The organism is Streptomyces sp. NPDC006259 (genome assembly GCF_042870975.1).
Taxonomy (GTDB): Bacteria; Actinomycetota; Actinomycetes; order Streptomycetales; family Streptomycetaceae; genus Streptomyces.
This window is the reverse complement of record NZ_JBIAHY010000004.1, coordinates 831680-887600: the sequence shown is the minus strand read 5'-3', so window position 1 is coordinate 887600 and position 55921 is coordinate 831680. Positions and strand designations below refer to the sequence as shown.

The following is a 55921-nucleotide window of genomic DNA, read 5'->3' as shown; positions in this document are numbered from 1 at the left end:
GAAGATCCGCCTCGAGACCTTCGCCGAGGGTCCGGTCGAGCTGGTGCGCGGTGACGAGTTCACCATCACCACCGAGGACGTGCCCGGCGACAAGACGATCTGCGGCACCACCTACAAGGGTCTGCCCGGCGACGTCTCCCGCGGCGACCAGGTCCTGATCAACGACGGCAACGTCGAGCTGAAGGTCCTGGACGTCGAGGGCCCGCGGGTGAAGACGATCGTCATCGAGGGCGGCGTCATCTCCGACCACAAGGGCATCAACCTGCCCGGCACGGCCGTCAACGTGCCCGCGCTGAGCGAGAAGGACATCGAGGACCTGCGGTTCGCGCTGCGCATGGGCGCCGACCTGGTCGCGCTGTCCTTCGTCCGCGACGCCAAGGACGTCCAGGACGTGCACCGCGTCATGGACGAGGAGGGCCGCCGCGTCCCCGTCATCGCCAAGGTGGAGAAGCCGCAGGCGGTGGAGAACATGGAGGACGTCGTGATGGCGTTCGACGGTGTGATGGTCGCCCGTGGGGACCTGGCTGTCGAGTACCCGCTCGAGAAGGTCCCCATGGTGCAGAAGCGGCTCATCGAGCTGTGCCGCCGCAACGCCAAGCCGGTGATCGTGGCGACCCAGATGATGGAGTCGATGATCACCAACTCCCGTCCCACCCGCGCCGAGGCCTCCGACGTGGCCAACGCGATCCTGGACGGCGCGGACGCGGTCATGCTGTCCGCCGAGTCGAGCGTGGGCGCGTACCCGATCGAGACCGTGAAGACGATGTCGAAGATCGTCACCGCGGCCGAGACGGAGCTGCTCTCCAAGGGCCTCCAGCCGCTCGTGCCGGGCAAGAAGCCGCGTACCCAGGGCGGTTCGATCGCCCGTGCCGCGTGTGAGATCGCCGACTTCCTCGGCGGCCGGGGCCTGGTGGCCTTCACCCAGTCCGGCGACACCGCCCGCCGTCTTTCGCGCTACCGCGCGACCCAGCCGATCATCGCCTTCACCACCGACGAGGGCACCCGCAACCAGCTGACGCTCAGCTGGGGCGTCGAGTCGCACGTCGTGCCGTTCGTGAACAGCACCGACGAGATGGTCGACCTGGTGGACCAGGAGATCATCAAGCTCAACCGCTTCAACCCGGGGGAGATCGTGGTCATCACCGCCGGCTCGCCCCCCGGCGTCCCCGGCACCACCAACATGGTCCGCGTCCACCACCTGGGCGAGGACGTCCGCGGCTGACCCGCGGCGGCGGACACCGTACGGCACTGAGGGCGCCCCCTGGGAAGGGGGCGCCCTCAGTGCCTTGGTGCGGCTCCCGGACGGGACTGCGGGGGATGCCTACTTGGTGTTGTAGAGGTGCATCCCCGGTATGTGGAGGTCGCCGCCGAACTGGCCGGCCTGCACGACCTTCGCCTTGGTGAAGTAGATCAGCGGGATGTTCAGCGGAGGCGGGTTCTCCGGGTCGAACGTCACCGGTATCAGGCCGAACAGGTTCCCCGAGATGCTCTCGGTGTACATGATCGTGTCGCCGTTGCGGATCGTCGACGTCGTGCCCGAGCCGGCCTGGACGTGGTACGTCACGCCCGCCTGCTTGTCGTCGACCGTCTGGTGCAGGTCCCCTATGTCGGTGCCCTCGGAGATGACGTACTTCAGGACCTTCTTCTTGGTGCCGTTGGCCGTCTTCACCTCGACGATGCCCTGGTAGTCGGCGCCCTTGAGGAGCAGCGAGCTGGCGTTGAGGTACCACGGGTCGTCCGGCAGCGGCGTCTTGTTGTCGATGCCGCTCTCGTCCTCGGTGGCGACCGGGCAGTCGTCGACGTCCGTCGTGGCGCTCTCGGACGGGCTCGGCGAGGCGGTGGCGTCCGCGGCCGTCTCCGCCGCCTTGTCGCCGGTGTCCTGGGCCGTGTCGTCCGCCTTGTCGGCGGTGTCCTTCACGGCGTCGGTGAGGGCGTCCGTGGTGTCCTTCCCCGTGGCGCCCTTGCCGGAGTCGTCCTTGGCGGCGTCGTCCTCGGCGGAGCCGGACGAGCCGGAACCCGTGTCCGTGGAGCCGCCGGTGCCCGTCGAGGCGGACTCGGAGGCCGACGGGGTCGGGCTCGCGGTGGCCGTCTCCGCGGCGTCCTTGCCGTCGAACAGATCGGTGATCGTGTCGCCGATCGTCTCCAGCAGGTTCTTGTCGGTCTCGGACGGCGAGGGACCGGCCGTCGCGGTGCCGGTGTCGGACTTCTGCGGCTCGGACACCGCCGACGAGGCCGCGGGGGCGGGCTCGTCCGCTTCGCCGGAACCTGAATCCGGCGACGTGGAGTCACCCGAGCCGCTCGTGCCGCCGGAGGAACCCGAAGCGCCGCCGGTCTGCTCGTCCTGGGAATCGTCCCCGGACCCGGAACCGGACCCGGACCCGGCGTCCGAGTCGTCCTTCGCGTCGTCCGCGGACTCGCTCGCGCTTGCCGAGGCGGACGGCGTGGGCGACGCGGAGGGGCTCTCCGAGTCCTCCAGGGCCGCGACGCAGTCCTTGTACTCGTCGATGGTGAGGCTCTTGGACGCCGGCTGGTCCTCGGCGTTGGCGAGGGTCGGTGTGAACCCCATGCCCATGAGGACCGCCGTCGGCATGGCCGCCAGGGCTATCGCCTTGCCGGCCGGCATGTGGAGCCTGGTGAGCAGCGGCTTCTTGGGTGCCGCGTGGCGCGGCCCGGTTCTCACGCGGGCAGCGTCCACATCGCTCCCGGTGGTCACCTCGTCAGCCGGCACTGTGCCTCCCGTTCGCCCCGTTCGCCGGGCTCGTTCCTGACAGTTCGTTCGGCTCGTCCGTGCCGCCGACGTCGTCCTTGGTGAAGGCCGGACCCGTGCTGTACGGGTTCGCGGTGGGCCCGCCCGCCGGGGCGGCTCCGAGGCCCTCCGGATAGCCGGCCGCGGGCGTGGTGCCCGTGCCCGGCCCGTGCTCCGGCGCCTGCTCCGCGGGCGGCGGTCCCGGCGCCCAGGACACGGCCATCGCTCCGCCGATCAGGGCGAGGAAGAAGCCGATGAGGAAACCGCCGAGGTTGGACACCGGGATCGAGACGAGTCCCAGCAGGATCGCCGCGACGCCCGCGAAGACCCGTACGTGCTTCTGGAACCACAGGCTGATGCCCAGCACCACCAGCAGCACACCGATGATGAGCGAGCCGGCGCCGGCGGTGGTCGCCATCGCCAGCGTCAGATGACCGATCTGGAGATGCGCGTACGGGAAGTAGGCGATGGGGAGCCCGCTGATCAGAACGAACAGGCCGGCCCAGAACGGCCTCGTGCCCCGCCAGGCGCGGAACTGCTGCCTCCGGCGGTCGAACTGGCCGGGGTCGGCAGGGGTCTCGGCGCTCATGGAAAACAGCTCCCTGGTGCGGCGTTGCTGTGGTGGTGGTCCTGCTTGCGGGGACCGGCGCTCACCGCGGGGCGGGAGCTGCGGTCCGGACGGGTGAGACTGGACGGGCGGGGGCGCCACCGGCCCCCCCGCCCGTCAGGGAGTGCTTAGTAGCACTCCTTGACACCCGTCGACAGCGACATCTTCAGGCCGCTGAGCTTGAAGGTTCCGGCCGTGGTGGCCCACGCCGTCTGCTTCACGCCGACCAGCGTGGCCGATTCGGCCTCCTGCGCGAACCCGAACGGGTTCGCGGTGTCGCCGTCCTTGATGCCCGGACCCTTCTTCAGGTCCTTGGCGGCCACACCGATGTCGATGTTCTTGAACGTCGCATCGGCCTCGAGGTTCTCGACGTCGATGAAGAGGTTCTCGGCCTGGACCGGGGTGTCGCCACCGCCGGCCTTCAGCGTGAGGCTGACCGAGCCGAGCAGCGGGATGTTCGGCGTGACCACGGACTGGCACATGTTCGTGATCGACGCGCTCTTGAACCCGGAGACGGCGACGGGGTGAGCCGTCTTCTTGCCGTCGAGGGTGTAGCCCGAGTCGATCGCGCCGTACTGCGAGAAGCCCGTACCGACGAGCTTGTCCGCGGTGACCTTGAACGACTGACCCGAAACGCTGAACGACGCGGCGAGGGCACCCTGCGCGAGGGCGACACCTATACACGCCGTGGCGGCGACGCTGGGCACCATGACCACAGCGAACCGCTTCCATCTGGTCCCGCCACGCACCTGGGACTCCATATTTCCTCCTTCTCGGACGTACATCTCCTGGCCCTGACTAGCCCCCGGAACGGCGGCTCAGCCGGGCAGGGATGGGAGAAGTGCTACGTCCTCGGGAAGGGGAGCGCCCGTACTCGGAGGCGCGAACCGCGCCCGAATCACCGGCGATCACCCCCGAGCGACAACCACTGGTCGCACCTGACACGCATCACGCACAACCTTGCTGGACAGGCTTCGCCGTGGCGAAGACCCCCCTGCCCAAGAGCCGACGCCACTGGCGTCGTCCCTGCTCGGTGGGGACCCAGGAAAATCCGTTGACCCAACCGGCTGTCGGGGTACGGGAATGGACCGAGCGTGGCCGATCGTGGTGCATTCTCGGCGCCCGCACAAGGGGGTTCGTTACTCGCTAGTAACGGCCGGATAACCGAACAACGACCCACAGGTCTCGGCCGACGACGCTCGGTGGCAACCATGCCCAGGACAAAACTATTGATCGCTGGACAGAAACCGACAGAACAACGGTTCTGGCTTACTACCAGTAACAGCGGCCGCGATTACCAAGATTTGGTAAAACGCGGCCGCAACGGAACCGTGCCGGCAGAACTTCCCCTCGAGCACCACCGGCTCCGACGTTTAGCGACTGGTCAGAACCGGGGCTCTCGCCCCGTCAGAACAGGGCGCGCGCCAGCGCCCTGCGCGCCGCGGTCACCCGCGGATCGTCGGGCCCGACCACCTCGAAGAGTTCGAGCAGCCGCAGCCGTGCGGCGTCCCGCTCGTCGCCGGCCGTGCGGGCCACCGTGTCGATGAGCCGCCCGAAGGCGTCCTCGACGTGCCCGCCCACCAGATCGAGGTCGGCGGCGGCGATCTGCGCCCGCGCGTCCCCCGGCTTCTCGGCGGCGTCCTTGCGCACCTGCTGCGGGTCCATGTCCTGCACCCGGTGCAGCAACTCGGCCTGCGCGAGGCCCAGTTTGGCCTCCGTGTTGCCGGGGTCGTCGGCCAGCACGTTCTGGTACGCGCGCACCGCCCCGCCGAAGTCACCCGCGTCCAGCGCTCCTACGGCGGCCTCCAACAGGGCGTCGTACGGGCCGACCGACGGCTCGACGACCTCGGCGCGCTCGCCGGGGTCGGCCTGGGGATCGACGGTGAGACCGGTCAGACCGAAGCGCTGCTCGGCGACCTGCACCAGTTGGTCGAGGGTCTGGCGGATCTGCGTCTCGCCGGCGGCTCCCTGGAAGAGGGGCAGCGCCTGCCCCGCGACGACGGCGAAGACGGCCGGGATGCCCTGCACCCCGAACTGCTGCATCAGCATCTGGTTGGCGTCGACGTCGATCTTGGCGAGCAGGAAGCGCCCGTCGTACTCGACGGCGAGCCGCTCCAGCACCGGGCTGAGCTGCTTGCACGGCTCGCACCACTCGGCCCAGAAGTCGATGACGACCGGCACCTCGGCGGACCGCTGGATGACGTCCCGCTCGAACCCGGCCTCATCGACGTCGATGACGAGGTCCGCGGGCGACACCGCCCCCACCCCGCCCTGCCGGGCGGCTTCGGCCCGAGCCTGCTCCGCCTTCGCCTTGGCCTCCTGGGCCGCCTTCACCGCGGCGAGGTCGACGACTCCGCTCATGGACATGTTCCGTGGCTGCATGCGTCTATCCTCCCCCGTCGGCGCGTGTGCGTGAAAAGCGATCCGAAAACAGCGCCGGGTCCCCACCCCACGCCGTCCGGCCGCGACTCGTGTACGTCCGTTCACGAGCTTTCGCTACGAGTCGTAGCGTAATACCGCGGGGGCCCTTCCCGCCGCCCCACCCCGGTGATCTCCCTCACGACCGATCAGAACCGGCCGGTTATGGTCGAAGGATGCAGAGCCGCACCCCCGCCGGCCGTGGCGGACGTCCGCGCAGCGCCGCCGCCGACGCGGCGATCCTGGCCGCGACCCGCCAGGCGCTGGTGGAACTGGGCTGGTCCAAGCTGACGCTGGGGGACGTGGCGACCAGGGCGGGCGTGGCCAAGACGACGCTCTACCGCCGCTGGTCGGGCAAGAACGAACTGGTCGTGGACGCGGTCGCGGAACTCTTCGACGAACTCGAACTCCCCGACCGGGGCAGCCTGGCCGCCGACATCGAGGGCGTCGTCCTCCAGTTCGCGGCGATCCTCGCCCGCCCGGAGGCCAAAAGTGGCCTGATGGCGGTGGTCGCGGAGTCCATCCGGGACGACGCCCTGCGGGCGCGTATCCGCGCGTCCATCGTCGATCCCCAGAAGGAACTGGTCCTGGAGGGCCGGGCCCGCGCGCAGACGCGAGGCGAACTCCCCCCGGAGACGGACCCGACGGAGGCGGCCCGCACGGTCGACCTGATCTTCGACATGGTCGCGGGCGCCGTGGTCCACCGCACCCTGGTCAGCGCGGAACCGGCGGACGAGGAATGGGTACGAGACCTCACCCGGGTGCTGCTCAACGGCCTGGCGGCAGCAGCCACCGGCCCGTCCGGGGGTCAGCCTCAGGGGCAGTTCGAGGACAAGGCCTCCCGGGCCGAAGCGGGGGCGTAGGGCGGCGCGGACGTAGGGCGGCGCGCGGACGTAGGGCGGCGCGCGAACGTAAGGCGGCGCGCGAACGTAGGGCGGCAGCGAGGGACGGGAGACGGAGCCGTCGGACGGGGCACGGGGACGTCGGACGGGGACGGGGCACGCGGGCCCGGAGGGGAAGCGGAACGGAAAGGGGCGGCAGGGAGAGGAAACACCCCGGCCGCCCACCACCCGGACCCGCCCCCACCTGGAACCGACCCAACCAACCCTGGAACCCGACCTGGAGGCCCGCCCGGAAAGCGCCCCTAGAAGCCCGCCGGTTCCGTATACACCCCCCACTCCTCCCGCAGCACTCCGCAGATCTCCCCGAGCGTCGCCTCCGCCCGCACCGCCTCCACCATCGGCCCGATCATGTTGGACCCGTCCCGGGCGGCGGCCAGCATGGCGTCGAGGGCGGCGCGAACGGCCGCGTCGTCCCGTGCCGTCCGCCGCTCGCCCAGCTCCCTGACCTGATCCCGCTCCACCTCGTGGGAGACCCGCAGGATCTCCAGGTCCCCGGTCACCGACCCGGTGTGCGCATTGACGCCGACGACCCGCTTCTCGCCCTTCTCCAGCGACTGCTGGTACCGGAACGCGGACTCGGCGATCTCCCCGGTGAACCACCCGTCCTCGATCCCGCGCAGGATCCCGGACGTGACGGGCCCGATGGGGTGGCGTCCGTCGGGGTGCGCGCGCAGCCCCCGCTCCTTGATCTGCTCGAAGATCTTCTCGGCGTCGGCCTCGATCCGGTCGGTCAGCTGCTCGACGTACCAGGAACCGCCCAGCGGGTCGGCGACGTTGGCGACCCCGGTCTCCTCCATCAGCACCTGCTGCGTGCGCAACGCGATCTCGGCGGCCCGCTCGGAGGGCAGCGCGAGGGTTTCGTCCAGCGCGTTGGTGTGCAGCGAGTTGGTCCCGCCGAGGACGGCGGCGAGCGCCTCCACGGCCGTACGCACCACGTTGTTGTACGGCTGCTGGGCGGTCAGGGAGACGCCGGCGGTCTGCGTGTGGAACCGCAGCCACTGGGCCTTCTCGGACCTGGCCCCGTACACGTCCCGCATCCACCGGGCCCAGATCCGGCGCGCGGCACGGAACTTGGCGATCTCCTCGAAGAAGTCGAGGTGCGCGTCGAAGAAGAAGGAGAGGCCGGGGGCGAACACGTCCACGTCCAGTCCGCGGCTCAGCCCCAGCTCCACGTACCCGAAGCCGTCCGCCAGTGTGTACGCCAGCTCCTGCGCGGCCGTCGAGCCGGCCTCGCGGATGTGGTAGCCGGAGACGGAGAGCGGCTTGTAGTCGGGGATCCCGGCGGCGCAGTACTCCATGAGGTCGCCGATGAGGCGCAGATGGGGCTCGGGCTGGAACAGCCACTCCTTCTGCGCGATGTACTCCTTGAAGATGTCGGTCTGGAGGGTGCCGTTGAGGACGGCCGGGTCCACGCCCTGCCGTTCGGCGGCGACCAGGTACATGCAGAAGACCGGTACGGCCGGTCCGCTGATGGTCATCGAGGTCGTCACGGAGCCGAGGGGGATGTCCTTGAAGAGGACCTCCATGTCGGCGGCGGAGTCGATGGCGACCCCGCAGTGCCCGACCTCGCCGAGCGAACGCGGGTCGTCGGAGTCGCGGCCCATCAGCGTCGGCATGTCGAAGGCGACGGAGAGGCCCCCGCCGCCGTTGGCGAGGATCATCTTGTAGCGCTCGTTGGTCTGCTCGGCGTTCCCGAACCCGGCGAACTGCCGGATGGTCCAGGTGCGCCCGCGGTAACCGGTCGGGTACAGCCCTCGGGTGTAGGGGTACTCACCGGGCCAGCCGATCCGCTCGAAACCCTCGTAGGTGTCGCCGGGCCGGGGCCCGTACACCGGCTCCACGGGATCGCCGGAGAGCGTGGTGAAGTCTGCGTCGCGCTTGCGCGCGGCGTCGTACCGGGCCTGCCAGCGACGGCGGCCTTCCTCGATGGCGTCAGCGTCCATACCCACGAATTTACTTGGACGTCCTAGTAAATGACTAGTGATGCAGGTCAGGACACGCGCGTAGGACACCTGGGAGCACCCGTTACGCTCGACGCCATGAAGAAGAACGTCCTGACCCGGTACCGGGTGATGGCTTATGTCACCGCCGTCCTGCTGATCCTGCTGACGGTGGGCGTGATCGGCAAGCGCCTGCTGAACCTGGACGGGTTCGACGCCTTCGTCACCGGGGTCGGCATCGCCCACGGCTGGCTGTACGTGCTCTACCTCGTCTTCGCCTTCGATCTCGGCAACAAGGCGAAGATGCCGGTCGGGCGGCTCCTGTGGGTCCTGCTCGCCGGCACCGTCCCGACCGCGGCCTTCTTCGTGGAGCGCCGGGTGACCCGCGAGGTCCAGCCCATGATCGAGAAGGACACCACTCCGACACCCGCCACGGCCTGACCCCAGGGGGGCCGGAGCCGGCCGCGGAAGCGGCTCTCACCTCGTGATGTAGTGGCACTGCACGGCGCGGAGCTTGCCGTTCACGAAGAACTTGGCGCACGCCTTGCCATAGGCCGGCAGCGTCTGCGGCCGGGCGCGCCGCAGCGGGTCCCCCTTGCACTCCGGGTGGGTGGACCCGCGCGAGGTTCGGTACGACCTGTTGTCGGTGTCGGCGTAGGAGAAGTCGATCCTCCAGTTGCAGAACCTGGTGAAGGTGGCCGCGAGCCCCGCGCAGTCGACTCCCGCGAACTCGCTCGTGACGCGTCTGCCCGAGCCCTTGATCGTGTGGGTCAGGAAGCAGCCGACGGGCACTCGGACGCCCACCCCGCGCACGTCGTGGTCGAAGGTGCCGATGGGGCTGGATCCCGTGGCACTGGCGTGCGCCGTCCCGGTCGTCCCCAGCGTCACGGCGGCGGCCAGAACCACCGCGCTCGCGACGGTCAGGCCGCCACGGACCCACTGGCGAAAAGGTGACACAACAGGATTCCTCGCTGCCGGCGGAGCCGGAGTCCCGGCGTCCGAACGATGATCGGCCGACAGCATCGCAGCAGGAAGGTCCGGTCCGGCCGGTCTAAGCGAGTCACCCGCCGGGCGACCACCGCCAAGGGGGAGCCACCGGCCGGTTCGTTGACGGTCGGGGAACCCGGTGGCCTCACTCCTCGTCGAAGTCCTGTGCCGCCACCCGCAGCGGGCGCAGCATCGCGAAGATCTCCGAGCATTCCTCCGCGTCGTACACGCCGAGGCCGAAGTCCATGGCCATCAGGTCGCGGGTGGCCGCCTCGACGACCTCGCGGCCCTTGTCGGTGATGGTGGCGAGGGTGCCGCGGCCGTCGTTGGGGTTGGGGCGCTTGGCGACCAGGCCCGACTTCACCAGGCGGTCGACGGTGTTGGTCACGGAGGTGGGGTGCACCTGGAGCCGCTCGCCGATCTTCGACATGGTCAGTTCCCCCTCCTTGGAGAAGGTGAGCAGCACCAGGGCCTCGTAGCGCGCGAAGGTCAGCCCGTACGGCTTGACCACCGCGTCCACCTCGGCGAGGAGGATCTGGTGGGCGCGCATGATCGAGGTGATCGCGGCCATGGAGGGCACGCTTCCCCAGCGGCGCTTCCAGAGTTCGTCGGCGCGGGCGATGGGGTCGAAGGGAAGGCTGGGCGGCTTCGGCACGGCACCAGACCCTACCCGTCGGTCATATCGCGGTCAGCCTCGTCTCGACCCTCGGTCGGCCCAGGCCCTTCCGTCCGCCCGGTGGCGCCTTCAGTACAGGGCGCGCAGGCCGAGGACGTCACCGCGGCCCAGGGTGCGGGCGGCGGTGGAGCAGGCGAAGGAGTTGGTGAACATGGTCTGGCTCTCGTGGCCCTGGCCCACGTGGGCCAGGCCGAAGACGTGGCCGGCCTCATGGGTGGCGACGCTGCGGAGGTCGTAGGTGTGGGAGCAGGTGTCGGTGGGGCGGTCGGTGAAGGCGTGGTCGTGGGTGTTGAAGCGGACGTCCGCCTCGCGCAGTTCGTCGGGCCCGCCGGACACGGCCCGGCTCCAGGAGCAGGTCGTGGCGACGACCCCGCCGCTGAGGTCCCCGGCGTCCCAGACGCTCATGCCGTCGCGCGCCATGCAGCGGGCGTCGCGGTCGATGTCGGCCTCGTTGCCGGTCCGGGACAGGAACCGGGCCTTCGCGGTGACCGTGTCGTCGAAGCCGCAGTCGTTGCGGCTGGCCGTGATGGTGCCGATGGCGTCCTCGAAGGCGCGACGGGCGTCCCCGGCGGCGAGGTCCGCGGGCAGGGTGCCGTCGCCGAGGAACCACTCGTAGGTGTCGTACTCCTTGTGACCGGCGGTGGCATACGCCCCGTCGACACACGCGGCACGGGCCCGGCCGGGGGCGGAGCCCGACGCGGGGGCGCGCTCCGGGGCGGAGCCCGACACAGGGGCGTGCTCCGGGGCGGAGCCCGGCACGTGGCCATCGCTCGCGGCGGAGTCCGGCGCACGGACCGAACGCGGGGCGGAGCCCGGCACGTGGCCGTGGCTCGCGGCCGTCGTGTGCGGGGTCGTGTCGGTCAGGTCGTAGGAGACCGTGCCGTCGGCGGCGACCGCCAGGGTGAAGCCGTGCAGGGAGCCGTCCACCGTGAGGGCGTCGACGCTCACCTTCATGCCGGGGTCGGGGACGGTGACACCGGCTCCGGCATGGGTGACCAGGCGGCCGACGGCCGCGCAGTCGAGCACGGAGGACCCGGCCGGCAGGTCGTCGAGGGTCAGCGCACCCGGGGCGAGCGCGCAGTCGCCGGCCCCCGCGCGCGGAGGCGCCGTCGCGCCGCCCGAGGCGGCCAGCGAGAGGACCGTCACCGCGACCGCGACCACCTTCCCCACGGCCGCCGCCGTCGCCCTGCCGCCCACCCGTACCGGCCCGCGCCGCGCTGCCACTTCGCCTCCGTGTGAATGCCCGTCCGCCGGACGGGACTTGATCGACCCCCGGAAGAGGTTAGCCATCCGGTACGGCCCGTAACCCCGTCCGGGGTCACCCGATTGAGCGATCGCTCAAACGCGTGTACCTTTCCCCCCTGGAGTGCTTGAGCGATCGCTCAAACACCCGTCCGATCCGGGGGGATTCACCTGCGCATCTGTGTCGAGGCGCGCATCCGCGCCGATCTGGACGACCTGTGGACCCGCACCCAGGACCCCGCCCAGCAGCAGCGCTGGGACCTGCGCTTCAGCGAGATCGCCCACCTCCCGCGCGCGGAGGGCGAGCCGCAGCGCTTGCGGTACGCCACGCGCGTGCTGCCGTTCCTGACGGTCACCGGCACCGGCGTTCCGACGGGCGAACGCCGGCCCCCCGACGGCACCCGCACCTCCGCCCTGCGCTACACCTCCGCGCACAGGCTCTCGCTGCCGGCCGAGGGCAGCCGCCACTGGCGTTACGTCCCCGACGGCGACGGCGTCCGCTTCCTCGCCGGCTGCGACTACCGGCCCCGCTGGGGCGTCTTCGGCGCGCTCGCCGACCGGCTGGTGTTCCGCCCGCTCACGGGCTGGGCCACGGCCTGGTCCCTCGACCGGCTGCGGCTGTGGCTGGAGCGGGGCATCACGCCGGAGCGGGCGCTGCGCAACTGGCTCGCGGAGGTGACCGTCCGCGTCGTCGCCGCCACCGTCGCCTGCGCGGGCCTCGGCTGGGAGTCGTTCCTGCGCCTCCTGGGGCCGTTCGCGGCGTCGACGGCCTACCTGCTCCCGCTGCTGCTGAGTCTCGTGGTGTGCCTGGCGCTGCTGGTGCCGCCCCTCGCCCGCACCCCGGCCGCCCGCCGCTGCCTGCGCACCCCACCGGTCCGCGCGTGCGCGTCCCCGCTCCCCCGGACCCTGGAGGATCCGCGATGACCTCGACCGAGACCGCGAAGTCCCAGGAGACGAAGGCGAAGCTGCTGGACGGCGCCCTGCGCACGCTCACCGAGCAGGGCATCGCCAAGACGTCCGCCCGCACGGTCGCGGCGGCCGCCGGGGTCAACCAGGCCCTGGTCTTCTACCACTTCGGCTCGGTGGACGAACTGCTCGCGGCGGCCTGCCGGTACGGCGCGGAGCGGTCGGTGTCGCGCTACCGGGACCGCTTCGCGACGGTCGCCTCGCTGTCGGAACTGCTCGCCCTCGGGCGGGAGATCCACGAGCGGGAACGGGCCGGGGGCCAGGTCATGCTGCTGAGCCAGCTGCTGGCCGGCGCCCGGACCCACGCGACGCTCGGCCCCGCCACCGCGGCGGGGCTCGACCTGTGGATCGTGGAGGTCGAGCAGGTGCTCGACCGGGTGCTCGCGGACACGCCGTTCGGCGAGTTCACGGATCCCGCCGGACTGGCCCGCGCCGTCGCCGCCTCGTTCGTCGGCATCGAGCTGTACGAGGGGGTCGACGGCGCGGGCGCCGCGTCGGCGCTGGACGCGCTGGAACAGCTCGGCCTGTTGGTGGGCGCGCTGGAGGAGCTGGGACCGGTGGCCCGGCGGGCCGTGCAGCAGTACCTGCGGCGGGCGTCGGGGAAACGCTGAGGGACCCCGTCCTCCCGGCCGCTCCCCTCGCTCAGTCCTCCCGCGGCGCCAGATGCCGCTCCACCGTCTCCACCTTGGAGGTCAGGCCGTCCGTCACGCCGGGGCGGAGGTCGGCCTTGAGGACCAGGGAGACGCGCGGCGCCCGGGCCTCCACGGCGGCGACGGCCCGCTTGACGACGTCCATGACCTCGTCCCAGTCGCCCTCGACGGACGTGAACATGGCGTCGGTGCGGTTCGGCAGGCCGGACTCGCGGACCACGCGGACCGCGTCGGCGACGTACTCCCCGACGTCCTCGCCGACGCCGAGCGGTGTGACGGAGAAGGCGACGATCACGACGCCTTCACCACGCCCTCGCGCCGGGCGCGGGAGGCGATGACCGCGTCCTCGGCCTCACGGCGGAGCCTGCGCTCGGCGAAGAAGCCGCCGGTGGGCAGGACCGAGAGGACGAAGTAGAGGACGGCGGTCCCCAGGGACCACCTGGCGCGGTTCCAGGCGTCCGCCCAGAAGATCACGTACAGCACGAACAGCACGCCGTGGACCATGCCCATCACCGGCACCGCGTTGAAGTCCGTGGTGCGCTTGAGCACCGAGCAGACGAGCAGCAGCAGGAACGACACCGCCTCGGGGGCGGAGACCAGGCGCAGGCGGCGGAGGGCGGAGGCTGTCTTGAGGTCCACGGGTCACCTTCGGTGGGAGATACGTTGCTGATCCGGTCCGTTTGTGAACGCACGCACAAGCGTTCGTCCATTGTGGCAAACGGGCCGAGCGGGCAGCGGGTCGGGGGGTGTGCGGGCCGGGCGGGGCGGGGGTGTGCGGGCGCGGCGCGGGCGGCACCCGGCGGCACACCGCGGCACCGGGCAGGCCCAGCCGCGGCCGGCGGTCCCCTACGGGACCGTTCAGGGGTGATCTCCACCCGAGAGCCCTGTCGGCGCGGCGCCCCAAAGGTTACCTTCGCAGCGTGGCGATGTTTCGACTCCAAGGCAGCAAGGTGCTCGCCGTCGACATGACCGGAGACGCCGTCAAGGCGAAGAACGGCTCGATGGTCGCGTACGACGGGCAGATGGCCTTCAAGAAGATGAGCGGCGGCGGCGAGGGACTGCGGGGCATGGTGACCCGGCGACTCACCGGCGAGCAGATGACCGTGATGGAGGTGAGGGGGCAGGGGATCTGCTGGTTCGCGGACCGTGCCTCCGAGATCAACCTCGTGAATCTCCAGGGGGACACGCTGTACGTGGAGTCGAGCAATCTGCTCGCGACCGACGCGGGGCTGCGGACGGGCACGTCGTTCACCGGGCTGCGCGGCGCCTCCCAGGGCAACGGGCTGTTCACCACGACCGTCGAGGGACACGGCCAGGCGGCCATCACCTCGGACGGGCCGGCGGTGGTGCTCCGGGTGAGCCCGCAGTTCCCGCTGACCGTGGACCCGGGGGCGTACGTCGCCCACCAGGGCAACGTCCGGCAGTCCTTCCAGTCCGGTGTGACGTTCCGCACGCTGATGGGCGAGGGCGGCGGCGAGGCCTTCCAGATCCGCTTCGAGGGGGACGGCCTGGTGTACGTCCAGCCCAGCGAGCGGAACACGATCGCGGGGGACGTCTGACATGCCCTTCCGTGAGATCAACTCCAAGATGGTCGAGGCGACCGTGCTGCCCGGCCAGCGCCTGTTCAGTCAGCGCGGCGCGATGCTCGCCTACAAGGGCGAGGTCTCCTTCACCCCGAACATGCAGGGCGGCCAGGGTGGTGTGATGTCGATGATCGGCCGCCGCATGGCGAACGAGGACACGCCCCTGATGTCCGTCGAGGGCAGCGGCACGGTCCTGTTCGGACACGGCGGCCACCACGTCCAGATCATCAGCCTCACCGGCGAGACGCTCCACGTCGAGGCGGACCGCCTCCTCGCCTTCGACGGCACCCTCCAGCAGGGCACCATGTTCATGGGCTCCCAGGGCGGCGTCATGGGCATGGTGCGCGGCCAGATCAGCGGCCAGGGCCTGTTCACCACGACGCTCAAGGGCCACGGCTCGGTCGCCGTGATGGCCCACGGCGGCGTCTTCGAGGTCCCGATCACCCCGCAGCGCCCGGTCCACGTCGACCCGCAGGCCTACGTCGCCCACCACGGCGAGGTCCGCAACAAACTGTCGACCGCGCTGGGCTGGCGGGACATGGTGGGGCGGGGCTCCGGCGAGGCGTTCCAGCTGGAGCTGAGCGGCAACGGCACGGTGTACGTCCAGGCGTCGGAGGAGAAGCTGTGACCACCTACCCGGGCACCGGCCCCACCGTGTTCGACCCGACCACCCTGCCGGTCGACGACAACGTGAACGCGTACACCTTCTGCGTGGAGTTGAAGGGGAGCCAGTGGTTCCTGCAGAAGGGGAAGATGATCGCCTACTACGGATCGATCGACTTCAACGGCATCGGACACGGCCGACTGGACCGTCTGGTGCGCACGTCGTTCCATTCGCCTCTGCACGCGAGCGACTGGGTCGTGGCGGAGGGTTCGGGCAGGATGCTCCTCGCCGACCGGGCCTTCGACGTGAATTCGTACGACCTGGAAGACGGCAACCTGACCATTCGCTCGGGCAATCTGCTCGCTTTTCAGCCAACCCTGGCACTGAAGCAGTCGATCGTTCCGGGTTTTCTGACACTGATCGGAACCGGGAAGTTCGTCGCCGCATCTAACGGCCCGGTGGTGTTCATGGAACCCCCCATCCGGGTGGACCCGCAGGCGCTCGTCGGCTGGGCCGACTGCCCGTCCCCGTGCCATCACTACGACCACGGGTACATGACAGGTCTGATGGGCGGTCTACGTGCGCTGACAGGCCTGGGCGGGGCTTCCGGGGAGGAGCACCAGTTCGAGTTCGTGGGCGCCGGCACGGTGCTGCTCCAGTCCACCGAGACCCTCATGGCCGAGCAGGCCACGGGGGCGGTTCCGCAGGAGCCGGGGGTGCCCGGCGGCGGCGGGGCGGGCGGGTTCGGAGGCCAGGCGGGCGCACCGCGCCTTCCCGGACAGCTGGGAGACCTCCAGCGTCGCTTCGGGCTGTGAGCGGTAGTCTGCGGAGTGTGACGTCGAACGCGTGCGCACTGTCACACCACCCTTACTAGTTCGCCTTTCAACATTTTAGGTAGACTTCATTTATGGAGACCGAAACGGCCACGCGCTGGCTGACCGAAGCGGAGCAGTGCGCCTGGCGCACCCACCTGGAGGTCAACAGGCTGTTGACGTACCAGCTCGAGAAGGATCTCCAGCCGTTCGGGCTGACCATGAACGACTACGAGATCCTGGTGAACCTCTCCGAGTCGGAGGACGTCCGGATGCGGATGAGCGACCTCGCGTCCGCCACCCTGCAGTCCAAGAGCCGCCTCTCGCACCAGATCACCCGCATGGAGAACGCCCACCTGGTGCGCCGTGAGAACTGCGAGTCCGACCGCCGCGGTCTGTACGCGGTCCTCACCGAGCACGGCATGGAGACGATGCGGAAGGTCGCGCCCCATCATGTGGCGTCCGTGCGTCGGCACTTCATCGACCTCCTCTCCCCCGAGGCCTTGGCGGAACTCGACAAGGCCCTGACCCCGATCGCGGACCACCTCCGCGAACAGCGGGGACGCCCGTAAGCGGTCCCGACCCGAGCGGCCGAACCGAAGCCGCCGGACCGAAGGCCGGACCCGAGCGGCCGAAGCGGTCGGAGCGGTCGGAGCGAGCAGAAACGATCAGAGCGCCGGAAGGCGGAGCCGGAACACGGCTCCGCCTTCCGGCGTCCCACCGACCGTGAGGGTGCCGCCGTGGCGTACGGCCACGTCGCGGGCGATGGCCAGGCCGAGCCCCGCCCCGCCGTCGTCGCGGCTGCGGGCCGCGTCCAGCCGGACGAACCGCTCGAAGACCCGTTCCCGGTCCGCCTCGGGCACGCCGTCCCCGTCGTCGGCGACCGCGACGACGGCCCACCGCCCCTCCCTCCGCACGGTCACCGCGACCGTCTCGCGGGCGTGCCGCTCCGCGTTGTCGAGCAGGTTGGCCAACACCCGTCGCAACTGCCCCCCGGATCCGGACACCTCCGCCGGCTCCGCGTCCACGGTCACCCGGCTCCGGCCGCCCGACTCCTCCCGCGCCAGCGCCGCCAGGTCGACCCGCGCGTCCGCGGGCCGCTCCCCCGCGTCGAGCCGGGCCAGCAGCAACAGGTCGGCGGCCAGCCGCTGGAGCCGTACGGTGTCCTCGACGGCGCCCGGGACGTCCAGCAGCTCCGGATGCGCGGCGCCCACCTCCAGCTGGGTGCGCAGCGAGGCGATGGGGCTGCGCAGTTCGTGGGAGGCGTCGGCGACGAACCGGCGCTGCCGCTCCACGGCGGTCTCCAGCGCGGCCAGCGTCTCGTTCGTGGTGCGGGCGAGCCGGGCGACCTCGTCGTGGGTGTCCGGCTCGGGCACCCGGCGGGCGAGGTCCGCGGAGGCGGTGATCGCGGCCATCTCGCGCCGGATCCCCTCGACCGGGCGCAGTGCCCGCCGGGTCATCAGCCAGGTCACGCCCGCGACGACGGCCAGCAGCAGCGGGAAGCCGATCAGCATGACGGTGAGCGCGGTGCGCACGGCGGTGCGCTCGGTGGACAGGGGCGCGCCCGCGTACACGGTGAGGGTGCCGCGGTCCTCCGTCTCGACCTCCACGGCGGCGAAGCGGTAGTCGGCGCTGTCGCCGTCCACGGTGGCGGAGCCGTCGCTGTAGGAGGGGTCCTCGCCGATCTCGCCCGGCCGGAGCACGGAGGTCCCGGCGGAGTCGTCGTCGGCTTCCCCGTCGTCATCCGCGGGGGCGGCGGGGGCGGTCGCCGGGCGCACCGCGTCCGTTCCCGTCCCGCTGATCCGCTCCAGGTGCTCGCTGACCGCGACCAGGGTCGCGTCCTCGGTGACGACCTGGACGGGGCGGTCGTCGTCGTCGAGCGACAGCTCGCCGTAGGGCTGTCCGGCGGCGAGTTCGGCGGCGACCTCGCGCGCGGTGCGCTCCGCCCGGGTGCCGGCCTGGCCGCTCAGGTCGGTCCACAGCGACAGCAGGACGGCCGTCCCGGCGGCCAGCAGTGCCACGGCGACGACGAGTGTGGCTCCCAGGGTGGCGCGGGCCCGGACGGACCCGAGACGGCGTCTCATCGGTCCGCCTCCGCCCGCTCCAGCCGGTATCCGGCGCCGCGGACCGTGCGGATGAGCCCGGCGCCCAGCTTGCGGCGCAGCGCGCTGACGTACACCTCCACGATGTTGGGGTCGCCGTCGTAGGCGAAGTCCCAGACGTGGTCGAGGATGTCTGCCTTCGACACCACCTGTCCGGCCCGCACCACCAGCTGCTCCAGGACGGCGAACTCCTTGGCGGTGAGCGTCGCCTCGTCGTCGCGCAGGAACACCCGGCGGGCCGCGGTGTCCACTCTCAGCTCGCCGAGCACATGCACCGGGGAGGCCCCGGCACCCTGTCCGCGACGCCGCAGCAGGGCCTTCACCCGGGCCACCAGGACGACGTACGAGAACGGTTTGGTGAGGTAGTCGTCCGCGCCCGTGTCGAGGCCCTCCGCCTCGTCGTACTCGCCGTCCTTGGCGGTGAGCATGAGGATCGGGACGTCGTTCCCGGCGGCGCGCAGGGCGGAGCAGACCCGGTAGCCGTTCATGCCCGGCAGCATGATGTCGAGGACGAGCAGGTCGTACGGCGACTCGCTCGCGCGGTGCAGCCCCTCCAGGCCGTCGTGCACGACGTCCACGGCGAAGCCCTCGGCGGTCAGACCCTTGGCGAGGGAGAGGGCGAGGCGCTTCTCGTCCTCGACGATCAACAGGCGCATGCGGACCAGGGTCGCAAACCGAAGCTGAAGCGGTCTTCAGGTTGCTTCAGCGTGCCTTCAGCTCGGCTCGGGCAGCGTGGTCCCCGTCGCCACCGAAGCGGACACCACCGGAAGCGGACGCAGCCGATGCGGATGCCACCGGAACCGGACGCGACCGGAGCGACGAGACAGAAGCCACCAGACCGAAGCAGCACACAGCGGGAGGAACCCCCATGAAGCGCAAGCTCGTCATCGCCGCCGTCGTCGCCTCCGTCGCCATCGGCGGCGGCACCGCGGCCGCCTTCGCGGACGAGGACGCACCCGGTACGACGGCGGACGTGCGGACCGCGCGCCCGGCGGCCGGGGCACCCGGCTCCGCCGAGGTCACCGCGGCCGAGGCGATCGGGGCGGCGCTGAAGTCCCGTCCGGGCACGGCCGTCTCCGCCGACCTCGACACGGAGGCCGGCGACGACGACCGCGGCTGGCAGGTCGAGATCCTGGGCACCGGCACGACCTCCTACGAGGTCCTCGTCGACCCGGCGACGGGCCGCGTCCTCGGCACGCAGACCTCCACCGACGATGCCGACGACGTCCGCGAGGCCCGCGCCCTGCTCAAGGGCGCCGGCGTCACCGCCGCCGAGGCCGCCGAGAAGGCCGCCACCAAGGGCTTCGTCACCTCGGTCGACCTGGACGACGACGGTGCCGGCGCCTGGGGCGTGGAGACCGACGGCTCGTCGGCCGAGGAGCGTGACTGGAACGTCGCGCTGACCGACGCCAAGCTCACGGCGGACCGTGACGACGACGGCCAGGACAAGACCGGCGACGACGACTGAATCCGGCCATCCGCTCACCTCACCCGCCCGGCCCCGTCCCCGCCCCCGCCGTGACCGGGGCCGGCGCGTCCGCCGCCGCGAGGCACACGGCGAGCGGGGCGTGGCCCGGGGAGCGGCCCCGAGGGTGCCGGGCCCGGGGGCTGCCCGCTCTCCCCACGGTGCCGATCCGGGCGCCCGCCGGTGCGGGCGCCCGGTGCCGCGTCACTCGCCCCGGGTCAGGCCCGTCACCAGTTCGTCCGCCGCCCGGTACGGGTCCAGTTCGCCGGCGACGATCTTCTCCGCGAGTGTGCTCAGACGGCGGTCGCCGTGCAGGTCGCCGATGCGCTCGCGCAGGGCGGTCACGGCGATCGTCTCGACCTCGCGGGCCGCGCGGGCGCGGCGGCGCTCGGCGAGGACACCATGCTCCTCCATCCACGCGCGGTGCTTCTCCAGCGCCTCGACGACCTCGTCGATGCCCTCGGAGCGCGCGGCCACCGTCTTCACGATCGGCGGGCGCCAGTCGCCGGGGGCGCGGGACTCGCCGAGGCCCAGCATGTGGTTCAGCTCGCGGGCGGTGGCGTCGGCGCCGTCGCGGTCGGCCTTGTTGACGACGTACACGTCGCCGATCTCCAGGATTCCGGCCTTGGCGGCCTGGATGCCGTCGCCCATGCCGGGGGCGAGGAGGACCACGCTGGTGTCCGCCTGGGAGGCGATCTCGACCTCGGACTGGCCGACGCCGACCGTCTCGACCAGGATCACCTCGCAGCCCGCCGCGTCCAGGACGCGGATGGCCTGCGGGGCCGACCACGCCAGGCCGCCGAGGTGGCCGCGGGTGGCCATGGAGCGGATGTAGACGCCGGGGTCGGAGGCGTGCTCCGACATCCGCACGCGGTCGCCGAGCAGGGCGCCGCCGGAGAACGGCGAGGACGGGTCGACGGCCAGGACGCCGACCCGCCTGCCCTGCTTGCGGTACGCCGTGACCAGCGCGGAGGTGGACGTCGACTTGCCGACGCCGGGCGAGCCGGTCAGCCCCACCACGTAGGCGTTGCCGGTCAGCGGGGCCAGCGCCGCCATGACCTCCCTGAGCTGCGGCGACGCCCCCTCCACCAGGGAGATCAGCCGGGCCACGGCCCTGGGCCGGCCTTCCCTGGCCTGGGCGACCAGCGAGGAGACGTCCTGCATCACAGCTCCGTTCGGGTAATGACGTACAGGGAACTCAGGCCTTCGGTACCCGCACGATCAGTGCGTCACCCTGGCCGCCGCCGCCGCACAGCGCGGCCGCGCCGATGCCGCCGCCCCGCCGCTTCAGCTCCAGGGCCAGGTGCAGCACGAGCCGGGCGCCGGACATGCCGATGGGGTGGCCGAGGGCGATGGCTCCGCCGTTGACGTTCACCTTCTCCGCCGACACTCCGAGGTCCTTCATCGACTGCACGGCCACGGCGGCGAAGGCCTCGTTGATCTCGACGAGGTCCAGGTCGGAGACGTCCAGGCCGTCCTTCTTCAGGGCGTGCAGGATGGCGTTGGACGGCTGCGACTGGAGCGAGTTGTCCGGGCCCGCCACATTGCCGTGGGCGCCGATCTCGGCGATCCACTCCAGGCCCAGCTCCTGCGCCTTGGCCTTGCTCATCACGACCACGGCCGCGGCGCCGTCGGAGATCTGCGAGGCGGACCCGGCGGTGATGGTGCCGTCCTTGGTGAAGGCCGGGCGGAGCCTGCCGAGCGACTCGGCGGTGGTCTCGGGGCGGATGCCCTCGTCCTTGCTGAAGACGACCGGCTCGCCCTTGCGCTGCGGGATCTCCACCGGCGTGATCTCGGCCTCGAACAGCCCGTTCTTCTGCGCGGCGGCGGCCCGCTGGTGGGAGAGCGCGGCGATCTCGTCCTGCTCGGCGCGGGCGATGCCGAGGCGCGTGTTGTGCTTCTCGGTGGACTCGCCCATGGCGATGTTCTCGAAGGCGTCCGTCAGCCCGTCGTACGCCATCGCGTCGAGCATCTCGATGGCGCCGTACTTGAAGCCCTCGCGGGACTTCGGCAGCAGGTGGGGGGCGTTGGTCATGGACTCCTGGCCGCCCGCCACGACGATGTCGAACTCGCCCGCGCGGATCAGCTGGTCGGCCAGCGCGATGGCGTCGAGGCCGGACAGACACACCTTGTTGACGGTGAGCGCCGGGACGTTCATCGGGATGCCGGCCTTGACCGCGGCCTGCCGGGCCGGGATCTGGCCCGCACCGGCCTGGAGCACCTGGCCCATGATCACGTACTGCACCTGGTCGCCGCCGATCCCCGCACGGTCGAGGGCGGCCTTGATCGCGAAGCCGCCGAGGTCGGCTCCGGAGAAGGACTTCAGGGAACCCAGCAACCGTCCCATGGGCGTACGCGCGCCCGCGACGATCACCGAGGTCGTGCCGTTGGAACCAGTCGAGTCAGTCATGAGCTGCGATTCCCCTTACCGGCCTTGCACGGGCCGAGGAGTGAACGAGGGTTTACTTCGAATGTACTGACCGGTACTGCACCCGTCATCGGGCCGTCGGTGTGATCGCGCGCACGTTGCGTAACCACCTCCGCCGCGCTGCACTGACACCATGCTGACGCGAATCGACCACATCGGGATCGCCTGTCACGACCTCGACGCCACCGTCGAGTTCTACCGGGCGACGTACGGCTTCGAGGTGTTCCACTCCGAGGTCAACGAGGAGCAGGGCGTACGCGAGGCCATGCTCAAGATCAACGATACGTCCGACGGCGGCGCCTCGTACCTCCAGCTGCTGGAACCGACCCGCGAGGACTCCACCGTCGCCAAGTGGCTCGCCAAGAACGGCGAGGGCGTCCACCACATCGCCTTCGGCACGGCGGACGTCGACGCCGACTCCGCGGACATCCGCGACAAGGGCGTACGCGTGCTCTACGAGGAGCCCCGGATCGGCTCCATGGGGTCACGGATCACCTTCCTTCACCCAAAGGATTGCCATGGAGTACTGACAGAACTGGTCACATCGGCGCCCGTTGAGTCACCTGAGCACTGACCCTCGTACATATGGGCCGGTAGGGTTGGGGTCGGTCGCCGCTCCAGCCAGGGCGACCGGCGTCCTGCCGTCATGTCGGCAGGACTTCCGGGGTCCGGGTTTCGGGGGACGAGCGTCGGGGCGACAGCCCGTGCTCCGCCGTTGATCTGACACCATTCCCCGGGGGCCCCGTCCTGCGAACGGACGGAGCTCGTACGGAGAAGGTTGCGACCAGGGGACGGATGGGACCGCGCAGTGCGGGGCTACGAGAGCCAGGAGCGGGAGCCGGCGGCTGACGTCGACCACCTCACTCGGTTCGAAGCCGAGATGAAGCGGCTGAAGACCGAGCGGGAAAAGGCGATCCAGCACGCCGAGGACCTCGGCTACCAGGTCGAGGTGCTGCGCGCCAAGTTGCACGAGGCGCGGCGCACCATCATGTCCCGCCCCTCCTTCGACGGCGGGGACCTCGGCTACCAGGCCGAGCAGTTGCTGCGTAATGCGCAGATGCAGGCCGACCAGCTCCGCGCGGACGCCGAGCGGGAGCTGAGCCAGGCCCGCTCGCAGACCCAGCGCATCCTCCAGGAGCACGCCGAACAGGCCGCCCGGCTCCAGGCGGAGCTGCACCAGGAGGCCGTCACCCGCCGCCAGCAGCTCGACCAGGAGCTGGCCGAGCGCCGGCAGACCGTCGAGTCGCACGTCAACGAGAACGTGGCGTGGGCCGAGCAGCTGCGCGCCCGCACCGAGACCCAGGCCCGCCGTCTCCTGGAGGAGTCGCGCGCCGAGGCCGAGCAGGCGCTGGCGGCCGCCCGCGCCGAGGCCGAGCGGGTCACCACCGAGGCCCGGCAGCGGCTCCAGAGCGAGGCCGAGACGGCCCGCGCCGAGGCCGAGCAGTTGCTGCGCCGCGCCCGCGCGGACGCCGAGCGCCTGCTGAACGCCGCCTCCACCCAGGCCCAGGAGGCCACCGACCACGCCGAGGCACTGCGCAGCTCCACGGCCACCGAGTCCGACGCCGCCCGCCGGCAGGCGACCGAGCTGAGCCGGACCGCCGAGCAGCGCATGGCGGAGGCCGAGGAGGCGCTGCGCAAGGCGCAGTCCGAGGCCGAGAAGGTCGTCGCGGAGGCCAAGGCCGCCGCCGAGAAGACCCTCTCCGGCGCCGAGTCCGCCAACGAACAGCGCACCCGTACGGCGAAGGAGCAGGTCGCCCGGCTGGTCAGCGAGGCCACCAAGGAGGCCGAGGCCACCAAGGCGGACGCCGAGCAGCTCGTCGCCGACGCCCGCGCCGAGGCCGAGAAGCTCCTCGCCGAGGCCGCCGAGAAGGCCCGCACGCTCACCGCCGAGGAGAGCGCCACCCAGCTGTCGAAGGCGGCCAAGACCGCCGAGGACGTCCTCAACAAGGCGCAGGAGGACGCGCAGCGCACCACGAAGGCCGCCGCCGAGGAGGCCGAGCGGATCCGCCGGGAGGCGGAGACCGAGGCCGACCGGCTGCGCTCCGAGGCGCACGACATCGCCGAGGAGCTGAAGGGCGCGGCGAAGGACGACACCAAGGAGTACCGGGCCAGGACGGTCGAGCTGCAGGAGGAGGCCCGCCGGCTGCGCGGCGAGGCCGAGCAGCTGCGCGCCGACGCGGTCGCCGAGGGCGAGAAGATCCGCGCGGAGGCCCGCAAGGAGGCCGTCCAGCAGATCGAGGAGGCGGCCAAGACCGCCGAGGAACTGCTGGCCAAGGCCCGTCAGGACGCCGACGAGCTGCGCCAGAAGGCCACCGCGGACAGCGAGAAGGTCCGTACGGAGGCCATCGAGCGGGCCACCACGCTGCGCCGGCAGGCCGAGGAGACCCTGGAGCGCACCCGCAAGGAGGCCGAGCGCCACCGTGCCGAGGCCGTCGAGCAGGCCGAGGGCATCACGGCGGACGCCGAACGGGCCGCGCTCGCCCTGCGCGAGGAGGCCGAGCGCGCCGTCGAGGCGCGGCAGGCGGAGGCCGCCGAGGAGCTGACCCGGCTGCACGGCGAGGCGGAGACCCGGCTCGCCGCCGCCGAGGAGGCGCTCACCGACGCCCGCCAGGAGGCCGAGCGGATCCGCCGCGAGGCCGCCGAGGAGACCGAGCGGCTGCGCGGCGAGGCCGCCGAGCGGATCCGTACGCTCCAGCAGCAGGCCGAGACCGAGGCCGACCGGCTGCGCAACGAGGCCGCCGCGGACGCGTCCGCCTCGCGCGCCGAGGCCGAGTCCGTCGCCGTCCGGCTGCGGTCGGAGGCGGCCGCCGAGGCGGAGCGGCTGCGGACCGAGGCGCAGGACTCCGCCGACCGGGTGCGCGCGGAGGCGCAGGCCGCCGCCGAGCGGCTGGCCGCCGAGGCGTCCGAGACGCTGGCCGCCGCCCAGGAGGAGGCCACCCGGCGCCGCCGCGAGGCCGAGGACTACCTCGGCGCGGCCCGCCAGGAGGCCGACCAGGAGCGCGAGCGGGCCCGCGAGCAGAGCGAGGAGCTGCTGGCGTCGGCGCGAAAGCGCGTGGAGGACGCCCAGGCCGAGGCCGTGCGGCTGGTGGAGGAGGCCGACCGGCGCGCCACCGAGATGGTGTCGGCGGCCGAGCAGCACGCGCAGCAGGTACGGGACTCCGTGGCCGGGCTGCACGAGCAGGCGCAGGAGGAGATCACCGGGCTGCGTTCCGCCGCCGAGCACGCGGCCGACCGTGTCCGCCGCGAGGCCGAGGAGGAGGCGGGCCGGGTCCGCGCCGACGCGTACTCCGAGCGGGAGCGGGCCGCGGAGGACGCGAGCCGGCTGCGGCGGGAGGCGAGCGAGGAGACCGAGGCGGCCAGGGCGCTGGCCGAGCGGACCGTCGGCGAGGCCATCGCGGAGGCCGAGCGGCTGCGTTCGGAGGCGTCGGCGCACGCCCAGCGGGTGCGCACGGAGGCCTCGGACACCATCGCGCAGGCCGAGCAGGACGCGTCGCGCACCCGGGCCGACGCCCGTGACGACGCCAACCGCATCCGGTCGGACGCGGCGACGCAGGCCGACACCCTCATCACGGAGGCGCGTTCCGAGGCGGAGCGGCTCCAGACGGAGACCATCGCCGAGGCGGAGCGGCTCCAGTCGGAGACGGTCGCGGAGGCCGAGCGGGTCCGTACCGAGGCGATCGAGGAGGCCGAGCGGCTGCGCGCCGAGTCGGTGGCGAAGGCGGAGAAGCTCATCGGGGACGCCTCCGGCGACGCGGAGCGGCTGCGCGCCGAGGCCGCCGAGACCGTGGGTACGGCGCGCCAGCACGCCGAGCGGGTGCGCACCGAGGCGGAACGGGTCAAGCGGGAGGCGGCGGCGGAGGCCGACCGCATGCTGAGCGTGGCCCGCGACGAGATCGACTCCACGCTCGACGAGGCCCGCAAGGAGGCCAACAAGCGGCGCTCCGAGGCCGCCGAGCAGGTCGACACGCTCATCACGGAGACCGCGGCCGAGGCGGACAAGCTGCTCACCGAGGCCCAGCAGCAGGCGCTGAAGACCACCGCGGAGGCGGAGGCCCAGGCCGACACGATGGTCGGCGCGGCCCGTAGCGAGGCCGAGCGGCTGGTCGCCGAGGCGACGGTCGAGGGCAACTCGCGGGTGGAGAAGGCCCGTACGGACGCGGACGAGCTGCTCGTCGGCGCCCGCCGGGACGCGACCGCCATAAGGGAGCGGGCCGAGGAGCTGCGCGACCGCATCACCTCCGAGATCGAGGAGCTGCACGAGCGGGCCCGCCGCGAGGCCGCCGAGACGATGAGGTCGACCGGCGACCGCTGCGACGCGCTCATCAAGGCCGCCGAGGAGCAGCTCGGCAAGGCTCAGGCGCGGGCCAAGGAGCTGGTGTCGGAGGCGAACTCGGAGGCCGGCAAGGTCCGGATCGCCGCCGTGAAGAAGGCCGAGGGGCTCCTCAAGGAGGCCGAGCAGAAGAAGGCCACCCTGATCCGCGAGGCCGAGGAGCTGAAGGCCGAGGCGATCCGCGAGGCCCGGCGCACGGTCGAGGAGGGCAAGCGGGAGCTGGAGGTCCTGGTGCGGCGCCGCGAGGACATCAACGCCGAGATCTCGCGCGTCCAGGACGTGCTGGAGGCGCTGGAGTCCTTCGAGGCCCCGCCGGCGAGCAAGGACGGCGGCGTCAAGGCGGGCGCGACGGTGGGTGCTCCACGATCGGGTGGCAAGTCCTCGGACCACTAGCCGAGTGTGGGCGTTGCGTTGGAGTCTGGGGCCTTTGCCCAAGTCTTTGGCAAGCCGTCTGGCGCTTAGCCACCCAAAAGGGGTCTCATTCTCCGTATCAAACGCGCATCCGCTCGATGACACACCGCTTCGGCCCCTAGGATTCCACCTATCACCTCACCGGTCTCATTCGACAGGAACCCCATGAGCGACACTTCCCCCTACGGCTTCGAGCTTGTGCGGCGTGGGTACGACCGCGCTCAGGTGGACGAACGCATCTCGAAGCTCGTCTCCGACCGTGACAGCGCTCTGGCCCGTATCACTGCTCTGGAAAAGCGCATCGAGGAGCTTCACCTCGAGACACAGAACGCCCAGGCCCAGATGAGCGACGCAGAGCCGTCGTACGCCGGTCTCGGCGCGCGTGTCGAGAAGATCCTCCGCCTCGCCGAGGAGGAGGCCAAGGATCTGCGCGAGGAGGCCCGTCGCGCGGCCGAGCAGCACCGCGAGCTGGCCGAGTCGGCGGCCCAGCAGGTGCGCAACGACGCGGAGTCGTTCGCCGCCGAGCGCAAGGCCAAGGCCGAGGACGAGGGCGTCCGCGTCATCGAGAAGGCCAAGAGCGACGCCTCGCAGCTGCGTTCCGAGGCTCAGAAGGACGCGCAGTCCAAGCGTGAGGAGGCCGACGCCCTCTTCGAGGAGACCCGCGCCAAGGCCGCGCAGGCCGCCGCCGACTTCGAGACGAACCTCGCCAAGCGCCGCGAGCAGTCCGAGCGCGACCTGGCGTCCCGTCAGCAGAAGGCGGAGAAGCGTCTCGCGGAGATCGAGCACCGCGCGGAGCAGCTGCGTCTGGAGGCGGAGAAGCTGCGCACGGACGCCGAGCGCCGGGCCCGTCAGACCGTCGAGACGGCGCAGCGCCAGGCCGAGGACATCGTGGCCGACGCGAACGCCAAGGCGGACCGCATCCGTTCGGAATCGGAGCGCGAGCTGGCGGCTCTCACCAACCGCCGCGACTCGATCAACGCCCAGCTGACGAACGTGCGCGAGATGCTCGCCACCCTCACGGGCGCCGCGGTGGCCGCGGCCGGCTCCCCCACCGAGGACGAGCCGATCTCCCGTGGTGTGCCGGCGCAGCAGACCCGGTAGTCACCGAGCGGTGAGGGGCGGTGGGACTCGGGTCCCGCCGCCCCTTTCACGTCGGCTTCGGCCGCCGTTCGCCCGCCTGGGTTGGCACCGGCCGTGGACCGGCCCTAGCGTGGCCGCATGATCGAGCTAGAAGGCCTGACCAAACGGTACGGCGAGAAAGTGGCGGTCAACAATCTGACCTTCACCGTCAGACCGGGCATCGTCACGGGCTTCCTCGGTCCCAACGGCGCCGGCAAGTCGACCACCATGCGGATGATGCTGGGCCTGGACCGGCCGACCGCCGGGGACGTCCGGATCGACGGGCAGCACTACGACCGGCTCAAGGACCCGCTGAAGTACATCGGCGCCCTGCTGGACGCCAAGGCCATGCACGGCGGGCGCAGCGCCTTCCACCACCTGCTGTGCCTGGCGCAGAGCAACGGCATCCCGGCCGGCCGGGTGCACGAGGTGCTGGAGACCGTCGGTCTGACCTCGGTGGCGAGGAAGAAGGCCAAGGGCTTCTCGCTGGGCATGGGGCAGCGGCTCGGCATCGCGGGCGCGCTCCTCGGCGACCCGCGGATCCTGATGTTCGACGAGCCGGTCAACGGCCTCGACCCCGAGGGCATCCACTGGATCCGCAACCTGATGAAGTCGCTCGCCGCGCAGGGCCGCACCGTGTTCGTCTCCTCCCACCTGATGAGCGAGATGGCGCTGACCGCCGACCACCTCGTCGTCATCGGCCAGGGCCGACTGCTCGCCGACACCTCGATGGCCGATTTCATCGCGCAGAACTCACGGGCGTACGTCCGCATCCGCACCCCTCAGCGGGAACGGCTGCTGGATGTGCTGCACGGGGCCGGGGTCACCGTCGTGGAGGCCGGCGGCGAGGTGCTGGAGGTGGACGGGAGCACGTCGGAGCGGATCGGCGAGCTGGCCGCGCAGCACCAGATCGTGCTGCACGAGCTGAGTCCTCAGCGGGCCTCCCTGGAGGAGGCGTTCATGCGGCTGACCGCCGAGTCGGTCGAGTACCACGCGCACAGCGACGCCCCCGCGGAGCAGCGGGAACCGTGGGGCGACGAAGGGAGGAAGGACTGAGATGGCGGCGACCCAGGTCATCCGTTCGGAGTGGACGAAGATCCGTTCCGTGGCGTCCACCGTCTGGACGCTGTCCCTCGCCGTGGTGGTCACCATCGCCCTCGGCATGCTGATCTCGGCGCTGTCGAAGAACGAGTTCGACGACATGAGCCGGGGCGACCAGCTCTCCTTCGACCCGACGTTCATCAGCTTCGCCGGGATGAGTCTCGGCCAGCTCGCGATGATCGTGTTCGGGGTGCTCGTGGTGGCCAACGAGTACAGCACCGGCATGATCCGCACCTCGCTGGCGGCGGTTCCGCAGCGTGGCACCTTCCTGTTCAGCAAGATCGCGGTGGCGACCGTGCTCGCGCTCGTCGTGGGGTTGGTGACCAGCTTCGTCGCCTTCTTCCTCGGGCAGGCCATGCTCGGCGAGCACAGGGCGTCGATCGGCGACAGCGGTGTGCTGCGGGCGGTCATCGGCGGCGGTCTCTACATGACGCTGATCGCGGTGTTCTCGATGGGCGTGGCCGTGATGCTGCGCTCGCCGATGCTGTCGCTGGGCATCCTGATGCCGTTCTTCTTCCTGATCTCGCAGATCCTGGGCAACGTCGACGCGACGAAGACGTTCGGCCAGTACCTGCCCGACCAGGCGGGCAGCAGGATCATGCAGGTGGTCACCCCGTTCGACGACGACACCCCGTACGGTCCCTGGGGCGGGCTGGCGATCATGGCGGCCTGGGTGGTGGCGGCGCTCGCGGGCGGATACCTGCTCCTGAGGAAACGCGATGCGTGAAGCTCTGGGTTTTACTTTGATTTGAGCGGAACCGTCAGCGCCTCGATATCCTCCTAAGCCTTACGGGGGCGTGTGCCCTGCTGTCCTGAACCTTTCGATGGGTGCGGAGCATGATCGAGGCAGTCGGCCTGACCAAGCGCTATGGCGACAAGACCGCTGTGTACAACCTTTCCTTCCAGGTGCGGCCCGGTGCCGTCACCGGCTTCCTCGGGCCCAACGGCTCGGGCAAGTCCACGACGATGCGCATGATCCTGGGCCTGGACAACCCGACCGCGGGCTCGGTGACGATCAGCGGCTACCCGTACCGGAAGCTGCCGAACGCGCCCCGCCAGGTCGGCGCCCTGCTGGACGCCAAGGCCGTGCACGGCGGCCGGCACGCCCGCAACCATCTGCTCAGCCTCGCCCAGCTCTCGGGCATCCCGGGCCGGCGGGTGGACGAGGTGCTCGGCGTGGTCGGCCTCCAGGACGTGGCGAGGAAGCGGTCCAAGGGCTTCTCGCTCGGCATGGGCCAGCGGCTCGGCATCGCCGCCGCGCTCCTCGGCGACCCCCAGGTGCTGCTGTTCGACGAGCCGGTCAACGGCCTCGACCCCGAGGGCATCCTCTGGGTGCGCAATCTGATGAGGTCCCTCGCCGCGGAGGGCCGGACCGTCTTCGTCTCCTCGCACCTCATGAGCGAGATGGCGCTGACCGCGGACCACCTGATCGTCATCGGACGCGGACAGCTCCTCGCCGACATGAGCGTCACCGACTTCATCTCGGCCAACTCCGCGGACTTCGCGCGCGTGCGCACCCCGCACACCGAGCCGCAGCTGCGCGAGAAGCTCGCCGGCGCGCTCACCGAGGCGGGCGGTCACGTCATGCCCGAGCAGGACGGTGCCCTGCGCGTGACCGGCCTGCCGCTCCCCCGCATCAGCGACATCGCCCACGGCGCGGACGTACGTCTGTGGGAGCTGTCGCCGCACCAGGCCTCGCTGGAGGAGGCCTACATGCGGATGACGCAGGGGGCCGTCGACTACCGGTCGACGACCGACCAGAAGGCCGGACTCCAGCAGCCGCTGCCGCCGGGCGCGCAGCCGCCGATGCCGGTGCCCGGCCAGGGCCAGCCCGGCTGGTACGCCCCGCCGCCCCCGCAGCAGGGCTACGCGCTCCCGCAGCAGGGCTACGCGCCCGCCCAGCCGCCCGTCGCGGGCGTCGCTCAGGGCCCGTACGGCGCCGCGCCGGGCACGCCCAACCCGTACGCGCAGCCGGGCGCACCGGCGGCTCCCGCCCCGGCGCCCGTCGCACCCGCGCAGCCCCCCGTGGCACCCGAACAGCCCCCCACGGCCCCGGCAGCGGCTCCGCAGGCGTCGGAGCGGCCCGCCGCGGCGCCGCAGGCATCCGCCCCGACCACGACCGAGGACGCCCGATGAGCACGCCCCAGACCCCGGCCCCGCAGGCCGCGCCCGCCTGGCAGGCGGCGCCCGGCCCCTCGTATCCCGGCTACACCTCGCCGATCCCCGTCGTGCGCACGCACCTCGGGCATGCCGTCGCCTCGGAGTGGACGAAGATCCGGTCGGTGCGCTCCACGATGTGGACGCTGGGCGTGTTCGTCCTGCTCGTCGTCGGCATCGGGCTGCTGACCGCCGCGCTCGTCTCCGCGAGCGCCTCCGAGGGCGACGTGGCGGGCGAGAACCCGCTGTCGTTCGGCTTCTTCGGGCTGCTCCTGGGGAGCATCTGCGTCATCACGCTCGGCGTGATGACGACCGCCTCGGAGTACGGCACCGGCATGATCCGCACCACGATGGTGGCCTGCCCGTCCAGGGGCCGCGTGCTCGGCGCGAAGGCCGTCGTGTTCTTCCTCGTCGCCTTCGTGGTGACGCTGGTGTCGTCCCTGTTCGTCGCCCTGGTCGACGTGGCCCTGCTGACGGACGCCAGGGACCCCTCCACCGGTGAATGGCTGAAGGGCACCGTCGGCGTGTCCCTCTACATCGCGCTGCTCGGCCTGCTCTCGCTCGCGATGGGCTCGATCATCCGGCACTCGGCGGGCGCCATCACGATCATGATCGGCCTCGTCCTGGCGCCGCTGGTGATCGCCCTGTTCATGTTCTCGTCCTCGCTGGAGGACCTGCGCGAGGCCCTGTTCGAGTACTCGATCCCGAACCAGATGAGCGTCTTCTACTCCACCTCGCTGACGGAGACCGGCCCGGCCGGCTGGGACCCGCTGTGGATCGCGCTCGGCGTGGCGGCCGCCGCCCTCGGCGCCGCCTTCGCCCTGCTGGAGAAGCGCGACGTCTGAGGCCCTCTAGAACCTCGGCGCGTTACGGGACCGCCGCACCCCCGGGGTGCGGCGGTCCCGCGCGTTCCAGCACGCCTTGTGCCAGTGCCGACGGTCGTCGACGCCCGCGTGCTCGGGCCACACGACGACGTGCGGCACCCCGTCGGGGATCATCTGGTCACAACCGGGACAGCGGTAGGTCTTGCCCTGCGCGCTCGCGCCCGCCACGTGCCGCACACTCCACACCTCACCGGCCCAGCCGGCGCTGGACTGCCAGCCGCCGTAACGGCTCGCACGATCGTCCTCGGCGCTCCGGCCGGACGAGTCGTCGCCCTTGGGGCGGTTGCGACGCGGAGACAAGGGACACCTCACGGGGCTATACAGGGTGCAGGGTTGCGGACCAGCCTACGCGGAGCCGACAGGGGTACCCGTGGCGAACCTGTCCCCGTGGGCGCCCTTCCGGACGGCTCATTCTCCAGACAATCCGCAAATCTCCCCGTGAGCCGTGTCCTCGGCACGTGTCGGGCGGTTATGCCGGGCGGGGGAGCTCCGCGTCGGAGCCAAGGAAGCAGGAAAGTGCCATGCGTGTTGGAAGTTTCGTGTTGGCGGCCCAGTTCCCGGGGCAGGGCCAGGGGGAGGCGCTGCACCGCGCGGTCCGCTCCGCGGAGGTCGCCGAGGAGGCGGGTCTGGACTCCGTCTGGCTGGCCGAGCACCACTTCGTGCCGTACGGCACCTGTCCGTCCGCGATCACCCTGGCAGCCGTGCTGCTGGGCCGCACCCGGCGCATCCGGGTGGGCACGGCGGTGAGCGTGCTGCCCACCGCGCACCCCGTCGCCCTCGGCGAGCAGGCCGCGCTGCTCCATCTGACGACCGGCGGCCGCTTCTCCCTGGGCGTGGGGCGGGGCGGCCCCTGGGTCGACCTGGAGGTGTTCGGCTCGGGCCTCAAGGCGTACGAGTCGGGGTTCGCGGAATCACTCGATCTGCTGGTGCGCTGGCTGCGCGAACCGTCCGTGGGGGCGGACGGCGAGCGTTTCCGCTTCCGCGAGGTCCCCGTCGTCCCGCGGCCCTCGGAGGCCCTGACGGACGGGGCGGGGCCGGAGGTGGTCGTCGCGTGCACCTCCCCGGCGAGTGTGCGGCTGGCCGCCGAGCGGGGCCTGCCGATGCTGCTCGGCATGCACATCGGGGACGAGGAGAAGGCCGAGATGGTCGCCCTGTGGCGGCAGCACGCGCGCGCCGCCGGGCGGCCCGCCGCGGAGGTCCGGGACGCCGGCCATGTCTCGGCGGGCGTCTGCCAGATCGCGGACCGCCGCACCGACGCGGCGGAGACGCTGGTGAAGGCGATGCCGGGCTGGCTGAAGCAGGGCCTCGACGCCCATGTGACGGTGGACGGCCGGGCCCGCGGCATGCGGGACCCGGTGGCGTACACCGAACTCCTCTGCGGGCTGCACCCGGTGGGCACCCCTCGGCTGTGCGTCGACCGTCTCGCGGCCACCAGCGAGCGAACCGGCATCTCGCGCTTCGCGCTGCTCGTCGAGGGCTCCGGCGACCTGGCGGCCACGGAGGAGAACGTACGGCGGCTGGGCTCGGAGGTCCTCCCCCACCTCCGGTGAGCGGCCCCGCCGCCGAGAAGCTTGCCGCTCCCCGCCAAGTCCTCCCGTGTCGGGAGCGGCAAGCGAGAGCCTCAGCAGTCCCGGAACTCCGGGGACTGGTTGAGCACCTGACTGCGGACCGACGTGAAGCGGGACAGCGACTCGTCGACCGACGTGTCCAACGGGAACACCGCCACCCGGTGGCAGTTCTGGAAGGCCAGCCGTACACCGAAGTGCCGCTGCAGGGCGCCGCGTATCGCGTCACTCGCCAGCGCTCGCAGCAACTGCCCGCGTGCCTGCTCGTCCGGCGGGGGCGTCTGGTTGTCGGCGAACTTGCCGCCGTCCACCTTCAGCTGGGCCACCAGGGAACTGATCATCTCCCATGCGTAGGGCAGGGAGGTCCGGACGCAGTCGACGAATTCTGCTTCGTCGACCTCGCCTCGCTCGGCCTGTTCGAGTAGGGCCGGTGAGACGTCGAGCGACATGGGTACTCCTCTCGCACCCCCGAGGCGCAGGGGTTGCCGGACAGGGAAAGGGAGTTCGCCATGCACAGACAGCGAGCACGCTGAGTACACGCATCGCGACCTCCCGTTCTCTACGGTAGGCAACGGACCGTGACCGCACCAGGAGAACGGGCACATAGGGAGCCGCGGTGGGGCGCAGTATCGGCCACTGTCGAACCTGTGTTTTCCAGGTGAAATCGCGCGGCTCCCGGGGCCACCGTGAGCGGTGGTGAAGGGAGACCGCCGGGCGAATCGCGTGGCGCCCGGGGTGTCGAGTAGCGTTGCCGACCATGCGTCTCGTCATCGCCCGGTGCTCCGTGGACTACGCGGGCCGGCTCACCGCCCACCTCCCCTCCGCCCCCCGTCTGATCCTGGTGAAGGCGGACGGCAGCGTCTCGATCCACGCGGACGACCGGGCCTACAAGCCCCTCAACTGGATGTCTCCGCCCTGCACGCTGAAGGAGGGCACGGACGCGGAGGACGGCGTCTGGACCGTCGTCAACAAAGCGGGCGAGAAGCTGATCATCACGATGGAGGAGATCCTCCACGACTCGTCCCATGAACTCGGCGTCGATCCCGGCCTGGTCAAGGACGGCGTGGAAGCACACCTCCAGGAACTCCTCGCGGACCGCATCGAGATCCTCGGCGAGGGCTACACCCTGATCCGCCGCGAGTACATGACGGCCATCGGCCCCGTCGACATCCTCTGCCGCGACGCCGAGGGCCGGACCGTCGCGGTCGAGATCAAACGACGCGGCGAGATCGACGGCGTCGAGCAACTCACCCGCTATCTGGAGTTGTTGAACCGCGATCCCCACCTGGCGCCGGTGCGGGGCGTGTTCGCCGCGCAGGAGATCAAGCCGCAGGCCCGCGTCCTGGCCACGGACCGCGGCATCGGCTGCCAGGTCCTCGACTACAACGCGATGCGCGGCATCGAGGACGACAAGCTGCGGCTGTTCTGAGGCGGACCCGACGACGGGGGCGGGTCCTTGCGGACCCGCCCTTCGGAACGTCCGCGGTCAGATCAGCGGGTCCGGGTCCGAGGAGAGCGCACCGCTCGGTGAGGCCGAGCCCACAGGGGCGGAGGAGAACGAGTCGGCCGCCGAGCTGGGGGCGCTCTCGCTCGGGAGGCCGGTCGGATCCGAACCCGTCTCACTCGCGGACGGCGAGGGCGTGTCACTCGGCGACTCGGAGGTCGTCCCGGACGGCGTCGTGGACGGACGCGTGCTGTGGCTGGCGGACGGGGACCCGGTCGGCGAAGGAGAGGGGTCCCCGCTTCCCGACCCCTGCGAGCTGCTCGCACCCGGTGACGGCTCCGCCGGCCCCGTCGGCGTCGGATCGTCCGACGTCCCCATCGTCCCGTCCGGCCCCGGATCCGTGGGGGCGCTGGTCGCGTACCCGGTGTCCCCGGCACCCGTGTCCCCGCCGGGGTCGTCCCCGCCGAGGTCGTCGCCGCCCAGGCCGGTGCCGGCGGTGGGGTTGACGCCCACGGTGTCGGAGGGACGGTTCGGGTCGTTGCCCGAGGTGGCACCGAGGGTCACCACCGTGCCGAGGACGGCGACGAGCAGGGCGCCCGCGCCGGCCGCGACCAGGTTGCGCCTGGCCAGGCCGCGCAGGCCGCCCCTGCCGCGATGGGCCCGGGGTGCGGCGACGGGCCGGCCGGTGACCACGGTGGGGCCGGTGGGCGGTGCCGACGGGAGGACGGCGGTGATGCCACGGGGCGGGGACGACGGATCCTCGCGGCGGGCGTCCGGCGCCTCCTCGCCGGGCGCGGCCACGACCAGGCCGGGAACGTCGCCCGAGCGGTCGGCGACCAGGGCGAGGGCGCGCCGGCCGGCCGTGGTGCCCCGCTTGTCGGCGAGGGAGCCGCGCAGGCCGATGGAGGCCTCCAGCTCGGAGCGGGCCCGGTCGAGCTGTCCGGTGCACAGGGCGAGGACGCCCAGTTCGTGGTGGAAGTAGGCGCGGTCGGCGGACTCCCCGGCGAGGCGGGCCGCTTCGGCGCCCTCGTGCAGCGCCTGTTCCCAGGCGCCCCAGTGGAGTCCGGCGGCGAAGGCGGGGGCCGCGGTGCGGGCCAGCTCGACCGCGGTGGCCCGCTCGCCCTCGGCGGCCCGCTCGGTCTCCGGGACGGTCACGGCGAGGGCGGCGAGCACGGCGTCGGCCTCCGCGCACACCCGGGCGGGGGTGACCGAGGGGTGTCCGGCCCACCAGGCGTAGTGCCGGGCGGCGGTCCGGGCGCGGTCGGTGGCGTCGTCGGCGTATCCGGCGGCCTCCAGCTGGGCCCGCACGCCGGCGGCGAGGCGGTAGCGGGCGCCGACCGGGGAGACGAGCCCGCAGGCGGCCAGTTCGCCGAGGGCGGCGTCGGCGTGGGTGTCGCCGACCAGGGCGGGCAGGTGCGCCTGGTGCGGGACCTCGCCGCCGAGTGCGACGGCGAAGCGCAGGGCGGCGCGCGCGGAGGCGCTGAGGCGGGCGGCGAGCAGCGGGGCGGGCGCGGCGGCCTCCCCCAGCGAGGGCAGGGGTATCTCCTCGGCCTCCCCTGCCGGGGCGTCGGCGGGGGCCGCGGTGAACGGCCTGGCGTCCTCGAAGATACCGAACTCGTCGACCACGACGGCGTCGGCGCTCAGCCGGTCGCGCTGCCGCAGCAGGGCGCCGGCCTGGACGAACCGCAACGGCAGGCCCTCGGACTCGAACCAGAGGTCGCCGGCCCAGTTGGCCTCCTCCTCGGTGAGGACGCGGCCGACGGCCCGTTCGATCACCTCGACGCCGCCCGCGCGGTCGAGGCCGCTCAGGGCGACCTCCGCCACGGCCGAGTCGGCGGTGGGCGGCGGGGTGTCGGGGGTCGCACCGAGGAGGAAGGCGCACTCGGGGGTGGCGTCCAGCAGCTCGTCCAGTTCGGCGCCGCCGAACTCCAGGTCGTCGACCACGACGACCGCGCCGATCTCGCGGACCAGGGCACGCAGTTCGTCGTCGTCGGGGCGGCGGAGCGGGGCGTCGTAGACGGTGTGGAAGAGGTCGTGGAGGAGGTCCGCGGTGGTGCGGCGGTGGCCGGTGAGGCGGATCACGCCGTCGGGCGCGAGGTCCTCGCAGTCCTCGGCGACGAGGTCGAGCAGGCTGGTGCGGCCGGAGCCGGAGGGGCCGGTGAGGCGGACGGACCGACCGCGGGCCAGCAGCCGGACGAGCTGTTCGCGCTCCTCCTGGCGGCCGAGGAGGGGCTGCTCGGGGCGGGCGGGTCCGGCGGGCGCGGGGGGCCGGGCCGCGTGGTCGGCCTCGGCGCGCTCGTCGGGGGTGCGCTTGGCGGGGGGTTCGGGCCGCTCGGTGGGCGGGGAGAGTTCGATCTCGCTGCCGTCGACCGGGTTGACGGTGAGGAGATGCTCGCCGGCGACGAGTCGCACGGTGCGGGCGAGAGCCGGCGCGTGCTGTCCGAAGTCCGGGCTGAGGGGGTCCCTGGAGGGGCGCGAGCGCGGCGCGTGGCCGTCGCGGCCGTACTCCTCGGGTCCCTGGTGCGTCGGGTCCATAGGTCAAGCCCCCCAATAGCGTGGTGCGGAGACAGCCCCTCCCGGCCTCGCCGCACGCTGCGCTGTCGCTATCCGGTCCGGTGCCCGCTCGAGGGCTGCGGGCGCGGGCAGACGAACCGTAAACCTTCGCACAGTATCTACGACAGCCCGGGGTGCCGCGCCGTCCGAGACGTCACGGTCCGGTGAGGATTGCGCGCGCCGCACAGGTGCCGCTCGGCCGCCCAGGTGACGTTTGCCTGACTCGGGTGTCCACCGCGGACAGGTCTCACACGCGCGGGAGGGACTCCACTCCGATGCCGCCCTCGATCGCGAGGATCCGGTGCAGTCGGGTGGCCACCAGGAGGCGCTGCATCTGGGGAGGTACGCCCCGCAGCACCAGGCGGCGGCCGCAGCGGCCCGCCCGGCGGTGGGCGCCCATGATGACGCCCAGTCCGGTGGCGTCCCAGGAGTCGAGTTCGGACAGGTCGAGCACCAGGTCGCCGACACCGTCGTCGACCGCCGTGTGCAGGACCGTACGGGCGTCCGCCGCGCTGCGGACGTCGAGGCGGCCCCCGACGACCAGCTCGACGTGGTCGCCCCTGATGTGCATAGCGCTCCCCTAAGCGTGCGTCTCGTGCTCCGCGGTGGTGAATGACCGGTGTTGCATCGTCTGACTGCGTGAAGCGGTCAGAGGTTGCCGTCTGTGAGCGAACCGATACCGAATTCACCCGCAGGAGTGAGGCCCATGGGGCCAGTGCGGTTCCAGTGCTTGCAGAAGCCCTGCCCGCTCTGGCGTCCGATGTCACCGGCGTCAACCATCCGGCGCATTGCGCACCGGCGGAGCGAACTCCCCTCCAGATGGCTCTCGGCGGGACACTAGCGGGCGTGAGGCGCTGTGTGACCGGTTAGTAACGCGTTTCACGTCGCAGGCCGTGAGACGCCGGTCACGTCGTCAAATCCTGCCGGATTCGCGCCGATTGACCCCCTCCCGAGCGGCGTCCGGCGCCTCCGGAGCGAGGTCCGTCACCCGTGACGGACGGCACGGTCCGCTGCGCCGGGAACGGTCTAGATTGGCGGCATGGTCAATCTGACGCGCATCTACACCAGGACCGGCGACCAGGGCACCACCGCCCTCGGCGACATGAGCCGGGTCGCCAAGACCGACCTGCGCATCGCGGCGTACGCGGACGCGAACGAGGCGAACGCGGTCATCGGTACCGCGATCGCGCTGGGCGGGCTCGACGAGAACGTCGTCGAGGTCCTCACCCGCGTGCAGAACGACCTGTTCGACGTCGGTGCCGACCTGTCGACACCGGTGGTGGAGAACCCGGACTTCCCCCCGCTGCGGGTCGAGCAGTTCTACGTCGACAAGCTGGAGGCCGACTGCGACCGCTTCAACGCGGAGCTGGAGAAGCTGCGGTCCTTCATCCTCCCCGGCGGCACGCCCGGCGCGGCCCTGCTGCACCAGGCGTGCACGGTGGTCCGTCGCGCCGAACGCTCGACCTGGGCCGCGCTGGAGGTGCACGGCGAGGTGATGAACCCCCTCACGGCGACCTACCTCAACCGCCTTTCGGACCTGCTGTTCATCCTGGCCCGGTCGGCCAACAAGGAGCCCGGCGACGTGCTGTGGGTGCCGGGCGGGGAGCGCTGAGCGCCTGCCGGCGGTGCCTGGCGGGGTGCGCGCCGGTCGGTCGCCGGCGGCTCCCCGCGGGGGTGCGCGCCTGCCCGGCGCTGGCGGTTCCCCGCTGAGGTGCGCCAGCGGTTCCCGCTGAGGTGCGTGCCAGCCCGGCGCTAGCGGTTCCCGCTGACGTGCGCGCCTGCCGGCCAGAGCAGTTCTCGCTGACGTGCGCGCCTGCCGGCCGCTGGCGGCTCCCCGCGGGGGTGCGCGCCAGCCCGGCGCTACCGGTTCCCCGCTGAGGTGCGCCAGCGGTTCCCGCTGAGGTGCGCGTCGGCCGTCCGCTGGCGGCTCCCCGCGGAGATCCGCGCCGGTCGGCCGCGAGCAGGTCCCGCTGACGTGTGCGTCGGCCGGCCGCTGGCGGTCCCCCGATGAGGTGCACGCCTGCCGGCCAGAGCGGTTTCCGCTGAGGTGCACGCCTGCCCGGCGCTACCGATTCCCCACTGAGGTGCACGCCTACCGGCCAGCGGTTCCCGCTGACGTGCGAGTCGGCCGGCCGCTGGCGGCTCCCCGCGCGGTCGGCCACGAGCAGTTCCCGCAGACGTGCGCGCCTGCCCGGCGCTAGCGGTTCCCCGCTGAGGTGCACGCCTGCCGGCCAAGCGGTTCCCGCTGAGGTGCGCGTCGGCCGGCCGCGAGCGGTTCCCGCAGAGGTGCGCGCCAGCCCGGCGCTAGCGGTTCCCCGCTGAGGTGTGCGCCGAGCGGTCCTTCCCGGGCCCGTCGTCCTCCGTCCCGGCGCCCGCCGGGGCCCTGCGGGGCCAGACCGTGTACGACAGGGCGATCAGGCCGTAGATGCCGACCGCGCGCACGGTCGTCCACTGGAACCCGCGCAGCGAACCGACGTCGCCGGAGTCGCCGACGTACCAGACCGCGCACTGGAGCAGGGCCAGGGCGACGGCTCCGCCGAGGACGGCCCGCAGCCACAGCTTCGCCTCGTGGCGGGCGCGGCCGCGGCCGTAGCGGGGCGGTCCGGCCGGAGGCGGGCCGCCGCCGAGGCGGTGGGCCGCGTGGCCGTCCAGCCAGCGGATCGTGTAGTGGCCGTAGGCGACGGTGTAGCCGATGTACAGCGCCGCCAGGCCGTGCTCCCAGCCGGGTTCGGCGCCGTTGCGCAGATCGATCGCCGAGACCACGAACAGGACCAGTTCCAGCACCGGCTCGCACAGCAGCAGCACCACACCGGTCCGCCGCCATCCGAGCAGATAGCGGACGGCCAGTCCGAGGGCCAGCAGTATCCAGAAGCCGATCTCACAGGCGGCGATCAACCAGACGATCACGGTTCGCTCCTCTCGCTCACCCTCCCAGGCTGGCGTCCGTGACCGCCGGGGGCGTCGTCGCCGATGACGAACCCGCGGTACATCGAAGGATGCAGTGCCGGACCGTCCTCCGGGATCAGGCGGGCGGCGCGCGGGCCGTGTTGGATGGATCCATGGCCGTCCGACTCCCCCGCCCGCACCGGTTCGACGTGGTCGTCGCCGCCGGCGGACTGCTCGGCGGCCTGCTGATGTGGGGCATCGGCCTGGGCACGCGTCCGGCCGACGAGCCGACCGTGCTGTTCGACGGCCGCTGGCCGGTCCTGCTGCCGCTCCTGGTGACGGCCGGCTGCGAGCTGCTGCGCCGGGTCGCCCCGCGCACCGCGCTGGTGACCGGCACGGCCGCCCTCACTCTGGACACGGTCACCCAGGGCAACGTCGTCACGCTGATCATGTTCACCGACGTCGTCTACGCGGCCGTGCTGTACGGCACGCCCGCCTCCGCCCGGCGCGTCCCACGGGTCACCGGGCTGCTCACGGTGGCGGCGACGGTGGTGCCGTTCGCGCTCTGGCGGGTCCCCGAGGCACTGCTCATCGGAGTGGCCGTCGGGGTGCTGTCGTTCGCGCCCGCCTCCACCGGCCTCATCGTCCGCAATCACCGCGACGCCGCCCTGGCCGCCCGGCTGCGGGCCGAACAGACCGCGCTGCTCGCGGAGATGGACCGCGCCCAGGCGGTCACCGCCGAACGCGCCCGGATGGCCCGCGAACTGCACGACATGGTCGCCAACCATCTGTCGGCGATCGCCATCCACTCCACGGCCGCGCTCTCCCTGGACGACCCGGACACCTCGAAGGAGGCGCTGTCGGTGATCCGGGAGAACAGCGTGGCGGGGCTGGACGAGATGCGGCGGTTGATCGGCATCCTGCGGGACGGCAGCGGGGACCGCGAACCGGCCGCCGCCCCCACTCTCGACGGACTGGACGACCTGGTGGAGGGCGCCCGCGCCAACGGCCTCCACGTCACCCTGCGCGCGGACCTCGGCGAGGTGCCCACGCCGGTCGAACTGGCCGCCTACCGCATCGTCCAGGAGTCCCTGACCAATGCCCTCAAGCACGCCTCGCCGGGCCCGGTCGCGGTCACGCTCGCCCGGCGGAACGGGATGCTCGACGTGCGGGTGAGCAGCCGGTACGGCCACCGGGACGGCCCCCGGGTCCCCGGTTCCGGGGCCGGGCTGGTCGGGATGCGGGAGCGGGCCGCGCTGTTGGGCGGTACCTTCACGGCCGGTCCCGAGGGCACTGTGTGGACTGTCCGCGCCTCGCTGCCCGTCGCCGAAGGGGACCGTCCGGAATGACCCGCGCCCCGGCCACCGTCCCCGCCACCGTCCCCACCTCCACCGCCTCCACGTCCGCCCCCGCCTCCGAAGGAGATCCCGCATGATCCGCGTCCTGGTCGCCGAGGACCAGTCCGCCGTCCGCGCCGGTCTGGTCCTCATCCTGCGCAGCGCCCCCGACGTGGAGGTGGTCGGTGAGGCGGCCGACGGGGAGCAGGCGGTGGCGCTGGCCCGGGAGTTGCGGCCCGACCTGGTGCTGATGGACGTACAGATGCCGCGGCTCGACGGCGTGTCGGCGACCCGCGTGGTGGTCGAGGAGGGGCTCGCGGACGTGCTGGTGCTGACCACCTTCGACCTGGACGAGTACGTGTTCGGGGCGCTGCGGGCGGGCGCGGCCGGGTTCCTGCTGAAGAACGCGGAGGCGAGGGACCTGATCGAGGCGGTCCGTACCGTCGCGCGCGGCGAGGGCGTCGTGGCGCCGGCCGTCACCCGCCGCCTCATCGCGGAGTTCGCCGCGAGTCCGGCGCCGGGACCGAAGGCCGATCCCGCGGTGCTGGCCTCGCTGACCCGGCGCGAACGCGAGGTACTGGTCTGCCTCGGTGAGGGGCTGTCCAACGCGGGGATCGCGGAGCGCCTCGACATGGCCGAGGCGACGGTGAAGACGCACGTCAGCCGTCTGCTGGGCAAGCTGGAGCTGCGCAACCGGGTGCAAGCGGCGGTGTTGGCGCAGGAGTTGGGGATCTAGGAAGGACGCGGTACGGGGCACCGCTTAGTGGTCCAGACCTATTGACCTGTGGTCCAGACCTTTCTATTCTCGCGGCACCGTGGGTGTGAAGGCTCAGTCACACCCCCCACCCCCGCTCCTTCACAGAGGAGGCGCTGCATGCGCTTCGGACACAGAGCCGTGGCAGGTCTCGCGACCCTGCTGCTCCCGCTGGCCGGCCTGGTCGGCCTCGCGAGCCCGGCCCAGGCCGCTCCATCGGCCACCGCCACCTACGCCAAGCCCTCCGACTGGGGCACCGGCTTCGAGGGCAAGTGGACGGTGAAGAACACCGGCACGACGACCATCAACTCCTGGACCGTCGAGTGGGACTTCCCCTCCGGCACGTCCGTCGCCTCCGCGTGGGACGCCGACGTCACCTCCGCCGGCACCCACTGGACCGCCAAGAACAAGTCCTGGAACGGCTCGCTGGCCCCCGGCGCCTCCGTCTCCTTCGGCTTCAACGGCACCGGCTCCGGCTCCCCGTCCAACTGCAAGCTCAACGGCGGCAGTTGTGACGGCACCTCGGTCCCCGGCGACGCCGCCCCCTCCGCGCCGGGCACCCCCACCGCCTCCGACATCACCGGGACCTCGGTGAAACTGGCGTGGGGCGCGGCCACCGACGACAAGGGCGTCAAGAACTACGACGTCCTGCGCGACGGCGCCAAGGTCGCCACGGTGACGACCACGTCGTACACCGACACCGGCCTCTCCGCCGGCACCGACTACTCCTACACCGTGCAGGCCCGCGACACCGCCGACCAGACCGGCCCGGTCAGCGGCGCCCGCGCCGTGCGCACCACCGGCGGCACCACCGAGCCCCCGCCCACCGGTGACAAGGTCAAGCTCGGCTACTTCACCGAGTGGGGCGTCTACGGCCGCAACTACCACGTCAAGAACCTGGTGACCTCCGGCTCCGCCGCGAAGATCACCCACATCAACTACGCGTTCGGCAACGTCAAGAACGGTCAGTGCACCGTCGACGACACCTACGCCGCCTACGACAAGGCCTACACCGCCGACCAGTCCGTCAGCGGCACCGCCGACACCTGGGACCAGCCGCTGCGCGGCAACTTCAACCAGCTCCGCCAGCTCAAGGCGAAGTACCCGCACATCAAGGTGCTGTACTCCTTCGGCGGCTGGACCTACTCCGGCGGCTTCGGCCAGGCCGCGGCCAACGCGACGGCCTTCGCCAAGTCCTGCAAGGCCGTCGTGGAGGACCCCCGCTGGGCCGACGTCTTCGACGGCATCGACATCGACTGGGAGTACCCGAACGCCTGCGGCCTGACCTGCGACACCTCCGGCCCCGCCGCGTTCAGGACCCTGTCCCAGGCGCTGCGCACCGAGTTCGGCCCGAACTACCTCGTCACCGCGGCCATCACCGCCGACGGCTCCTCCGGCGGCAAGATCGACGCGGCCGACTACGGCGGCGCCTCCTCGTACCTGGACTGGTACAACGTGATGACGTACGACTACTTCGGCGCCTTCGACAAGGACGGTCCCACCGCCCCGCACTCGCCGCTCACCTCGTACCCCGGCATCCCGGCCGCGGGCTTCAACTCCGCCGACGCGATCGCCAAGCTGAAGGCGAAGGGCGTCCCCTCGGCCAAGCTGCTCCTCGGCATCGGCTTCTACGGCCGCGGCTGGACCGGCGTCACCCAGTCCGCCCCCGGCGGCACGGCGACCGGAGCGGCCCCCGGCACCTACGAGGCCGGCATCGAGGACTACAAGATCCTCAAGACCTCCTGCCCCGTCACCGGCACCATCGCCGGCACGGCCTACGCGCACTGCGGCACCAACTGGTGGTCCTACGACACCCCGTCGACGATCGCCTCCAAGATGGCCTGGGCCAAGAACCAGGGCCTGGGCGGCGCGTTCTTCTGGGAGTTCAGCGGCGACACCGCCAACGGTGAGCTGGTGAGCGCCATCAACAGCGGCCTGTAGCAGCCGCCGGCACCCCACGGCCTGCGGAAGCCGCTTCAGCACCTCCCCGCACCGACGCCGCGGGTGGGCCCCCCAGGGCCTGCCCGCGGCGTTCCGCGCCTCAGGCCACGTGCTGCCGGGGCGGGGCCGCCTCAGGCCACGTTGACCGCTGTCCGGGCGGAACCGCCTCAGGCCACGTTGACGCGCTGCCCGGGCGGGGCGGCCTCGAGCCACGCGAGGAATCCGGTCAGCGCGTCATCGCTCATCGCGAGTTCCAGACGCGTGCCCCGGTGCACACAGGTGAGGACGACCGCGTCGGACAGCAGCGCCAGCTCCTCCTCGCCCTCGGGCAGCCGGCGGCCGGCCACCTCGATGGAGGCACGCTCCAGGACGCGGCGCGGGCGGTAGGCGTAGGAGAAGACGCGGTACCACTCGATGCGGTCGCCGTTGTAGCGGGCGACCCCGTAGCTCCAGCCTTTTCCACTCGTGTCCGTCTTCTCGGGGACGTCCCAGCGCAGGGAGCAGTCGAAGGTGCCGCCGGAACGCTGGATGAGCCTGCGGCGCAGGCCGAAGACGAACAGCCCCAGCGCCACCACGCCCACGACGATTCCGCACACAGTCAGAGCGAGGACCATCGACACCGACCTCCTCGTCTCCTAGGTACCGAAAATAGGTAACGGAACGGAAAAAACATCCAGATCTGCCTCAGCCGCGGTCGGCTCCGGATCGCTCCGGTGCCAACCGCGGCTGAGTGACGTCATCACACGGTGAGCTGTCTCAGCTCCCCGCCGCCGCACGCAGTCGTACGTCCGCGCGGCGCTCGGCGGAGGCGTCGCCCTCCGCCTTCGCACGCTCCAGCTCTCGCTCCGCGCGCTGGACGTCGATCTCGTCCGACAGCTCGGCGATCTCGGCCAGCAGCGACAGCTTGTTGTCGGCGAACGAGATGAAACCGCCGTGCACCGCGGCGACGACCGTTCCACCATCACTCGTACGGATGGTCACCGGGCCCGACTCCAGCACACCGAGCAGCGGCTGGTGACCGGGCATGACGCCGATGTCGCCGGACGTGGTGCGCGCGACGACCAGGGTGGCCTCGCCGGACCAGACCTCTCGGTCGGCCGCGACCAGCGCGACGTGCAGCTCAGCAGCCAAGGTGGCTCCTCGGGTCACCACCCGGCGGGTCTGCCGGGTGTTGGTTACAAGTCTAGTGGGCGTGGAAGAGGGGGCGGGACGACCCCGCCCCCTCACACGAACTCGGATCTCAGGACCGACCGGTCCGGAGGTCAGGAGACGCCCAGCTCCTTCGCGTTCTTCTTCAGGTCCTCGATACCACCGCACAGGAAGAACGCCTGCTCCGGGAAGTGGTCGTACTCGCCGTCGATGATCGCGTTGAACGCGGTGATCGACTCGTCCAGCGGCACGTCCGACCCGTCGACGCCGGTGAACTGCTTGGCGACGTGGGTGTTCTGGGACAGGAAGCGCTCCACGCGACGGGCGCGGTGGACGGTGAGCTTGTCCTCCTCGCCCAGCTCGTCGATGCCGAGGATCGCGATGATGTCCTGAAGGTCCTTGTACTTCTGCAGGACCGTCTTGACGCGCATCGCGGTGTTGTAGTGGTCCGCCGCGATGTAGCGGGGGTCCAGGATGCGGGACGTGGAGTCCAGCGGGTCCACGGCCGGGTAGATGCCCTTCTCGGAGATCGGACGGGAGAGAACCGTCGTCGCGTCGAGGTGGGCGAAGGTGGTGGCCGGGGCCGGGTCGGTCAGGTCGTCCGCGGGGACGTAGATCGCCTGCATCGAGGTGATCGAGTGTCCACGGGTCGAGGTGATGCGCTCCTGGAGGAGACCCATCTCGTCGGCCAGGTTCGGCTGGTAGCCCACCGCGGAGGGCATCCGGCCGAGCAGGGTCGAGACCTCGGAACCGGCCTGCGTGAAGCGGAAGATGTTGTCGATGAAGAACAGCACGTCCTGCTTCTGCACATCGCGGAAGTACTCCGCCATGGTCAGACCGGCCAGGGCCACGCGCAGACGGGTGCCCGGGGGCTCGTCCATCTGACCGAAGACCAGGGCGGTCTTGTCGATGACGCCCGACTCGGCCATCTCCTCGATGAGGTCGTTGCCCTCACGGGTGCGCTCACCGACACCGGCGAACACGGAGACACCGTCGTGGTTGTTGGCGACGCGGTAGATCATCTCCTGGATGAGCACCGTCTTGCCGACGCCGGCACCACCGAACAGACCGATCTTGCCGCCCTTGACGTACGGGGTCAGCAGGTCGATGACCTTGACGCCGGTCTCGAACATCTCGGTCTTCGACTCGAGCTCGTCGAAGTTCGGCGCCTTGCGGTGGATGGACCAGCGCTCACCGTCGTAGGTCTCGTCCGTGTTCAGCACCTCACCGAGGGTGTTGAACACCTTGCCCTTGGTGAAGTCGCCGACCGGGACGGTGATGCCCCTGCCGGTGTCGGTGACCGCGGCCTGGCGGACCAGACCGTCGGTGGGCTGCATCGAGATCGTGCGGACCAGGCCGTCACCCAGGTGCTGGGCGACCTCCAGGGTCAGCGTCTTCTTCGTCCCGGCCTCGGCCGGGTCGGAGATCTCGACGTGAAGGGCGTTGTAGATCTCCGGCATGGCGTCGACGGGGAATTCCACGTCGACGACCGGGCCGATGACCCGGGCGACGCGGCCCGTGGCAACGGCCGTCTCAACTGTCGTCGTCATTACCTGTCACTCCCCGCGGACGCGTCGGCCAGAGCTGCGGAGCCGCCGACGATCTCGCTGATTTCCTGGGTGATTTCGGCCTGGCGGGCCGCGTTGGCAAGGCGGGAGAGCGTCTCGATCAGCTCTCCGGCGTTGTCGGTGGCCGACTTCATCGCGCGCCGCGTGGCGGCGTGCTTCGAGGCGGCCGACTGGAGCAGCGCGTTGTACACGCGGCTCTCGACATACCGCGGCAGCAGGGCGTCGAGGACGTCCTCCGCCGACGGCTCGAAGTCGTACAGCGGAAGGATCTCGTCCTTCGCCGCGGACTCCTGGGCCACCTCGTCGAGGCTGAGCGGCAGCAGACGGTCGTCGAGCGCCGTCTGCGTCATCATCGACACGAACTCGGTGAACACGATGTGGATCTCGTCCACGCCGCCGTCCGCCGTCTCCTTCTCGATGGCCTCGATCAGGGGTGCCGCGACCTTCTTGGCGTCCGCGTACGTCGGTTCGTCCGTGAAGCCCGACCACGACTCCGCGACCTTGCGCTCACGGAAGTTGTAGTGAGCGAGGCCACGCCGGCCGACGATGTACGTGTCGACCTGCTTGCCCTCGGCCTCGAGGCGCGCCGTCAGCTGCTCCGCGGCCTTGATGGCGTTGGAGTTGAAGGCGCCCGCGAGACCACGGTCGCTCGTCAGGAGCAGCACCGCGGACCGCACGACCGTCTCGGCCTGCGTGGTCAGCGCGTGCTTCGTGTTCGAGCCCGTGCCCACCGCCGTGACCGCGCGGGTGAGCTCGGTCGCGTACGGCGTGGAGGCCGCCACCTTGCGCTGCGCCTTGACGACACGCGAGGCGGCGATCATCTCCATCGCCTTGGTGATCTTCTTGGTCGCGGTGACGGATCGGATGCGACGCTTGTAGACCCGGAGCTGGGCTCCCATGAGTCAGGTCCCTTCCTTACGTCACTTGGCCGCGGCCGGGGCGTCCTCGCCGAGGAGCTTGCCGTCCGAGGTCTCGAACTGCTTCTTGAACTCGGCGATGGCGTCGGCAATGGCGATGAGGGTGTCCTCCGACATCTTGGCGCCCTCCTTGATGGAGGTCATGAGGCCCTGCTCCTTGCGGTGCAGGTACTCCAGCAGCTCCTTCTCGAAGCGGCGGACGTCGGCGACCGGGACGTCGTCCATCTTGCCGGTGGTACCGGCCCACACGGAGACGACCTGGTCCTCGGTCGGCATCGGCTGGTACTGGGGCTGCTTGAGCAGCTCGACCAGACGCTGACCGCGCTCCAGCTGGGACTTCGACGCGGCGTCCAGGTCGGAACCGAAGGCGGCGAACGCCTCCAGCTCACGGTACTGGGCGAGGTCGAGGCGGAGGCGCCCGGAGACCTGTCGCATCGCCTTGTGCTGCGCGGAACCACCGACTCGGGAGACGGAGATACCGACGTTCAGCGCGGGGCGCTGACCGGCGTTGAACAGGTCCGACTCCAGGAAGCACTGGCCGTCGGTGATGGAGATGACGTTGGTCGGGATGAACGCCGAGACGTCGTTGGCCTTCGTCTCGACGATCGGCAGACCGGTCATCGAACCGGCGCCCAGCTCGTCGGAGAGCTTCGCGCAGCGCTCCAGCAGACGGGAGTGCAGGTAGAAGACGTCGCCCGGGTAGGCCTCGCGGCCCGGCGGACGGCGCAGCAGCAGCGACACGGCGCGGTAGGCGTCGGCCTGCTTCGAGAGGTCGTCGAAGATGATGAGGACGTGCTTGCCCTCGTACATCCACTGCTGACCGATGGCCGAACCGGTGTACGGCGCCAGGTACTTGAAGCCGGCCGGGTCGGACGCCGGGGCGGCGACGATGGTCGTGTACTCCAGCGCGCCGGCCTCTTCGAGGGCGCCACGCACGGAGGCGATGGTCGAGCCCTTCTGGCCGATGGCGACGTAGACGCAGCGGACCTGCTTCTTCACGTCGCCGGAGCGCCAGTTGTCACGCTGGTTGATGATCGTGTCGACGGCCAGGGCGGTCTTGCCGGTCTGGCGGTCACCGATGATCAGCTGACGCTGACCACGGCCGATCGGGGTCATCGCGTCGACGGCCTTGTAGCCGGTCTCCATCGGCTCGTGCACCGACTTACGGGCCATGACGCCCGGAGCCTGAAGCTCCAGGGCACGGCGGCCGGACGTCTCGATCTCGCCGAGGCCGTCGATCGGGTTGCCGAGCGGGTCGACGACGCGGCCGAGGTAACCCTCGCCCACCGCGACCGAGAGGACCTCACCGGTACGCGTGACCGGCTGACCCTCCTCGATGCCGCTGAACTCGCCGAGGACCACGCAGCCGATCTCGCGCTCCTCGAGGTTGAGGGCGAGACCGAGGGTGCCGTCCTCGAACTTCAGCAGTTCGTTGGCCATGGCCGAGGGCAGGCCCTCGACCTTCGCGATGCCGTCGCCGGCAAGGCTGACCGTACCGACCTCCTCGCGCGAGGCCGCGTCCGGCTTGTACGACTGGACGAAGTTCTCCAGTGCGTCCCGGATCTCCTCCGGCCGGATCGTGAGCTCCGCCATCTGGGTTCCCTGCTCTCCTTGTTGGGCCCGAAGTTTCTTTGGGGGTCTGGGGGCGACCCCCAGGAATCCTCTGCACGGCCCAACCAGGGCCGTAAGCACTACTGCGTGTTGAGTTGGTTGCGCTAGCTCGCCATGCGGCGGGCGGCGTCCTCGATACGGTCCGCGAGCGAGCCGTTGATCACCTCGTCACCGACCTGCACCCGGATCCCGCCGAGGACCTCGGGGTCCACGTCGAGGTTGAGGTGCATGGTGCGGCCGTAGAGCTTCGCGAGGGCGGCGCCCAGGCGCTGCTTCTGCGGGTCGCTCAGCGGCACCGCCGAGGTGACGACGGCCACCATGCGGTCCCGGCGCGCGGCGGCGAGCTTGGACAGGGACTCGAGTCCCGCTTCCAGGCTACGGCCTCGCGGGGCGCTCACAAGGCGCGTCACCAGACGCTCGGTGGCCGCGTCCGCACGACCGCCGAGCAGGCTGCGCAGCAGCTCGCCCTTGGCCGACGCGGTGGCCTTCCGGTTGGTCAGTGCGGCGCGCAGCTCCACGTTCGAGGCGACGATCCGCCCGAAGCGGAACAGCTCGTCCTCGACGTCGTCGAGCGCGCCGGCCTGCTGCGCGGCGGTGAGGTCAGCGGCGTCCGCGAGCTGCTCCAGCGCGTCCACCAGGTCGCGCGACTGCGACCAGCGGGACCGCACCAGGCCGGCGACCAGGTCGGCGGCGGTGCCGCTGATCTGGCTGCCCAGCAGGCGCTGGGCCAGCTCGGCCTTGGCCGCTCCGGGCTGCGCCGGGTCGGTGAGGACCCGACGCAGCGACACCTCGCGGTCGAGCAGCGCGGTGACGGCCGCCAGCTCGGCGGCGAGCCCCGCCGCGTCCACGGACGTGCTGTCCGTCAGCGCGTCGAGACGCTCGCGTGCGGCTGCCAGGGCCTCGCGGCTCGCTCCGTTCATCGCGACGCCTCGGCCTTCTCCTCGAGTTCGTCGAGGAAGCGGTCGATGACGCGGCTCTGGCGGGCGTGGTCCTCGAGGGACTCCCCGACGAGCTTGCCGGCCAGCACGGTGGCGAGCTTGCCGACGTCCTGGCGCAGCGCGGACGCCGCGGCCTTGCGGTCGGCCTCGATCTGGGAGTGACCGGCGGCGACGATCTCCTCGCGCTGCCGCTGACCCTCGGCGCGCATCTCCGCGATGAGGGTCGCGCCCTGCTCCTGCGCCTCCTGGCGCAGGCGCGCGGCCTCGTGCCGGGCCTCGGCGAGCTGAGCCTTGTACTGCTCAAGCACGCTCTGGGCCTCGGTCTGCGCGGCCTCGGCCTTCTCGATACCGCCCTCGATGGCCTCGCGGCGCTCTTCCAGAACCTTGTTGATGTTCGGAAGGAGCTTCTTGGCGAGGAAGCCGAAGACGATGACGAAGGCGATGAGGCCGATGACGAGCTCGGGGATCGGCGGGATGAGGGGGTTCTCCCCCTCACTCGCCGCGATGAGCAAGTGGCTCATGTGTATGCCTTTCGTCTAGTCGGCTGGTCTGGGGTCAGTGATCAGTAGCCGTAGACGAACGGCATGACCAGACCGATCAGCGCCAGCGCCTCACAGAAGGCGAAGCCGAGGATCTGGTTGGCGCGGATCAGGCCGGCCGCCTCGGGCTGGCGGGCGAGAGCCTGGGTGCCGTTACCGAAGATGATGCCGACGCCGACGCCGGGACCGATGGCGGCGAGGCCGTAACCGATCGAACCGAGGGAGCCTTCGACAGCAGCAAGGGTCTGGGACATGCCAGTTCTTCCTTTTCTTTACGGACCGGTGGGGGTTGGCCACCGGACGACTTGGGGGTCGGAGATGCGCCTGGTCAGTGGTGCTCGGCGAGGGCGCCCTGGATGTAGGTGCAGGTCAGCAGGACGAACACGTACGCCTGAAGGGCCTGGATGAACAGCTCGAAGGCGGTCATCACGATGACCATCACGAACGAGACGCCCGCGTAGGCGATGCCCGCGCCGTTCAGCATGTACCAGCTGGCGATGGTGAAGAGCAGCAGCAGGGTGTGACCGGCGAACATGTTCGCGAAGAGTCGTACCGCGTGGGTGAACGGCCGGATCAGCAGGTTCGAGAAGAGCTCGATCAGCATGGCCAGCGGCAGCACCGCGCCGAGCGACTTGTCGTATCCGGTGACGTTCTTCCAGAAGCCGACGAAGCCTTGCCGCTTGAACGTCAGGGACACCCACAGGATGTAGACGATCAGCGCCAGGACCAGCGGGTACGAGATGATCGACGTGACCGGGAACTGGGCGATCGGAACGATCGACCACAGGTTCAGCATCCAGACGAAGAAGAAGAGCGAGACGACGAGCGGTACGTACTTCTCACCTTCCTTCTTGCCGATGGTCTCGTAGACGACACCGCGCCGGATGAAGTCGTATCCCGCCTCGGCGACCATCTGAAGCTTGCCGGGCACGACCTGCGGCTTGCGGAAGGCGGCCCAGAAGAATCCGACGATGATGATCGAGCCGAGAAGCGCCAGCAGCATCGTCTTGTTGAAGTACAGGTTGCTGTCCCCGTCACCCAGCAAGGGCTGGAACAGGAACGAGTGCAGGCCCGGGGACACTTCGGCGAAGCCACACCCGTCGAACAGGTGGCAGTTGGTGTCGAAGGCGAGCACCTGCGTCGGGTCAGCACTCACCGCGGGCTCCTTCAGCATGGCGCATAGGTACGGCAACCTCGTTGTGTCGGCGCGGCACGAAGCCGCGGTTCGGCACTGGACTGGTGTTACGGATGTGGGGGCGGCAAGAGGGCATCGAGCCTCGCGATTGAGCAGGCGTCAGCTCAGATGCCCGCGCCCGCGATGCCGCAGTTGGCACCGGACGATAGCAGGATCTCTCGGGCGCCTTTATCCCGGCCCTACCCGTCACGACGAGTGCCCCGATTTGTGGGACTGCTCGTCCTTCGCGGGAGTGCTCGGTTCAGGTTCGACATAGAGGATCTTGGAGTTCATGTGCACCCACGTCTGAGCACCGATCCAAGCCAGAGTGCCGGCGACCAGAGTGAGAGCGAATGCCTTGGGTTCGAAGAGCGTCGTGTGCTTGAACGCCGCCATGAAAACGAACAGGAGCAGGATCTGCGCCGCGTAGAGCAGCAGGCCCATGCCCTGGAACAGGTGCGGAAGCGTTTTGGCGATGCGCTGGAGGACGTAAAGACTCAGCCCCATGAAGAGAATGACCAGCACCGTCGCCACGCCGGCCCCGATCGCACCCTTGCCACCCGCGACCACGCCACTGACGACGGCGGCGATCGCGCCGACGGCGACCGTGGGCACGGCGGCCTGGGCCAGGATCCGGACGTCGTTGGACGGCATGGCGGCAACTCCGCTTTCAAAGGGGGGCAGGGTGTCGTCATGGACGAGCGTAGTCCCCGTCCGAGGGGCGAAGGACCGCACGCCGACCTCGTGACCGATGGACCGTCGCACTGCGGTCCTTCGGTTCCATCCGGGGTTCTCGTGAACCGTATCACAAACTATTTGATGAGGTCTTTACCTGGATGGTGTGCTCGGTGTCACACATGAGAGTGAGACTGCGCGTCTGTGCAGGAACCGCGACCACTTGTCTGGTATTGGGCATCTTTGCCCACCCGCGGTTTCCCCACGACTTGGCAATGCTCTAGTCAGATTCTTACCTTGCCGCACGCGAGCGGGGTCCCACGGCGGTCGCCCCGTTGGCTCCCGAGACGCCCACGACGACCGGAGTGCGGTGCTCGCGCTCCTCGTCCTCGACAGCGTCCGCGGACTCCTCCCCGGTCTCCGCGGCCAGGGCCTGCGCCGACTCCTGGAGGACCTTGCGGCGCCGGTAGCGCGGCGGCACGAAGGACTCGGCCCAACGCGGGGCGCGCGGCGTGAAGCGCGGCAGCAGCAGCAGTCCCAGACCGATCGCGCTGAGGATCACGACACCGAGGACGATCCACATGGACGCGGAGTTGACCGAGTAGGTCAGGGCGCCGAAGGCGATGAGCGCGGACCAGAAGTACATGATCAGCACCGCGCGGCTGTGCGAGTGGCCGATCTCCAGCAGGCGGTGGTGCAGGTGACCCCGGTCCGCGGCGAACGGCGACTGCCCGCGCCAGGTGCGGCGCACGATCGCCAGGATCAGGTCGGCGGCCGGAATCGCGATGATGGTCAGCGGCAGCAGCAGCGGGATGTAGACGGGAACGGTCTGGTGGACCGTGGCGCGCTCGGAACCCGAGAACAGGTTCATGACGTCCGGGTCGACCTGGCCCGTGATGGAGATCGCGCCCGCCGCCAGCACCAGCCCGATCAGCATCGAGCCGGAGTCGCCCATGAAGATGCGCGCGGGATGCATGTTGTGCGGCAGGAAACCCAGGCACATGCCCATCAGGATCGCCGCGAACAAGGTGGCCGGGGCCGCGGCCTCGATGCCGTACGAGTACCAGATGCGGTAGGCGTACATGAAGAACGCGGCGGAGGCGATGCAGACCATGCCGGCGGCCAGGCCGTCCAGGCCGTCGACGAAGTTGACGGCGTTGATGGTGATGACGACCAGCGCCACCGTCAGCAGGGTGCCCTGCCAGGGGGTCAGCGCGACCGTGCCGACACCCGGGACCGGCAGCCACAGGATCGTCAGACCCTGCATGACCATCACGCCGGCGGCGATCATCTGGCCGCCCAGCTTGATCAGGGCGTCGATCTCGAACTTGTCGTCCAGGACGCCGATCAGCCAGATCAGCGCCGCCCCGGAGAGCAGGGCGCGCGGCTCGTTGGACTTCTCGAAGACCTGGTTCAGATTGGTCAGGTGGTCGGCGACCAGCAGGCCCGCGCACAGACCGAAGAACATGGCGATCCCGCCGAGGCGCGGAGTGGGTTCCCGGTGCACGTCGCGTGCCCGGATCTCCGGCATCGCCCCCGCGACGATCGCGAACTTCCGCACCGGCCCTGTCAGCAGATACGTCACCGCGGCCGTCACGCAGAGCGTCAGCAGGTATTCACGCACGGGCTTCCCCACAGGTCTCGCTGGCCATCTCAGCCCCACACCCTAGCGATGCGCGCATATGGTTGGGGACTTCCGGGTAGCGACGATGGTTGCACGTATGGCTGTGCGCCGATCAGCGCCTGCCCCGGTTCAGCCGGGATACGGGGGAAATCCCCCGGCCAGCTCCCGCACTTCTTCACGTACCCGCCTGCCCTCCGCCTCGCCCCGCAGCACGCCCGCCATCAGCTGGGCGATCCGCGCCATCTCCGTCTCCCCCATGCCCTGCGTGGTCACCGCGGCCGTGCCCAGGCGCAGGCCGCGGGCGTCGGCGGGCGCGGCACCGGCGGCTCCCCCGTGCGGCAGCGCGCAGCAGTCCAGGACCAGGCCGGCCGCCGCCAGCCGGCCGCGGGCGGTACGTCCGTCGACGCCGAGCGGCGCCGGGTCGGCGGTGATGAGGTGGGTGTCCGTGCCGCCGGTGGTGACGGCCATCCCCTCCGCCTCCAGCCGGGCCGCCAGTACCCTCGCGTTGGCGACCACCTGATGGGCGTACCGACCGAACGCCGGTGTCGCCGCCTCGCCGAACGCGACCGCCTTCGCGGCGATGGTGTGCATCTGCGCGCCGCCCTGCGTGAACGGGAACACCGCCCGGTCCACCCGCTCGGCCAGCTCGGCGCCGCACAGGATCATGCCGCCGCGCGGCCCGCGCAGCACCTTGTGCGTGGTGGCGCAGACGACATCGGCGTACGGCACCGGGTTCGGCGCCGCTCCCCCGGCGACCAGGCCGATGGGATGGGCGGCGTCGGCGATGAGATAGGCACCGACCTCGTCGGCGACCTCGCGGAAGAAGGCGTAGTCGATGTGGCGGGGGTAGGCCGTGGAGCCGCAGACGATCGCCTTGGGGCGGTGGCCGCGGGCCAGCGCCCGGACCCGCTCGTGGTCGATGAGCCCGGTCTCCGGGTCCAGCCCGTACGGCACGAAGTCGAACCAGCGGCCGGAGAAGTTCGCCGGCGAACCGTGCGTGAGGTGGCCGCCGTGGGACAGGCCGAGGGCCAGGACGGTGTCGCCGGGGCGCAGGAGGGCGGCGTAGGCCGCGAGGACGGCCGAGGAGCCGGAGTGGGACTGGACGTTGGCGTGGTC

At 71.2% G+C, this 55921-nt stretch carries 54 protein-coding genes (2 of these 54 cut by a window edge); 23 read left to right on the top strand and 31 right to left on the bottom strand.

The window, feature by feature from the left end; all coding sequences use genetic code 11:
• A protein-coding gene (pyk, locus tag ACFYO5_RS20600; RefSeq protein ID WP_356567509.1) for a pyruvate kinase crosses the window boundary here: on the top strand, nucleotides 1–1222 show its 3' portion. 209 nt of this gene lie to the left of the window's left edge; the window shows 1222 of its 1431 coding nt (coding positions 210–1431); the start codon falls outside the window, past its left edge; its stop codon occupies nucleotides 1220–1222.
• Nucleotides 1223–1321: 99 nt separating this feature from the next.
• On the opposite strand, the gene ACFYO5_RS20595 is transcribed toward pyk, so the two are convergent.
• The 4 genes from ACFYO5_RS20595 to ACFYO5_RS20580 form a co-directional block, all read right to left on the bottom strand.
• Nucleotides 1322–2728, bottom strand: coding sequence for a hypothetical protein (locus ACFYO5_RS20595; protein WP_388710343.1), 1407 nt, complete (start codon nucleotides 2726–2728; stop codon nucleotides 1322–1324).
• The gene (locus ACFYO5_RS20590; protein WP_356567513.1) at nucleotides 2718–3335 is read right to left on the bottom strand and encodes a DUF6114 domain-containing protein; all 618 of its coding nucleotides are present in this window, start codon (nucleotides 3333–3335) and stop codon (nucleotides 2718–2720) included. Before ACFYO5_RS20590 ends, ACFYO5_RS20595 begins: the two co-directional genes overlap by 11 nt.
• A 146-nt stretch (nucleotides 3336–3481) precedes the next feature.
• Nucleotides 3482–4114, bottom strand: a complete 633-nt coding sequence (locus tag ACFYO5_RS20585) for a DUF6230 family protein (protein ID WP_356567515.1) — start codon at nucleotides 4112–4114, stop codon at nucleotides 3482–3484.
• Nucleotides 4115–4760: 646 nt separating this feature from the next.
• Entirely contained in the window at nucleotides 4761–5735 is a 975-nt protein-coding gene (locus ACFYO5_RS20580; protein ID WP_388710340.1) for a tetratricopeptide repeat protein, read from the bottom strand.
• 212 nt (nucleotides 5736–5947) lie between these two features.
• Between ACFYO5_RS20580 and ACFYO5_RS20575 the strand changes: the two genes are divergently transcribed.
• Nucleotides 5948–6634, top strand: a complete 687-nt coding sequence (locus tag ACFYO5_RS20575) for a TetR/AcrR family transcriptional regulator (protein ID WP_388710338.1) — start codon at nucleotides 5948–5950, stop codon at nucleotides 6632–6634.
• Nucleotides 6635–6915: 281 nt separating this feature from the next.
• Here the strand turns inward: ACFYO5_RS20575 and ACFYO5_RS20570 are convergent, their stop codons facing one another.
• Entirely contained in the window at nucleotides 6916–8616 is a 1701-nt protein-coding gene (locus tag ACFYO5_RS20570; RefSeq protein ID WP_388710336.1) for a methylmalonyl-CoA mutase, read from the bottom strand.
• Nucleotides 8617–8712: 96 nt separating this feature from the next.
• Here ACFYO5_RS20570 and ACFYO5_RS20565 point away from each other — a divergent pair, with 96 nt between their 5' ends.
• The gene (locus ACFYO5_RS20565; protein ID WP_356567523.1) at nucleotides 8713–9054 is read left to right on the top strand and encodes a DUF3817 domain-containing protein; all 342 of its coding nucleotides are present in this window, start codon (nucleotides 8713–8715) and stop codon (nucleotides 9052–9054) included.
• 36 nt (nucleotides 9055–9090) lie between these two features.
• Here the strand turns inward: ACFYO5_RS20565 and ACFYO5_RS20560 are convergent, their stop codons facing one another.
• The 3 genes from ACFYO5_RS20560 to ACFYO5_RS20550 form a co-directional block, all read right to left on the bottom strand.
• Entirely contained in the window at nucleotides 9091–9570 is a 480-nt protein-coding gene (locus ACFYO5_RS20560; RefSeq protein WP_388710333.1) for a hypothetical protein, read from the bottom strand.
• 175 nt (nucleotides 9571–9745) lie between these two features.
• Nucleotides 9746–10255, bottom strand: a complete 510-nt coding sequence (locus ACFYO5_RS20555; RefSeq protein WP_356567527.1) for a MarR family transcriptional regulator — start codon at nucleotides 10253–10255, stop codon at nucleotides 9746–9748.
• A 90-nt stretch (nucleotides 10256–10345) separates the two neighbouring features.
• Entirely contained in the window at nucleotides 10346–11500 is a 1155-nt protein-coding gene (locus ACFYO5_RS20550) for a matrixin family metalloprotease (RefSeq protein WP_388710331.1), read from the bottom strand.
• A 189-nt stretch (nucleotides 11501–11689) separates the two neighbouring features.
• Here ACFYO5_RS20550 and ACFYO5_RS20545 point away from each other — a divergent pair, with 189 nt between their 5' ends.
• Both ACFYO5_RS20545 and ACFYO5_RS20540 read left to right on the top strand, forming a co-directional pair.
• Nucleotides 11690–12442: a hypothetical protein gene (locus ACFYO5_RS20545; protein ID WP_388710454.1), complete on the top strand. Its 753-nt coding sequence runs from the start codon at nucleotides 11690–11692 to the stop codon at nucleotides 12440–12442.
• Nucleotides 12439–13095 carry a TetR/AcrR family transcriptional regulator gene (locus ACFYO5_RS20540; protein WP_388710329.1) on the top strand — a complete coding sequence of 219 codons (657 nt, stop codon included), beginning with the start codon at nucleotides 12439–12441 and terminating at the stop codon, nucleotides 13093–13095. The genes ACFYO5_RS20545 and ACFYO5_RS20540 overlap by 4 nt, the downstream gene beginning before the upstream one ends.
• Before the next feature lie 31 nt (nucleotides 13096–13126).
• Here ACFYO5_RS20540 and ACFYO5_RS20535 read toward each other — a convergent pair whose 3' ends face one another.
• Nucleotides 13127–13429 carry an MTH1187 family thiamine-binding protein gene (locus ACFYO5_RS20535; protein WP_356567533.1) on the bottom strand — a complete coding sequence of 101 codons (303 nt, stop codon included), beginning with the start codon at nucleotides 13427–13429 and terminating at the stop codon, nucleotides 13127–13129.
• On the bottom strand, nucleotides 13426–13773 hold the full coding sequence (locus ACFYO5_RS20530; protein ID WP_356567535.1) for a DUF3817 domain-containing protein: 348 nt from the start codon (nucleotides 13771–13773) through the stop codon (nucleotides 13426–13428). Before ACFYO5_RS20530 ends, ACFYO5_RS20535 begins: the two co-directional genes overlap by 4 nt.
• A 287-nt stretch (nucleotides 13774–14060) precedes the next feature.
• Between ACFYO5_RS20530 and ACFYO5_RS20525 the strand changes: the two genes are divergently transcribed.
• From ACFYO5_RS20525 to ACFYO5_RS20510, 4 genes are all read left to right on the top strand, one after another.
• Nucleotides 14061–14693, top strand: a complete 633-nt coding sequence (locus tag ACFYO5_RS20525; protein WP_388710452.1) for an AIM24 family protein — start codon at nucleotides 14061–14063, stop codon at nucleotides 14691–14693.
• Nucleotide 14694: 1 nt separating this feature from the next.
• Nucleotides 14695–15345, top strand: coding sequence for an AIM24 family protein (locus tag ACFYO5_RS20520; RefSeq protein ID WP_388710326.1), 651 nt, complete (start codon nucleotides 14695–14697; stop codon nucleotides 15343–15345).
• Nucleotides 15342–16136, top strand: a complete 795-nt coding sequence (locus ACFYO5_RS20515; RefSeq protein WP_388710324.1) for an AIM24 family protein — start codon at nucleotides 15342–15344, stop codon at nucleotides 16134–16136. The genes ACFYO5_RS20520 and ACFYO5_RS20515 overlap by 4 nt, the downstream gene beginning before the upstream one ends.
• Nucleotides 16137–16228: 92 nt before the next feature.
• Nucleotides 16229–16705, top strand: a complete 477-nt coding sequence (locus ACFYO5_RS20510) for a MarR family transcriptional regulator (RefSeq protein ID WP_356567541.1) — start codon at nucleotides 16229–16231, stop codon at nucleotides 16703–16705.
• 96 nt (nucleotides 16706–16801) lie between these two features.
• Here ACFYO5_RS20510 and ACFYO5_RS20505 read toward each other — a convergent pair whose 3' ends face one another.
• Both ACFYO5_RS20505 and ACFYO5_RS20500 read right to left on the bottom strand, forming a co-directional pair.
• Nucleotides 16802–18217, bottom strand: coding sequence for an ATP-binding protein (locus ACFYO5_RS20505; RefSeq protein ID WP_388710321.1), 1416 nt, complete (start codon nucleotides 18215–18217; stop codon nucleotides 16802–16804).
• Nucleotides 18214–18891, bottom strand: a complete 678-nt coding sequence (locus tag ACFYO5_RS20500) for a response regulator transcription factor (RefSeq protein WP_388710319.1) — start codon at nucleotides 18889–18891, stop codon at nucleotides 18214–18216. The genes ACFYO5_RS20505 and ACFYO5_RS20500 overlap by 4 nt, the downstream gene beginning before the upstream one ends.
• A 212-nt stretch (nucleotides 18892–19103) precedes the next feature.
• Between ACFYO5_RS20500 and ACFYO5_RS20495 the strand changes: the two genes are divergently transcribed.
• Nucleotides 19104–19703 (top strand): PepSY domain-containing protein, encoded by a 600-nt coding sequence (locus ACFYO5_RS20495; protein WP_388710317.1) that lies wholly within the window; start codon nucleotides 19104–19106, stop codon nucleotides 19701–19703.
• 201 nt (nucleotides 19704–19904) lie between these two features.
• Here ACFYO5_RS20495 and meaB read toward each other — a convergent pair whose 3' ends face one another.
• Together meaB and ACFYO5_RS20485 are read right to left on the bottom strand one after the other, a co-directional pair.
• On the bottom strand, nucleotides 19905–20864 hold the full coding sequence (gene meaB, locus ACFYO5_RS20490) for a methylmalonyl Co-A mutase-associated GTPase MeaB (protein ID WP_356567548.1): 960 nt from the start codon (nucleotides 20862–20864) through the stop codon (nucleotides 19905–19907).
• A gap of 34 nt (nucleotides 20865–20898) precedes the next feature.
• On the bottom strand, nucleotides 20899–22110 hold the full coding sequence (locus ACFYO5_RS20485; protein WP_356567549.1) for an acetyl-CoA C-acetyltransferase: 1212 nt from the start codon (nucleotides 22108–22110) through the stop codon (nucleotides 20899–20901).
• Between the two features lie 151 nt (nucleotides 22111–22261).
• On the opposite strand from ACFYO5_RS20485, the gene mce reads away from it, so the two are divergent.
• The 7 genes from mce (at nucleotide 22262) to ACFYO5_RS20450 (ending at nucleotide 32091) form a co-directional block, all read left to right on the top strand.
• Nucleotides 22262–22702 (top strand): methylmalonyl-CoA epimerase, encoded by a 441-nt coding sequence (gene mce, locus ACFYO5_RS20480; protein ID WP_388710314.1) that lies wholly within the window; start codon nucleotides 22262–22264, stop codon nucleotides 22700–22702.
• A gap of 234 nt (nucleotides 22703–22936) precedes the next feature.
• Nucleotides 22937–26851 (top strand): polarized growth protein Scy, encoded by a 3915-nt coding sequence (gene scy, locus ACFYO5_RS20475; RefSeq protein WP_388710312.1) that lies wholly within the window; start codon nucleotides 22937–22939, stop codon nucleotides 26849–26851.
• Between the two features lie 183 nt (nucleotides 26852–27034).
• The gene (locus ACFYO5_RS20470; RefSeq protein WP_356567555.1) at nucleotides 27035–27970 is read left to right on the top strand and encodes a cellulose-binding protein; all 936 of its coding nucleotides are present in this window, start codon (nucleotides 27035–27037) and stop codon (nucleotides 27968–27970) included.
• A gap of 117 nt (nucleotides 27971–28087) precedes the next feature.
• On the top strand, nucleotides 28088–29044 hold the full coding sequence (locus ACFYO5_RS20465) for an ABC transporter ATP-binding protein (protein ID WP_388710310.1): 957 nt from the start codon (nucleotides 28088–28090) through the stop codon (nucleotides 29042–29044).
• A gap of 1 nt (nucleotide 29045) precedes the next feature.
• Entirely contained in the window at nucleotides 29046–29816 is a 771-nt protein-coding gene (locus tag ACFYO5_RS20460; protein WP_356567559.1) for an ABC transporter permease, read from the top strand.
• A 110-nt stretch (nucleotides 29817–29926) separates the two neighbouring features.
• Entirely contained in the window at nucleotides 29927–31225 is a 1299-nt protein-coding gene (locus ACFYO5_RS20455; protein WP_388710307.1) for an ATP-binding cassette domain-containing protein, read from the top strand.
• A complete protein-coding gene (locus tag ACFYO5_RS20450) occupies nucleotides 31222–32091 on the top strand; it encodes an ABC transporter permease (protein WP_356567562.1) in 870 nt (289 codons plus the stop codon). The genes ACFYO5_RS20455 and ACFYO5_RS20450 overlap by 4 nt, the downstream gene beginning before the upstream one ends.
• A gap of 6 nt (nucleotides 32092–32097) precedes the next feature.
• Here the strand turns inward: ACFYO5_RS20450 and ACFYO5_RS20445 are convergent, their stop codons facing one another.
• The gene (locus ACFYO5_RS20445; RefSeq protein ID WP_356567564.1) at nucleotides 32098–32430 is read right to left on the bottom strand and encodes an ATP/GTP-binding protein; all 333 of its coding nucleotides are present in this window, start codon (nucleotides 32428–32430) and stop codon (nucleotides 32098–32100) included.
• A gap of 221 nt (nucleotides 32431–32651) precedes the next feature.
• On the opposite strand from ACFYO5_RS20445, the gene ACFYO5_RS20440 reads away from it, so the two are divergent.
• Nucleotides 32652–33680: an LLM class flavin-dependent oxidoreductase gene (locus ACFYO5_RS20440; RefSeq protein ID WP_388710305.1), complete on the top strand. Its 1029-nt coding sequence runs from the start codon at nucleotides 32652–32654 to the stop codon at nucleotides 33678–33680.
• A gap of 71 nt (nucleotides 33681–33751) precedes the next feature.
• Here ACFYO5_RS20440 and ACFYO5_RS20435 read toward each other — a convergent pair whose 3' ends face one another.
• Nucleotides 33752–34144: an SCO5389 family protein gene (locus ACFYO5_RS20435; RefSeq protein ID WP_086773029.1), complete on the bottom strand. Its 393-nt coding sequence runs from the start codon at nucleotides 34142–34144 to the stop codon at nucleotides 33752–33754.
• Nucleotides 34145–34452: 308 nt separating this feature from the next.
• On the opposite strand from ACFYO5_RS20435, the gene nucS reads away from it, so the two are divergent.
• Nucleotides 34453–35124 carry an endonuclease NucS gene (nucS, locus tag ACFYO5_RS20430; protein ID WP_356567568.1) on the top strand — a complete coding sequence of 224 codons (672 nt, stop codon included), beginning with the start codon at nucleotides 34453–34455 and terminating at the stop codon, nucleotides 35122–35124.
• 57 nt (nucleotides 35125–35181) lie between these two features.
• Here nucS and ACFYO5_RS20425 read toward each other — a convergent pair whose 3' ends face one another.
• Complete coding sequence (locus tag ACFYO5_RS20425) at nucleotides 35182–37674, bottom strand: ATP-binding protein (protein WP_388710302.1); 2493 nt, start codon at nucleotides 37672–37674, stop codon at nucleotides 35182–35184.
• A gap of 265 nt (nucleotides 37675–37939) precedes the next feature.
• Entirely contained in the window at nucleotides 37940–38263 is a 324-nt protein-coding gene (locus ACFYO5_RS20420; protein ID WP_073494057.1) for an STAS domain-containing protein, read from the bottom strand.
• A gap of 468 nt (nucleotides 38264–38731) precedes the next feature.
• On the opposite strand from ACFYO5_RS20420, the gene ACFYO5_RS20415 reads away from it, so the two are divergent.
• Nucleotides 38732–39304, top strand: a complete 573-nt coding sequence (locus ACFYO5_RS20415; RefSeq protein ID WP_388710300.1) for a cob(I)yrinic acid a,c-diamide adenosyltransferase — start codon at nucleotides 38732–38734, stop codon at nucleotides 39302–39304.
• Nucleotides 39305–39996: 692 nt separating this feature from the next.
• On the opposite strand, the gene ACFYO5_RS20410 is transcribed toward ACFYO5_RS20415, so the two are convergent.
• Nucleotides 39997–40599 (bottom strand): hypothetical protein, encoded by a 603-nt coding sequence (locus ACFYO5_RS20410; RefSeq protein WP_388710298.1) that lies wholly within the window; start codon nucleotides 40597–40599, stop codon nucleotides 39997–39999.
• A gap of 152 nt (nucleotides 40600–40751) precedes the next feature.
• Here ACFYO5_RS20410 and ACFYO5_RS20405 point away from each other — a divergent pair, with 152 nt between their 5' ends.
• The 3 genes from ACFYO5_RS20405 (at nucleotide 40752) to ACFYO5_RS20395 (ending at nucleotide 44610) form a co-directional block, all read left to right on the top strand.
• Nucleotides 40752–41927: a sensor histidine kinase gene (locus ACFYO5_RS20405; RefSeq protein ID WP_388710296.1), complete on the top strand. Its 1176-nt coding sequence runs from the start codon at nucleotides 40752–40754 to the stop codon at nucleotides 41925–41927.
• 82 nt (nucleotides 41928–42009) lie between these two features.
• Nucleotides 42010–42651 carry a response regulator transcription factor gene (locus ACFYO5_RS20400; RefSeq protein WP_356567577.1) on the top strand — a complete coding sequence of 214 codons (642 nt, stop codon included), beginning with the start codon at nucleotides 42010–42012 and terminating at the stop codon, nucleotides 42649–42651.
• A 138-nt stretch (nucleotides 42652–42789) separates the two neighbouring features.
• Nucleotides 42790–44610, top strand: coding sequence for a glycoside hydrolase family 18 chitinase (locus tag ACFYO5_RS20395; protein ID WP_356567579.1), 1821 nt, complete (start codon nucleotides 42790–42792; stop codon nucleotides 44608–44610).
• A 167-nt stretch (nucleotides 44611–44777) separates the two neighbouring features.
• On the opposite strand, the gene ACFYO5_RS20390 is transcribed toward ACFYO5_RS20395, so the two are convergent.
• The 12 genes from ACFYO5_RS20390 to glyA all read right to left on the bottom strand — a co-directional run.
• Nucleotides 44778–45224: a DUF2550 domain-containing protein gene (locus ACFYO5_RS20390; RefSeq protein ID WP_356567581.1), complete on the bottom strand. Its 447-nt coding sequence runs from the start codon at nucleotides 45222–45224 to the stop codon at nucleotides 44778–44780.
• Nucleotides 45225–45366: 142 nt separating this feature from the next.
• Entirely contained in the window at nucleotides 45367–45741 is a 375-nt protein-coding gene (locus ACFYO5_RS20385; RefSeq protein WP_356567583.1) for a F0F1 ATP synthase subunit epsilon, read from the bottom strand.
• 131 nt (nucleotides 45742–45872) lie between these two features.
• A complete protein-coding gene (atpD, locus tag ACFYO5_RS20380) occupies nucleotides 45873–47309 on the bottom strand; it encodes a F0F1 ATP synthase subunit beta (RefSeq protein WP_356567585.1) in 1437 nt (478 codons plus the stop codon).
• Nucleotides 47309–48226, bottom strand: coding sequence for a F0F1 ATP synthase subunit gamma (locus tag ACFYO5_RS20375; protein WP_356567587.1), 918 nt, complete (start codon nucleotides 48224–48226; stop codon nucleotides 47309–47311). The genes atpD and ACFYO5_RS20375 overlap by 1 nt, the downstream gene beginning before the upstream one ends.
• Before the next feature lie 21 nt (nucleotides 48227–48247).
• Entirely contained in the window at nucleotides 48248–49837 is a 1590-nt protein-coding gene (gene atpA, locus ACFYO5_RS20370) for a F0F1 ATP synthase subunit alpha (RefSeq protein WP_356567589.1), read from the bottom strand.
• A gap of 122 nt (nucleotides 49838–49959) precedes the next feature.
• Complete coding sequence (locus ACFYO5_RS20365; protein WP_356567590.1) at nucleotides 49960–50775, bottom strand: F0F1 ATP synthase subunit delta; 816 nt, start codon at nucleotides 50773–50775, stop codon at nucleotides 49960–49962.
• Nucleotides 50772–51314 (bottom strand): F0F1 ATP synthase subunit B, encoded by a 543-nt coding sequence (locus tag ACFYO5_RS20360; protein WP_388710292.1) that lies wholly within the window; start codon nucleotides 51312–51314, stop codon nucleotides 50772–50774. Before ACFYO5_RS20360 ends, ACFYO5_RS20365 begins: the two co-directional genes overlap by 4 nt.
• A 41-nt stretch (nucleotides 51315–51355) precedes the next feature.
• Nucleotides 51356–51586, bottom strand: a complete 231-nt coding sequence (gene atpE / locus ACFYO5_RS20355) for an ATP synthase F0 subunit C (protein WP_009321656.1) — start codon at nucleotides 51584–51586, stop codon at nucleotides 51356–51358.
• A 74-nt stretch (nucleotides 51587–51660) separates the two neighbouring features.
• A complete protein-coding gene (atpB, locus tag ACFYO5_RS20350) occupies nucleotides 51661–52488 on the bottom strand; it encodes a F0F1 ATP synthase subunit A (protein WP_388710290.1) in 828 nt (275 codons plus the stop codon).
• 225 nt (nucleotides 52489–52713) lie between these two features.
• Nucleotides 52714–53160: a hypothetical protein gene (locus tag ACFYO5_RS20345; RefSeq protein WP_388710288.1), complete on the bottom strand. Its 447-nt coding sequence runs from the start codon at nucleotides 53158–53160 to the stop codon at nucleotides 52714–52716.
• A 313-nt stretch (nucleotides 53161–53473) separates the two neighbouring features.
• Complete coding sequence (locus ACFYO5_RS20340) at nucleotides 53474–54805, bottom strand: MraY family glycosyltransferase (protein ID WP_356567597.1); 1332 nt, start codon at nucleotides 54803–54805, stop codon at nucleotides 53474–53476.
• Between the two features lie 129 nt (nucleotides 54806–54934).
• A protein-coding gene (gene glyA / locus ACFYO5_RS20335; RefSeq protein WP_388710286.1) for a serine hydroxymethyltransferase crosses the window boundary here: on the bottom strand, nucleotides 54935–55921 show its 3' portion. 276 nt of this gene lie beyond the right edge of the window; 987 of the gene's 1263 nt are visible here — the last part of the coding sequence; its start codon lies beyond the right edge, outside the window; the stop codon is at nucleotides 54935–54937.

Coding starts and splice junctions, on each gene's coding strand:
- ACFYO5_RS20415 (WP_388710300.1), top strand. CDS start 38,732: ATGGTCAATCTGACGCGCATCTACACCAGGACCGGCGACCAGGGCACC.
- ACFYO5_RS20590 (WP_356567513.1), bottom strand. CDS start 3,335: ATGAGCGCCGAGACCCCTGCCGACCCCGGCCAGTTCGACCGCCGGAGG.
- ACFYO5_RS20570 (WP_388710336.1), bottom strand. CDS start 8,616: ATGGACGCTGACGCCATCGAGGAAGGCCGCCGTCGCTGGCAGGCCCGG.
- ACFYO5_RS20375 (WP_356567587.1), bottom strand. CDS start 48,226: ATGGGAGCCCAGCTCCGGGTCTACAAGCGTCGCATCCGATCCGTCACC.
- ACFYO5_RS20510 (WP_356567541.1), top strand. CDS start 16,229: ATGGAGACCGAAACGGCCACGCGCTGGCTGACCGAAGCGGAGCAGTGC.
- ACFYO5_RS20580 (WP_388710340.1), bottom strand. CDS start 5,735: ATGCAGCCACGGAACATGTCCATGAGCGGAGTCGTCGACCTCGCCGCG.
- ACFYO5_RS20565 (WP_356567523.1), top strand. CDS start 8,713: ATGAAGAAGAACGTCCTGACCCGGTACCGGGTGATGGCTTATGTCACC.
- ACFYO5_RS20395 (WP_356567579.1), top strand. CDS start 42,790: ATGCGCTTCGGACACAGAGCCGTGGCAGGTCTCGCGACCCTGCTGCTC.
- ACFYO5_RS20585 (WP_356567515.1), bottom strand. CDS start 4,114: ATGGAGTCCCAGGTGCGTGGCGGGACCAGATGGAAGCGGTTCGCTGTG.
- ACFYO5_RS20405 (WP_388710296.1), top strand. CDS start 40,752: ATGGCCGTCCGACTCCCCCGCCCGCACCGGTTCGACGTGGTCGTCGCC.
- ACFYO5_RS20505 (WP_388710321.1), bottom strand. CDS start 18,217: ATGAGACGCCGTCTCGGGTCCGTCCGGGCCCGCGCCACCCTGGGAGCC.
- ACFYO5_RS20525 (WP_388710452.1), top strand. CDS start 14,061: ATGTTTCGACTCCAAGGCAGCAAGGTGCTCGCCGTCGACATGACCGGA.
- ACFYO5_RS20520 (WP_388710326.1), top strand. CDS start 14,695: ATGCCCTTCCGTGAGATCAACTCCAAGATGGTCGAGGCGACCGTGCTG.
- ACFYO5_RS20455 (WP_388710307.1), top strand. CDS start 29,927: ATGATCGAGGCAGTCGGCCTGACCAAGCGCTATGGCGACAAGACCGCT.
- ACFYO5_RS20420 (WP_073494057.1), bottom strand. CDS start 38,263: ATGCACATCAGGGGCGACCACGTCGAGCTGGTCGTCGGGGGCCGCCTC.
- ACFYO5_RS20460 (WP_356567559.1), top strand. CDS start 29,046: ATGGCGGCGACCCAGGTCATCCGTTCGGAGTGGACGAAGATCCGTTCC.
- ACFYO5_RS20465 (WP_388710310.1), top strand. CDS start 28,088: ATGATCGAGCTAGAAGGCCTGACCAAACGGTACGGCGAGAAAGTGGCG.
- ACFYO5_RS20485 (WP_356567549.1), bottom strand. CDS start 22,110: ATGACTGACTCGACTGGTTCCAACGGCACGACCTCGGTGATCGTCGCG.
- atpE (WP_009321656.1), bottom strand. CDS start 51,586: ATGTCCCAGACCCTTGCTGCTGTCGAAGGCTCCCTCGGTTCGATCGGT.
- ACFYO5_RS20435 (WP_086773029.1), bottom strand. CDS start 34,144: ATGTCGCTCGACGTCTCACCGGCCCTACTCGAACAGGCCGAGCGAGGC.
- ACFYO5_RS20575 (WP_388710338.1), top strand. CDS start 5,948: ATGCAGAGCCGCACCCCCGCCGGCCGTGGCGGACGTCCGCGCAGCGCC.
- nucS (WP_356567568.1), top strand. CDS start 34,453: ATGCGTCTCGTCATCGCCCGGTGCTCCGTGGACTACGCGGGCCGGCTC.
- mce (WP_388710314.1), top strand. CDS start 22,262: ATGCTGACGCGAATCGACCACATCGGGATCGCCTGTCACGACCTCGAC.
- ACFYO5_RS20440 (WP_388710305.1), top strand. CDS start 32,652: ATGCGTGTTGGAAGTTTCGTGTTGGCGGCCCAGTTCCCGGGGCAGGGC.
- ACFYO5_RS20425 (WP_388710302.1), bottom strand. CDS start 37,674: ATGGACCCGACGCACCAGGGACCCGAGGAGTACGGCCGCGACGGCCAC.
- ACFYO5_RS20495 (WP_388710317.1), top strand. CDS start 19,104: ATGAAGCGCAAGCTCGTCATCGCCGCCGTCGTCGCCTCCGTCGCCATC.
- ACFYO5_RS20345 (WP_388710288.1), bottom strand. CDS start 53,160: ATGCCGTCCAACGACGTCCGGATCCTGGCCCAGGCCGCCGTGCCCACG.
- ACFYO5_RS20365 (WP_356567590.1), bottom strand. CDS start 50,775: ATGAACGGAGCGAGCCGCGAGGCCCTGGCAGCCGCACGCGAGCGTCTC.
- meaB (WP_356567548.1), bottom strand. CDS start 20,864: ATGCAGGACGTCTCCTCGCTGGTCGCCCAGGCCAGGGAAGGCCGGCCC.
- ACFYO5_RS20390 (WP_356567581.1), bottom strand. CDS start 45,224: ATGGTCCTCGCTCTGACTGTGTGCGGAATCGTCGTGGGCGTGGTGGCG.
- atpD (WP_356567585.1), bottom strand. CDS start 47,309: ATGACGACGACAGTTGAGACGGCCGTTGCCACGGGCCGCGTCGCCCGG.
- ACFYO5_RS20450 (WP_356567562.1), top strand. CDS start 31,222: ATGAGCACGCCCCAGACCCCGGCCCCGCAGGCCGCGCCCGCCTGGCAG.
- ACFYO5_RS20360 (WP_388710292.1), bottom strand. CDS start 51,314: ATGAGCCACTTGCTCATCGCGGCGAGTGAGGGGGAGAACCCCCTCATC.
- ACFYO5_RS20540 (WP_388710329.1), top strand. CDS start 12,439: ATGACCTCGACCGAGACCGCGAAGTCCCAGGAGACGAAGGCGAAGCTG.
- ACFYO5_RS20470 (WP_356567555.1), top strand. CDS start 27,035: ATGAGCGACACTTCCCCCTACGGCTTCGAGCTTGTGCGGCGTGGGTAC.
- atpA (WP_356567589.1), bottom strand. CDS start 49,837: ATGGCGGAGCTCACGATCCGGCCGGAGGAGATCCGGGACGCACTGGAG.
- ACFYO5_RS20400 (WP_356567577.1), top strand. CDS start 42,010: ATGATCCGCGTCCTGGTCGCCGAGGACCAGTCCGCCGTCCGCGCCGGT.
- ACFYO5_RS20500 (WP_388710319.1), bottom strand. CDS start 18,891: ATGCGCCTGTTGATCGTCGAGGACGAGAAGCGCCTCGCCCTCTCCCTC.